This window comes from Mycobacterium sp. PO1 (assembly GCF_017312405.1).
Classification (GTDB): domain Bacteria; phylum Actinomycetota; class Actinomycetes; order Mycobacteriales; family Mycobacteriaceae; genus Mycobacterium.
Genome location: NZ_BLTG01000046.1, coordinates 1 through 57164 on the forward strand (window position 1 = coordinate 1; position 57164 = coordinate 57164).

Here is a 57164-nt window from a genome sequence, read left to right on the forward strand (position 1 = left end):
AGAACACTAGGAGCGCCACATGTGTTCTATTCTAGTTCCGGGGGGTGACAAGTCAGCGCGAGCGGAGATCCTTTCGCAGAATCTTGCCCGACGCCGACTTCGGCACCGCGTCGATGAACTCGACCTTGCGGACCTTCTTGTAGGGCGCAACGTGTTCGGCGACGAACGCCATCACGTCATCCGCGGTCAACTCAGAGTCGGACTGCTTGACGACGAACGCCTTCGGTACCTCCTCGCCTTCGTCGTCGAGTGCGCCGACCACCGCGGCGTCGGCGATATCGGGGTGGCTCAACAGCACGGCCTCCAGTTCAGCCGGCGGCACCTGGTAGCCCTTGTACTTGATGAGCTCCTTGAGTCGGTCGACGATGTAGACGCATCCGTGGGCGTCCACCTGGGCCAGGTCCCCGGTGTGCAGCCAGCCGTCGTCGTCGATGGTCGCCTTGGTGGCCTCGTCGTTGTTCAGATACCCGGCCATGACGTTGGGGCCCTTGAACCAGAGCTCGCCCGTCTCACTCAAACCCTCTTCGGGAACGGGGATTTCGCGCCCCGTCTCGGGGTCGACGATCTTGGACGCAGCATTGGAAACCGTCCAGCCGACCGAACTGAGCGGTGCCTCGACACGCATGTCGTGCTCGCCGTAGTCGAATGGGGTGATGTGGCTGACCGGGCTGAGCTCGCTCATGCCGTATCCCTGTACGACCGTGCACCGCAACCGCTCGGCGACCGCATGTCCGAGGTCGGCGTCCAACGGTGCCGCCCCCGACATGACCACGTTCAGCGAGGACAGGTCGTAGTCGTCGATCAACGGATGCTTGGCCAGCGCGACCGCAACCGGAGGTGCGATGAACGCGACGGTGCACCGGTGTTCGGCGATGTTGCCGAGGAATTCGCCGAGGTCGAAACTCGGCATGATGACGAGGCGGGCGCGCGCGTGCAGTGCCGCATTGAGCAGCACGGTCATGCCGTAGATGTGGAAGAAGGGCAGGACGGCCAGCACCACGTCGTCACTCGTCATGCCGTGCAGCGGCCGGATCTGGGCGACGTTGGCGACCAGGTTGCGGTGGGTGAGCATGACACCCTTGGGATTGCCGGTCGTGCCCGAGCTGTAGGGCAGCACCGCCAGGTGCGCCGACGGAGCGAAGCTGACGTCGGGCGCGGGGGCTCCCGCCGCGAGCAGGTCCTCGGCGTTGGGGTGGCCGTCGGTGTCGCGGCCCGCACCGTCGAGAACCACCACGTTCTCCGCAGGCAGGCCCGCCGCGGCCGCCCCCTCCCGGGCTTGTTCGCGCAGCGGGCTCACGGTCACCAACATCGTGGCCTTGGAGTCGGTCAGCTGCTTGGCGATGTCCTTGGCCGTGAACAGCGCATTGATGGTGGTTGCTGTCGCGCCGGCACGCAGGATGCCGTGGAAGGCGACCGCGAACGCCGAGCTGTTCGGAGCGAGCAGTCCGACCACATCGCCGACGCCGAGGCCGCGGGCGGCCAATCCGCCGGCGAAGGATTCGATACGGGCGACCATCTCGCGGTATGAGGTCTGTCTGCCGGACTTCGCGTCGATCAGGGCGACACGGTCGGCGTCGTGGTCGTGGAGGTCGTCGAAGAGGTAGTCGTAGACACTCGCGGTGGGGATGTCGACTTCGGGGAAAGGGCTGGAGAAACTCATGGCAGCTCCGATCGAAGCATGTCCGACCGCCGAATGGGTCAACGTTGGTCGAGCTGCTTGATTGTTTTCTTGGGCGCGACCATCCGGAAGGACGCGTCGATCAGCTCGGTGACCTCGGCCCAGTCGACCGGTGCGGCCTCGAAATCCAGGCCGAGCCAGCCGAACGGTCCCATGTAGGCGGGGAAGAAGAACCGGCTGTCCTGCTCCAGTGCCCGCCGTTCGCTGTCGTCGACCTTGACCAGCACACAATGCGGGTACCGGGTGTGCTCAGCGCCGGCGGCGCTCTTCGCCGAACCTCCGTACACCGCGAACATCTTGGGGGCGCAGAACACCGGCCTGCCGTGGGAGATCTTCTCGAACGTCTCGGGAAATCCGAGCGCGATCCGCCGGACCTCGGCCAGGCCCAAGTCGTCGTCGCGGAACATGATCGGGTGCGGCATGGGGTCAGGTTATGCGCGCGGTCCGACGGCCGGGGCGGACCGCCGTGTCGGCGGCCTTCGATAACCTGCCAGAGTGAGTCCCAAGGCGAGTCAGGATCCCGAGGCCGCGCTGGCCGAGCAGGCCGACGGTGCTGTCGACGCCGTCGACGCCGACCTGCGTCGGCAGTGGCAGGAGCTCGCCGAGGAAGTGCGAGGCCACCAGTTCCGCTATTACGTACGCGACGCGCCGATCATCTCCGACGCCGAGTTCGACACGTTGCTGCGGGAGCTCGAGGCGCTCGAGAACGCCCACCCGCAGTTGCGGACCCCCGATTCGCCCACCCAGCTCGTCGGCGGTGCGGGGTTCTCCACCGACTTCACCTCCGCCGACCATCTCGAGCGGATGCTGAGTCTGGACAACGTCTTCACCCCCGACGAGCTCGGCGCGTGGGCCGCCCGCATCAGAAGTGAGATCGGCGACGGCGCGCACTACCTGTGCGAGCTGAAGATCGACGGCGTGGCGCTGGCGCTGGTCTACCGCGACGGACGATTGGTCCGCGCGGCGACCCGCGGCGACGGCCGCACCGGCGAGGATGTCACCCTCAACGCCCGCACCATCGACGACGTGCCTGAGAAGCTCACCGGCACCGAGGAATTCCCGGTTCCGAAGGTGCTCGAGGTCCGCGGCGAGGTGTTCTTCCGGGTGGCCGATTTCGAGGAACTCAACGCAGGACTGGTCGCCGAGGGCAAGCCGCCGTTTGCAAACCCGCGCAACAGTGCCGCGGGCTCGTTGCGGCAGAAGAACCCAGCGGTCACGGCGCGGCGCAAGCTACGCATGATCTGCCACGGACTCGGTCACGTGGAAGGTCCTGCGGGCTTGACGTTCGCCACACTCCACGACGCCTACCGGGCGCTGGGGCAATGGGGTCTGCCGGTCTCGGCCCACACCGCACAGGTCCAAGGACTGGAAGCGGTGACAGAACGCATCGCCTACTGGGGTGAACACCGCCACGACGTCGATCACGAGATCGACGGTGTGGTGGTCAAGGTCGACGAGGTCGCGCTGCAGCGCCGGCTCGGATCGACCTCGCGCGCTCCGCGCTGGGCGGTCGCCTACAAATACCCACCCGAAGAGGCGACCACCAAACTCCTCGACATCCGCGTCAACGTCGGGCGGACCGGCCGGGTCACGCCGTTCGCCTACATGGAACCGGTCAAGGTGGCCGGGTCGACCGTCGGGCTGGCCACGCTGCACAACGCCTCGGAGGTCAAGCGCAAGGGTGTGCTCATCGGCGACACCGTGGTGATCCGCAAGGCCGGCGACGTCATCCCCGAGGTGCTCGGCCCGGTCGTGGACCTGCGTGACGGGTCCGAGCGCGAGTTCGTCATGCCCACCCACTGTCCCGAGTGCGGAACCGAACTCGCTCCCGCCAAGGAGGGTGACGCCGACATTCGCTGCCCGAACTCGCGCTCGTGCCCGGCGCAGTTGCGGGAGAGGGTGTTTCACGTCGCCGGGCGTGGCGCATTCGATATCGAGGGCCTGGGTTACGAGGCTGCGACCGCTCTGTTGCAGGCCGGTGTCATCGCCGACGAAGGTGACCTGTTCGGCCTCACCGCAGGCGACCTGCTGCGCACAGAGCTGTTCACCACGAAGGCCGGCGAAGTGTCGGCCAACGGCAAGCGCCTGTTGGCCAATCTCGGCCAGGCGAAGGCGCAGCCGTTGTGGCGGGTGTTGGTGGCGCTGTCGATCCGCCATGTCGGGCCGACCGCGGCTCGTGCGCTGGCCACCGAATTCGGCAGTCTCGAGGCCATCGAGTCCGCCTCCGAGGAGCAGTTGGCTGCCACCGAGGGCGTGGGCCCGACCATCGCGGCGGCGGTCATCGACTGGTTCACCGTGGACTGGCACCGCGCAATCGTCGAGAAGTGGCGCGCGGCCGGCGTGCGGATGGCCGACGAGCGTGACGCCAGCATCGAGCGCACGCTGGAAGGTTTGACCGTGGTGGTGACGGGGTCGCTGACCGGGTTCTCCCGCGACGGCGCCAAGGAAGCGATCATCACCCGGGGCGGGAAGGCGTCCGGGTCGGTGTCGAAGAAGACCGACTACGTCGTCGCCGGGGATTCGCCGGGATCCAAGTACGACAAGGCGATCGAGCTCGGGGTGCCGGTGCTCGACGAAGACGGCTTCAGCCGCTTGCTCCAGGAGGGCCCGGAGGGGGTCTAGCTGCCCGTCCGCTCGCCGCGGCTGACCCCGTGACTGCCGCGACTCACCCCGGGAACGTGGCCGCCTACCCGGTGATCGTCGCGACGATACCGGCGAGGTATCCCAGCCGCGCCACCTCGCTGGGCCGGAATTCGGGACCACCGGGGCGACCGAGCACCAGGGCGGTGGCCGGTCCCCCCAGCGGTGCGGCGGCCAAGGTGGTGTCCATGTCTCGCCACACCTGCGGTACCCAGTCCGCGGTCGCGTCCAGCGCCTGGGCCCGGTGGATCGGCAGCCACGGCGTTTCTGCGGCCACCGTCTCCGGGGCGCCGGAGCTGCCCACCACCCGTTGGGGGCCCGCGTCGGTCAGCTTGGTCACCGTGCACCAGCCGACGCGCAGCACCTTGGGCGCCTGGTCGACGAGCACCTGCAACTGCTTGACCGTGCCGTCGGCAGCGGCGACGTGGTCGATCAGTTCCAGCTCGCGGTGGGCCTCGAGTAGCCCGGTGTGCGGCCGGATGCTGTCGACGTAGACCCCTTTGATCTTCTCGGCGGCCGTGATGAGCATGTCCGGCATGGCTCCGGGCGGAAGCTCGACGACGAGATCGTCGACCGCGTAGCCCGCGGCCCGCTCGACCACGTCGAGCGAGAGGATGTCGGCACCCGCGGAGCCCAAGGCCACGGCCAAGGAGCCGAGGCTGCCGGGCCTGTCCTCCAGCTGGACCCGTAGCAGATACGAAGGCACGCGCAACACTGTGTCACGGACTGCCTGGCGCAGGCGACTCGGACGACGGCCCCGCGGAGGCGTTGAACTAGGCTTCGTGGTCGTGTCCCAGATCTCCCGAGACGAGGTTGCGCACCTGGCGCGACTGGCCCGACTCGCCTTGACCGACGGCGAGTTGGACAGTTTCGCCGGCCAACTCGACGCCATCCTCGGCCATGTCAGCCAGATCCAGGCCGTCGACGTCACCGGCGTCGAGGCCACCGACAACCCCCTCAAGGACGTCAACGTCTTCCGGCCCGATGTGCCGGCGCCCTGCCTCACCCAGGACCAGGCGCTCGCTGAGGCGCCCAACGCGGTCGACGGGCGTTTTGCCGTGCCCCGGATCCTCGGAGAAGCAGAGTGAGCGACCTGACCCGGCTCGACGCCGCAACGCTCGGCGCGAAGATCGCCGCCAAAGAGGTGTCCTCGACCGAGGTGACCCAGGCCTGCCTGGACCAGATCGCCGCCACCGACGGCGCCTACCACGCGTTCCTGCACGTCGGCAGTGACCAGGCGCTGGCCGCCGCGGCCGCCGTCGACGCTCAAATCGCTGCCGGCGAGAGCCCGGCCTCGCCGCTGGCCGGGGTGCCGCTGGCCCTCAAGGACGTCTTCACCACCACCGACATGCCCACCACCTGCGGGTCGAAGATCCTCGAAGGCTGGATGTCGCCCTACGACGCCACGGTGACCGAGCGGCTGCGCCAGGCCGGCATCCCGATCCTCGGCAAGACCAACATGGACGAGTTCGCCATGGGCAGCTCGACCGAGAACTCGGCGTACGGGCCGACCCGCAACCCGTGGGACACCGAGCGGGTGCCCGGCGGCTCGGGCGGTGGCAGCGCGGCAGCCCTGGCGGCGTTCCAGGCGCCGCTGGCCATCGGCTCCGACACCGGCGGGTCGATCCGCCAACCCGCAGCGCTGACCGCGACCGTCGGCGTGAAACCCACCTACGGCACGGTCTCGCGGTACGGGCTGATCGCGTGCGCATCCTCCCTGGACCAGGGCGGACCGTGCGCGCGCACGGTGCTCGACACCGCGCTGTTGCACGCTGTGGTCGCCGGGCACGATCCGCGCGATTCCACCTCGGTCGACGCCGCCGTCCCCGACGTCGTCGGGGCAGCCAAAGCCGGCGCCAACGGTGACCTCAAAGGCCTGCGCGTCGGCGTGGTCAAACAGTTGCGCAGCGGTGAGGGCTATCAGCCGGGCGTGCTGAACGCGTTCAACGACGCGGTCGACAAGCTCACGGCGCTCGGCGCCGAGGTCAGCGAGGTGGACTGCCCGCACTTCGACTACTCGCTGCCCGCCTACTACCTGATCCTGCCCTCGGAGGTGTCGTCGAACCTGGCCAAGTTCGACGGCATGCGCTACGGCCTGCGCGTCGGCGACGACGGAAGTCACAGCGCCGAGGAAGTGATGGCCCTGACCCGCGCCGCGGGCTTCGGGCCGGAGGTCAAGCGTCGCATCATGATCGGCGCCTACGCGCTGTCGGCGGGTTACTACGACGCCTATTACAACCAGGCGCAGAAGGTGCGCACCCTCATCGCGCGCGACCTGGACCAGGCCTACCGCAGCGTCGACGTGCTGGTCTCACCGGCGACGCCGAGCACAGCGTTCCGCCTCGGCGAGAAGGTCGACGATCCGCTGTCGATGTACCTGTTCGACCTGTGCACGTTGCCGCTCAACCTCGCCGGACACTGCGGAATGTCGGTGCCCGCGGGACTCTCCCCGGACGATCAACTGCCGGTGGGACTGCAGATCATGGCGCCGGCGTTGGCCGACGACCGGCTCTACCGTGTCGGCGCCGCGTTCGAGGTTGCCCGCGGTCCGCTGCCGACGGCGGTCTGAAAGGGCAAGATAGGTCGGCGAGGAGCCGAACAGATCATGCGCACGCGAGGAGCGAGATAGATCATGCGGATCGGAGTGCTGACCGGAGGCGGGGACTGCCCGGGGCTCAACGCGGTCATCCGGGCGGTCGTGCGCACCTGCGACGCCCGCTACGGCTCGTCGGTGGTGGGTTTCCAGGACGGGTGGCGCGGGCTGTTGGAGAACCGCCGCATCCAGCTGCACAACGACGACCGCAACGATCGACTGTTGGCCAAGGGCGGCACGATGCTCGGGACCGCCCGCACCAACCCAGACCGGCTCCGTGCCGGGCTCGACGAGATCAAACAGACGCTCGACGACAACGGCATCGACGTGCTGATCCCGATCGGCGGCGAGGGCACTCTGACTGCGGCGAGCTGGCTGTCCGAGGAGGGCGTGCCCGTCGTCGGAGTGCCCAAGACCATCGACAACGACATCGACTGCACCGATGTCACGTTCGGCCATGACACGGCGCTGAACATCGCCACCGAGGCCATCGACCGACTGCACAGCACCGCCGAGTCGCATCAGCGGGTCATGCTCGTCGAGGTGATGGGCCGCCACGCGGGCTGGATCGCGCTCAACGCCGGGCTGGCCGCCGGTGCGCACATGACGTTGATCCCCGAGCAGCCGTTCGACGTCGAAGAGGTGTGCCGCCTGGTCAAGGCGCGTTTCGTGCGCGGTGACTCGCATTTCATCTGCGTCGTCGCCGAAGGCGCCAAGCCTGCGGAGGGCTCGATGCAGCTGCTGCAGGGCGGCATCGACGAGTTCGGCCACGAGCGTTTCACCGGGGTGGCCCAGCAGCTGGCCGTGGAGGTGGAGAAGCGCATCAAGAAAGAGGTGCGCACCACCGTGCTCGGCCACGTGCAGCGCGGCGGCACGCCGACACCGCACGACCGGGTCCTGGCCACCCGCTTCGGCGTCAACGCCGCCGACGCCGCCCATGCCGGCGAGTACGGGATGATGGTGTCGCTGCGCGGCCAGGACATCGGCCGGGTGCCGCTGGCCGACGCGGTCCGCCAACTCAAACTGGTTCCGCAGAGCCGCTACGAGGACGCGGCGGCGTTCTTCGGCTGACGAAGGCGGCGGGAGACGCCCGCACTAGGATCAGGGGCATGTCTGTCGCCACCGCCGAGCTGCTGGATTACGCCGAGGTCATCGCCCGCTACGAGCCGGTCCTCGGTCTCGAGGTGCACGTCGAGCTGTCCACCGAGACCAAGATGTTCTGCAGCTGCGCCAACCGCTTCGGTGGCGAGCCCAACACCCAGGTGTGCCCGGTCTGCCTGGGTATGCCCGGGTCGCTACCCGTGCTCAACCAGGTCGCCGTCGAGTCCGCGATCCGCATCGGCCTCGCGCTCAATTGCGAGATCGTGCCGTGGTGCCGCTTCGCCCGGAAGAACTATTTCTATCCGGACATGCCGAAGAACTACCAGATCTCCCAGTACGACGAACCGATCGCCATCAACGGCCACCTCGAGGTGCCGCTGGACGACGGCAGCACCTGGCGCGTGGAGATCGAGCGGGCACACATGGAAGAGGACACCGGCAAGCTGACCCACCTGGGCAGCGAGACGGGACGTATCGCCGGAGCCACCACGTCGCTGATCGACTACAACCGCGCCGGGGTCCCGCTGATCGAGATCGTCACCAAGCCCGTCGAAGGCGCGGGGGAGCGGGCCCCGGAGATCGCCCGCGCGTACGTGACCGCACTGCGAGATCTGTTGCGCGGCTTGGGTGTTTCCGATGTCCGGATGGATGAGGGCTCGATGCGGTGCGATTCGAACGTTTCGCTCAAACCGATCGGGCAGGCCGAGTTCGGTACCCGCACCGAAACCAAGAACGTCAACTCGCTCAAGAGCGTCGAAGTCGCCGTGCGCTACGAGATGCGCAGGCAGGCAGCGGTTCTGGAATCAGGTGGCACGATCCTGCAGGAGACTCGGCACTTTCACGAGGACGGCTATACCTCGCCCGGTCGCAGCAAGGAGACCGCGCAGGACTACCGGTACTTCCCCGAACCGGACCTGGAGCCGGTGGCCCCCAGCGCCGAGCTCGTCGAGCGACTGCGTGCCACCATCCCCGAGCTTCCGTGGCTGTCGCGCAAGCGGATTCAGCAGGACTGGGGTGTGTCCGACGAGGTGATGCGCGACCTGGTCAACATCGGCGCGCTCGATCTGATCGCCGCGACGGTCGAGCACGGCGCGTCCAGCGATCAGGCTCGCGCCTGGTGGGGCAACTTCCTGGTGCAGAAGGCCAACGAATCCGGAGTCGAACTCGACGCCCTGCCGATCACGCCGGCCCAGGTGGCCGCCGTGGTCAAGCTCGTCGACGAGGGCAAGCTGTCCAACAAGCTGGCCCGCCAGGTCGTCGAGGGCGTGCTGGCCGGTGAGGGCGAGCCCGAGCAGGTCATGAACGACCGCGGCCTGGCCGTGGTGCGCGACGACTCGCTGATCCAGGCCGCTGTCGATGAGGCGCTGGCCGCCAACCCTGATGTCGTGGAGAAGATCCGTGGCGGCAAGGTCCAGGCGGCGGGAGCCATCGTCGGAGCGGTGATGAAAGCCACCAAGGGCCAGGCCGACGCCGCGCGCGTGCGTGAGCTCGTCATGGCCGCCTGCAGCTAGCAGTTCGGTGAAAACACGCCCCCAGGACCTGGTCTTCCGCATTCTGGCGCACCCGCTGCGGCTGCTGTCGCTGCGTTCGATCGTCATCCTGGCCCAGCTGGGGGTGATCACCCTGGTGCTGACGCTGGGGGTGTGGGTGTGGGTCGGGGTCACCAATGACCAGCTCGACCAGCTCGACCGGCGTCTCGATTCGTTGTCCAGCTTCGGCGACGTGAACACGCTGCTGCGCAGCGTGCAGGACGGGACCGGGCCCGAGCCCACCGAGAACGGCCTGGTGCGCACCGCCAGGTTGGGAGACGCCACGATCTCGGTCCCCGCTGACGTCGTGTTGCCCGAGCTGCCCGCCGGCTACGCCGACGCCAGCATCGACGGCGTCGAATACCGGGTTCGGACGCTGACCACAGGCAACGCCTCCATCGCGCTCGGCGCACCGCTGGCCGAGACGCAGGCCCGGATCGACTCGCTGCACTGGCGGGTGTTCTGGATCTGCGCCGGGGTGATCCTGAGCACACTGCTGGTCGGCTGGGTGATCTCGCTGATCATGGTCAACCCGTTCCGACTGCTGGCCCAGCAGGCCCGTGCCATCAATGCCCAGTCCAACCCCGACGAGGTGCAGGTGCGCGGGGTGTGGGAAGCGGTCGAGATCTCCGAAGCGGTCGAGGGCATGCTGGCGCGGATCGGTGACGAACAGCAGCGCACCCGCGCAGCGCTGGAGTCGGCGCGCGACTTCGCCGCCGTGGCCTCCCACGAGCTGCGAACGCCGTTGACGGCGATGCGGACCAATCTGGAGGTGCTGCTGACCCTGGATCTGGCGCCCGAGCAGCGCAAAGAGGTGATCACCGACGTCATGCGCACCCAGTCCCGCATCGAGGCGACCCTGGGGGCGCTGGAGCGGCTGGCGCAGGGGGAGCTGACCACCGTCGACGACTTCGTGCCGGTCGACGTGGCCGAACTGCTCGACCGCGCCGCCCACGATGCCATGCACAACTATCCCGGGCTGGATGTGTCGCTGGCCTCCTCGACGTCGGTGTTGATGCTCGGCATGCCCGCCGGTCTACGGCTGGTCATCGACAACGCGATCGCCAACGCCGTCAAACACGGCGGCGCCACCCAGGTCAGGCTCAGCGTGGTGTCGTCGTCGGAAGGTGTCGAGATCGCCGTCGACGACAACGGAGCCGGTGTGCCCGAGCAGGAGCGGGCGACGGTTTTCGAGCGCTTCCACCGCGGCACCACCGCTTCGCGATCCGGGTCGGGCCTGGGGCTGGCCCTGGTGGCGCAGCAGGCCGAGATCCACGGCGGCACCGCGGCGCTGGAGGTCAGTCCGCTGGGGGGTGCCCGGCTGATGCTGAGGCTGCCCGGTCACGGTCCGCAGTAGCGGAGCGTCTCGATCAGGTCTTCTCGTCGTTGGTCCGCGGGAACCCGCCGCCCTGCGGGAACAGCGGGAACACCACGTCGTCGAGTCGCTCGGCGTCACCGGCGGTCTTGTTGACCGTGGCGCCCCAGATGTTGCCGTCGGGGGACACCTGCAGCGCCCACGCGTGACCGTGCTGGTCCTGGCGCACGACTTCGGGCTCGCCGGTCACCGCGCCGGTGTCGGGGGACAGCCGCACGGCGACGGTCTGCTTGGTATCGACGAGATTGACCAGGATGGTGCCGTCCAGCGCCGCGCAGCCGGCCACACCCGGCCGGTCCGGCCAGGTCCAGACCTCCGAAACCACCGAGTTCTTGGTGATGCGCTGCAGCCGATCGCCGCCGGCGGTTCTGTCGGTGATGTACAGCGACTGATCGGCCGGGTCGATGCAGGTCCCGCCCGCCGCGCCCAGACCCGACAGTGCGGTTGTGGTGGGCGCCTGGTCGACGGTCGTGGGCTGCTCGATGCGCAGCAGCTTGCCCGCCATCGAGGCGGGATCTGCGGCCAGCGCGGGGTTGCCGGCGTCGCCGGTCTGCACCATCAGCGTCGTGGGGCTGGAGAAGATCAACGAACCCCGATTGCCGGTGGTGCCCTTGGGGATGCCGGTCAGGATCGGCTTGGGGATGTCGCCGTCGGCGATCCGGATCACCCGGTTGTCGGTGGGGGTGGTGATGTAGGCGTACATGAGCCGGTCCTGCGAATAGGTGGGTGACAGCACGATGTCCATCAGGCCACCGTCACCGGTCGGATCCACGGGAATCACGGTCTTGACGGTGGGTTCGGCGCGCACCGACACCTGCTTGACTGCTCCGGTCATACGTTCGCCCACCAGGGCGGACTGACTGTCGGGCAGCATGATCAGCCCGCTGGTGCTCTCCAGGCACCCCTGCATGACGCCGGGGGCCGGGCACTCCTTCGGGAACGGCTTGGCGGGCAGCGGCGGCGGAGGTGTCGGTGTGGTGGTGGGCCCCGGTGCCAGCTCGGGCTCGGTGGTGAACGGCTGCGACTGGGCGGAATCGAACCTGGCGCAACCGGCGACGGCCAGAAGTCCCGCGCACATCAAGGCGCACACCGCGGTAGCGGCTGTGCGTGCCGACCGGCGCTTTGTCATGCTGGCCAGGTTACGGATCGTGCGGCGGTGCGCGCCACGCGCTACCCGTCCATCCTGCGCCAACAGGTGCGAAGGCGCGCCGGGCTAATTCCCGAGCAGCGGCTCAGCAGCACTTACCCTGGCTGTTGTGACGAGTCCCCATGACCCCAGCGCCTGGCAGCGGCCCGACGACTCGGGCCGGCCTGCCTCGGCACGGCTGGTGGACCCCGAGGACGACCTGCATTCGCCGAACTTCGGCGGCGACACCGAGACGACGGCGATCCCGCGGTACGACACCCCGAAGGCGACCACCGACCAGACACCGTTCGGGCTGATGAACGACCCGGAGCCGCTGCCCTACGTGCAGCCGTCCGCCGGGCTGGCCCCCGGCGCCTACGGCTCGACCGCGACACCGACCGAGGTCGAGCCGGCCGACCCGGCTCGTTCTGACCGGCGCGGCACCCAGGATCTCGGATTGTTGCTGCTGCGGGTGGCGGTCGGGGCGCTGTTCATCGGTCACGGTCTGCAGAACCTGTTCGGCTGGTGGGGTGGCTCCGGGGTGGGCGGGTTCCGCGACTACCTCGCCGATCTGGGCTTCCGCTACGCCGACATCCTGGCCTATGTCGCCGCCGGCGGTCAGGTCGCTGCCGGTGTGCTGCTGGTTGTCGGCCTGTTCACCCCGGTCGCGGCGGCCGGGGCGCTCGCCTACCTGGTGACCGGCATGCTGGCCGAGGTCGCGGAGGCGCACGACGACGCTCGGCTGTCGGCGTTTCTCACCGACGGCCACCAGTACGAGGTGATTCTGCTGTGCGCTGTCGCGGCGATCATCCTGATCGGGCCGGGCCGGTACGGCCTCGACGCCGGGCGGGGCTGGGCGCGCCGCCCGTTCATCGGTTCGTTCGCGGCACTGGTGTTCGGAATCGGCGCCGGGGTGGCGATCTGGGTGCTTCTCAACGGCACGAACCCCTTGGCGTGACCCACGCCGTGGCTTGATTGGCGTGACCCACGCCGTGCCTCATTGGCGTGACCCACGCCGCGCGGCTCACGAGTAGGGGTTGGGGACCCGCCCGTCGCTGGCAGCGGTCAGCAGCGGCAGCGTCGCGAAGGTCACCGCCGGCAACGGCACCTCTGTGCCGTCGTGCAGGCGGGCCAACGCCCACGCCCGGCGGCCGAACCGCAGCCCGGCGATGTCGTCCCAGCGGACGGCCCGGCTGCTGAGCAACGTTCGGGCGGTGACGCCGTCGCGGTCGGCGGAGGTGCGGTAGCGCACGATGGCCACCGACGCGAAGACCGGGATGAGCAGCAGCAACGCCCACCAGGGCGGTCCGGCCAACACGATCGACAACATCGCGAACGCGAGTATCAACACCGCGATGTGTGCCATCGGCGAGATCTTGATGACGACCGGCGTCGACTCTGGCGCCGAACCAGACGCCGAGGGGGTGTCCATGGCGCCATCATCCCATCGGGGCGGGCCGCCCCGGCACGCCGGGCGAATTTGACCTTTCGCCAGTTCGGAAGCTACCGTCGTGGCTTATGTGGACCACCCCGGGACTGGTAGTAATTGGGTTGCGCGTTGATGCCGCGCTGGCCCTCACCCGGGTATAGCCACCACAGCATCGACGCGCAACCCTCGTTCAGCCGCCGGGCTGACGGGGGTTTTTTCTTGCCCGATTGACAACAGACACAAGAGACCGAGGACATCGTGAGCGCACCCACCACGCGAGCACCCGAACAGTCGGAGATGCCGGCCAACGGCGGTCACCTCCCCACCGGCGCGAAGGCCACCCCTGCGCAGCCGAAACGGATTGCCCCGCAGCAGATGACCGGAGCCCAGGCGGTGATCCGCTCGCTCGAGGAGCTCGACGTCGACGTCGTCTTCGGTATCCCCGGCGGCGCGGTGCTGCCGGTCTACGACCCGCTGTTCGACTCCGACAAACTGCGTCACGTGCTGGTGCGCCACGAGCAGGGTGGCGGTCACGCCGCCAGCGGGTACGCCCACGCCACCGGCCGGGTCGGGGTCTGTATGGCGACCTCGGGTCCCGGGGCCACGAACCTGGTGACACCGCTGGCCGACGCCTACATGGATTCGATCCCGGTGGTCGCGATCACCGGACAGGTCGGGCGCGCTCTGATCGGCACCGACGCGTTTCAGGAAGCCGACATCTCCGGGATCACGATGCCGATCACCAAGCACAACTTCCTGGTGCGCAACGGAGATGACATCGCCCGCGTCATCGCCGAGGCGTTCCACATCGCCGCCAGCGGACGTCCCGGACCCGTTCTCGTCGACATCCCCAAGGACGTGCTGCAGGGTCAGTGCACGTTCGCCTGGCCGCCGCAGTTCGAGCTGCCCGGTTACAAGCCCAACACCAAACCGCACAACCGTCAGATCCGCGAGGCGGCCAAGCTGATCGCCGAGGCGCGCAAGCCGGTGCTCTACGTCGGTGGCGGCGTCATCCGCGGTGAGGCGACCGACCAGCTGCTCGACCTGGCCGAGCTGACCGGTATCCCGGTGGTGACCACCCTGATGGCCCGGGGCGCGTTCCCGGACAGCCACCCGCAGCACATGGGCATGCCCGGCATGCACGGCACCGTCTCAGCGGTGGCGGCCCTGCAACGCAGTGACCTGCTGATCGCGCTGGGCACCCGGTTCGACGACCGGGTCACCGGAAAGCTGGATTCGTTCGCGCCCGAGGCGAAAGTCATCCACGCCGACATCGACCCCGCCGAGATCGGCAAGAACCGGCACGCCGACGTGCCGATCGTGGGCGACGTCAAGGCCGTCATCACCGACCTGATCGAGGCGCTGCGCCGCGACGGCACGCTGGGCACCCTGAAGACCGACAACTGGTGGGAGTACCTGCGCAACGTGCAGTCGACCTACCCGTTGAGCTACGGCCCGCAGAGCGACGGCAGCTTGTCACCGGAGTTCGTCATCGAGTCGCTGGGCAAGATCGCCGGACCTGACGCGGTGTACGTCGCCGGGGTGGGCCAGCACCAGATGTGGGCCGCGCAGTTCATCTCCTATGAGAAGCCGAAGACGTGGCTGAACTCGGGCGGCCTGGGAACCATGGGTTACGCGGTGCCCGCGGCGATGGGTGCGAAGATGGGCTGCCCGGACACCGAGGTGTGGGCCATCGACGGGGACGGCTGCTTCCAGATGACCAACCAGGAGCTGGCCACCTGTGCGATCGAGGGTGTCCCCATCAAGGTGGCCCTGATCAACAACGGCAACCTGGGCATGGTCCGGCAGTGGCAGACATTGTTCTACGAGGAGCGGTACAGCCAAACGGATCTGGCCACGCATTCGCGGCGCATCCCCGATTTCGTCAAGCTCGCCGAAGCGCTGGGTTGTGTGGGTCTGCGCTGCGAGCGCGCCGAGGACGTGGCCGAGGTGATCGCTCAGGCCCGCGCGATCACCGACCGCCCGGTGGTGATCGACTTCATCGTCGGCGCGGACGCCCAGGTGTGGCCGATGGTGGCCGCCGGCACCAGCAACGACGAGATTCAGGCGGCGCGTGGCATCCGGCCACTGTTCGACGACCCGGAAGAGGGACACGCATGACGACCACCGCACGCCGCACGCATACGCTGTCGGTGCTTGTCGAAGACAAGCCCGGTGTCCTGGCCCGGGTCGCGTCGTTGTTCTCCCGGCGCGGCTACAACATCCAGTCACTGGCCGTCGGAGCGACCGAACAGAAAGACCTGTCCCGCATGACGATCGTGGTCGACGTGGAGGATTCTCCGCTCGAGCAGATCACCAAACAGCTCAACAAACTGGTCAACGTCATCAAGATCGTCGAGCAGGAGGACGCCAACTCGGTGTCCCGTGAGCTTGCGTTGATCAAGGTCCGCGCCGACGCCGCCAGCCGCGGTCAGGTGATCGAGGCGGTGAACCTGTTCCGCGCCAAGGTCGTCGACGTCTCCAACGAGTCGCTGACGGTGGAGGCGACCGGTACTCAGGAGAAGGTCGAGGCGCTACTGCGCGTGCTCGAGCCCTACGGGATCCGCGAGATCGTCCAGTCCGGCGTGGTTTCGCTGGCGCGTGGCCCCCGCGGGATCTCCACCAAATAGGACCAAGACCCAAGACCCGCAACAGTCAAGACAAGAAGGAAGATTCACGAATATGGCAGTTGAGATGTTCTATGACGACGACGCGGACCTGTCGATCATCCAGGGCCGCAAGGTCGGCGTCATCGGCTATGGCAGCCAGGGCCACGCCCACTCGCTGAGCCTGCGCGACTCGGGTGTGCAGGTGAAGGTGGGCCTGAAAGAGGGCTCGAAGTCCCGCGAGAAGGTCACCGAGCAGGGCCTGGAGGTCGACACCCCGGCGGAGGTCGCCAAGTGGGCCGACGTGATCATGCTGCTGGCGCCCGACACCGCTCAGGCCGAGATCTTCTCCAGCGACATCGAGCCCAACCTCGAGGACGGCAACGCGCTGTTCTTCGGCCACGGCCTGAACATCCACTTCGGTCTGATCAAGCCGCCGGCGAACGTGACCATCGGCATGGTCGCCCCGAAGGGCCCCGGGCACCTGGTGCGCCGTCAGTTCGTCGACGGCAAGGGCGTGCCCTGCCTGGTCGCCGTCGAGCAGGACCCCAAAGGTGAGGGTCTGGCGCTGGCGCTGTCGTATGCCAAGGCCATCGGTGGTGCGCGGGCCGGCGTCATCAAGACGACGTTCAAGGACGAAACCGAGACCGACCTGTTCGGTGAGCAGGCCGTGCTGTGCGGCGGCACCGAGGAACTCGTCAAGACCGGCTTCGAGGTCATGGTCGAGGCGGGTTACGCCCCCGAGCTCGCCTACTTCGAGGTGCTGCACGAGCTGAAGCTGATCGTCGACCTGATGTACGAGGGCGGCATCGCCCGGATGAACTACTCGGTGTCCGACACCGCGGAGTTCGGCGGGTACCTGTCGGGTCCCCGGGTGATCGACGCCGACACCAAGAAGCGGATGCGCCAGATCCTGTCCGACATCCAGGACGGCACCTTCGTCAAGCGTCTGGTCGCCAACGTCGAGGGTGGCAACAAGGAGCTCGAGGCGCTGCGCAAGCAGAACGCCGAGCACCCGATCGAGGTCACCGGCAAGAAATTGCGCGACCTGATGAGCTGGGTGGACCGGCCCATCACCGAAACCGCCTGAGTTTCGCGGACGAGAATTCCCGGTCGTCGATCCGATGAGGATGGCGACCGGGATTTCTCTTTCGCGGTGCCGGTGCCGCGGTCGGTACTCTCGGTGGACATGACGGGCGCACAGACGCCGGGTGAGCGGCTCCTCGCCCGCGCGGGCGGATTCCGCGGGCTGGTGTACACATCGCTTCCGGTGGTCACGTTCGCCGCCGCCAACGCGCTCGCCGGGCTGGGCCCCGCCCTGATCGCGGCGCTGGGCGCGGCGGCGGTGGTGCTGGTTTGGCAACTGCTGCAGCGCGAATCGGCCCGACCGGCGCTGCTGGGATTCGCCGGCGTCGCGGTGGGGGCGGCCTTCGCCTTGGTCACCGGCCGAGCCAAGGACTTCTACCTTCCGGGAATCTGGATGTATCTGGCCCTGGCCGTGGTGTTCACCGGCTCGGTACTGGTCGGGCGCCCCGTGGTCGGCGTGGTGTGGGCGTGGATCACCGGCCGTGACGACAGCTGGCGTCGGGTCCGGCGCGTGCGGCTGGCCTTCGATCTGGTGACGCTGGGCATGGCGGCCATCTCGGCCACCCGGTTCGCGGTGCAGTACCACCTCTATGCGACGAATCAGGAGGGGATGCTCGCCGTGGCGCGCATCGCGATGGGCTGGCCGGTGCTGCTGGTGACCTCGCCGGTGCTCTATTTCGTCATTCGCTCGGCGATGAGGGCGATGCCGCGCACCGGCGACGGAACCTAGGAGAGTCGTTCGGCGACCGTCACCACTCTGCGGGCCAGGTGGTCGAGCGCGTCCAGCGTGGCGTCGTCGAGTTCGTTGCGGTTTTCCGGTCCGGTGACATGGCCGACGCCGTACGGGTTTCCGTCGGCGAACTTCACGCCGTCGGTGTAACCGGGCGGTACGAGGATGCCCCCGAAGTGCATCAGCGAGACATAGAGGGTGATCAGCGTGGTCTCCTGCCCTCCGTGCGCGGTTTGCGACGAGGTGAACGCCGCGTACACCTTGTCGGCCAGCTGGCCCTTGGCCCAGAGCCCGCCCAACGAGTCGATGAACGCCCGAAACTGAGAGGCGGCGTTGCCGAACCGCGTCGGTGTGCCGAAGATCACCGCGTCGGCCCACACGATGTCGTCACCGCTGGCGGCAGGAAGGTCCTTGGTCGCTTCGTAATTGGCTGTCCACGCGGAGTTCGACGCGAACGACTCCGGGTCGCGGGTCTCGGCGATGTGGCGCAGCCGCACCTCGGCCCCGGCGGTCTCCGCGGTCGCGGCCACCCGGTTGGCCATCGCGGTGCCGTGACCGGTCGCGGAGTAGTAGATGACTGCCAATTTGGTCATGGCTGCGAGCCTACCGAGCCAGCGAGGGCAGGTCGCGGATGCCGAATTCCTTGCGCAGCACGGTGCGCGCGGCGTAGTAACCCGCCATGCCGTGCACACCGCCACCCGGTGGCGTCGCCGACGAACACAGGTAGGCCCCGGGGATCGGCGTCGACCACGGATTCCACCGCACCGCGGGCCCGGTCAGCGCGCTGAGCATGTTGTTGCCGCCGACCCCGATGTCGCCGCCCACCAGGTTGGCGTTGTGGTCGGACAGCCGAGCGGCAGGCACGCTGCGGACCCCGACGACCAGATCCCGGAAGCCGGGTGCGAACCGTTCGAACACACCGCTGACGGTCTCGGCCATGTCGACCGTCGACCCGGCGGGGACGTGCGCGTAGGCCCACAGCGGTCGCCGGCCCTGCGCATCGACCCGGCCGGGATCGGTCAGATGGGGCAGCGCGGCGAGCACCATCGGCCACTCGGCGTGGCGTCCTGCGGCGATCTCGCGTTCGGCCAGCGCCATCGTGGCTCGGTCGCCGCCCAGATGAAGCGTCGGAGCGTCGGCCAGACGTTCATCGAGCCATGGGATCTCACCGGAGAGCACGAAATCGACCTTGGCCACCCCGGGGCCGTACTTGTAGCGCAACAGTGTCCTGGCATAGCGCGGCGGCAACCGGTCTCCGTAGATGCGCAGCAAGGCGGTGGGTGCGGTGTCGTAGAGCACCACCCCCGGTGGTGGACCGGTCACCTCCTCACCGAGGACCAGTTCGCCACCGTGCGCACGGAGGTCGGTCAGGAGGGCGTCGGGAATCGCCTGCGAGCCGCCCACCGGAATCGGCCACCCGACCGTGTGCGCCAACGTGGCGAGCATCAATCCCGCGCCGGCCGACACCAACGACGGCATCTGCGAAATCGTGTGGGCCGCAACCCCGGTGAACAGTGCGCGGGCATCCTCCCCACGCAGACTGCGCCAGGCGGGACTGCCCTGGGCCAGCAGGCGCGGGGCGACGCGCGCCGCCGCCGGGATGCTCGGGGGAATCGAGCGCTTGTCGCCGAGTAGCAGTCCCACCACGCCATCGCAGTCGGCGGCCAGCGGTCCGAGCAGGCTGCGCCACGACGCGCCCTCGTCCAGTTCGGCGCAGGTGCGGTCGATGTCGCGGTACCCGATCGCCGCCGGCCGGCCGGGCAGGGGATTGCCGTAGGACACCTCCGGTGAGGTGAGGGTGACGCCGCGGGAGCGCAGATCGAAGGCCGAGAAGAACGGCGACGCGAGGGCCAGCGGATGCACCGCCGAACAGATGTCGTGGCTCACCCCGCTGAACTCCGGGTCGGGCAGGGTCCGGGCCCCGCCCCCCGCGGTGGACTGCGCCTCGATCACGCGCACCGACAGACCGGCCCTGGCGCAGATCACCGCGGCGGCCAACCCGTTGGGGCCACTGCCGACGACGGTGACATCGACGCTCGAATCATTCCCGCCCACCACCCGGTTATAGCAGCCCGTTAGGCTGAAGCCTCGTGAGTCTGCCTGTGGTACTGATAGCCGACAAGCTGGCCGCCTCGACCGTGGAAGCCCTGGGTGACCAGGTGGATGTCCGCTGGGTCGACGGCCCCGACCGGGAGAAGCTCCTCGCCGCGGTGGTGGACGCCGACGCCCTGCTGGTGCGTTCGGCCACCACCGTCGACGCCGAGGTGTTGGCCGCCGCCCCACGGCTGAAGATCGTCGCCCGCGCCGGCGTCGGTCTCGACAACGTCGACGTCGAGGCGGCGACCGCGCGTGGTGTGCTGGTCGTCAACGCCCCGACCTCCAACATCCACAGCGCGGCCGAGCACGCCGTGGCGCTGATGCTGGCCGCCGCCCGGCAGATCCCCGCCGCCGACGCCACCTTGCGGGAACACACCTGGAAGCGGTCGTCGTTCTCGGGTACCGAGATCTTCGGCAAGACGGTCGGCGTGGTGGGCCTGGGCCGGATCGGTCAGCTGGTGGCCCAGCGGTTGGCGGCATTCGGGGCGCACATCGTCGCCTACGACCCCTACGTGTCGCACGCGCTCGCCGCGCAGCTGGGCATCGAGTTGCTCACGCTCGACGACCTGCTCGGTCGCGCCGACTTCATCTCGGTGCACCTGCCCAAGACCAAGGAGACGGCGGGTCTGATCGGCAAGGAGGCGCTGGGCAAGACCAAACCCGGCGCGATCATCGTCAACGCCGCCCGGGGTGGACTGATCGACGAGCAGGCGCTGGCCGAGGCCATCACCAGCGGACATGTCCGCGGGGCCGGCCTGGATGTCTTTGCCACCGAACCGTGCACCGACAGCCCGCTGTTCGAACTGCCGCAGGTCGTGGTGACGCCGCACCTGGGTGCATCGACCGCCGAGGCACAGGATCGCGCGGGCACCGACGTCGCCGCCAGCGTCAAGCTGGCCCTGGCCGGGGAGTTCGTGCCCGACGCGGTCAACGTCGGCGGCGGTGCCGTCGGTGAGGAGGTCGCGCCGTGGCTCGACCTGGTGCGCAAGCTGGGTCTGCTGGCCGGGGTGCTCTCGCCCGAACTGCCCGTGTCGCTGGCGGTCAATGTCTGCGGTGAGCTGGCCGCGGGCGGACCCGGTGAGGTCGAGGTGCTGCGGCTGTCTGCGCTGCGCGGGCTGTTCTCGGCGGTGATCGAGGACCCGGTGACGTTCGTCAACGCGCCGGCGTTGGCCGCCGAGCGGGGCGTCGAGGCCTCGATCTCAACCCAGTCGGAAAGCCCCAACCACCGCAGCGTGGTCGACGTGCGGGCGGTGGGCGCCGACGGCGTGACGGTCAACGTCGCCGGCGCGCTGTCGGGTCCCCAGATGGTGGAGAAGGTCGTCCAGATCAACGGACGCAACCTGGACCTGCGCGCCGAGGGCGTCAATCTGATCATCAACTACGACGACCAGCCGGGTGCGCTGGGCAAGATCGGCACGCTGCTCGGCGGCGCCGGCGCCAACATCCTCGCCGCACAGTTGAGTCAGGACGCCGACGGGGAGGGCGCCACGGTCATGCTGCGCCTGGATCGCCCGGTGCCCGCCGACGTGCTCGCCGCGATCGGTCGCGACGTGGCCGCGGTGACGCTGGAAGTGGTGGATCTGTCATGACCGCAGCGATGAGGCTGGGTGTGATCGCCGGTGACGGTATCGGCCCGGAAGTGGTCGGCGAGGCGCTCAAGGTCCTCGATGCGGTGTTCCCCGGAGTGGAGAAGACCGAGTACGAGCTGGGCGCGCGGCTGTATCACCGTACCGGCGAGGTGCTGCCGGACTCGGTGCTCGAGGAGATCAAAGGCCAGGACGCGATCCTGCTGGGCGCCATCGGTGACCCGTCGGTGCCCAGCGGGCTGCTGGAGCGGGGGCTGCTGCTGCGGATCCGCTTCGAGCTCGACCACCACATCAACCTGCGGCCCGGGCGGCTCTACCCGGGAGTGGTCAGTCCGCTGGCCGGTGACCCCGAGATCGATTTCGTGGTCGTGCGGGAGGGCACCGAAGGTCCCTACACCGGCAACGGCGGGGCCATCCGGGTCGACACCCCGCACGAGATCGCGACCGAGGTCAGCGTCAACACCGCTTACGGGGTGCGGCGCGTGGTGCAGGACGCCTTCGGCCGCGCCCAGCAGCGCCGCAAGCATCTGACCCTGGTGCACAAGAACAACGTGCTGACATACGCGGGTTCGCTGTGGTGGCGCACCGTGCAGGCGGTGGCCGCGGAATACCCCGACGTCGAGGTGGCTTACCAGCACGTCGATGCCGCCACGATCCACATGGTCACCGACCCGGGCCGGTTCGACGTCATCGTCACCGACAACCTGTTCGGCGACATCATCACCGACCTCGCCGCCGCGGTGTGCGGCGGCATCGGTCTTGCGGCCAGCGGCAACATCGATGCCACCCGCATCAATCCGTCGATGTTCGAGCCGGTGCACGGCAGCGCGCCGGACATCGCCGGACAGGGCGTCGCCGACCCGACCGCGGCGATCATGTCGGTCGCGTTGCTGTTGGCGCACGTCGGCGAACTGGAGGCGGCCGCCAAGGTGGACCGGGCCGTGGAGGACCACCTGGCCACCCGCGGAGACGCCCGGTCGACCACCTCCGAGGTCGGCCAGCGCATCCTGGACCGGCTCTGAGGCGCGGGCGATAGCGACGATCGCGACGCTGAGTCGGCAGTGCCGGCTGTTCGTCGTCGGCTCGTCGCTGTTCGCCGTGGCCACGCTGCCCGGCTTCGGCGAATGGGCCGGGGCCGCCGCGGCCAACGCACTGTGTTTCGTCGGCTCATGGTTCTTCACCGCCGCGGCATGGGTGCAGCTGCAGTTGTCGGACCAGGCTGTCCGTGGCGAATGGTCCTCGGCTGCTGTGCAATTCATCGGAACAGTGTTGTTCAACGTCAGCACCGCCGCGGCGGTCTGGACGCACGCAGTGTCGGCGGAGCGCAGGTACGTCTGGGCGCCCGACGCCGCGGGATCGCTGGCTTTCCTGGTCAGTGCGGTGATCGGGTTGTCCGCCGTAGCCGCCGCCATCGGCTCGCTGGATCTGCGTCGGCGGGAGTGGGCGGCTGCGGTGGTGAATCTCGTCGGTTGCCTCGCGTTCGCGGTGTCGGCGGTGGCCGCGCACGTGAGCCGCACCGGGGTCACCGCCGACCAAAGGCTGGCGACCGCGGGCACATTCGTCGGCGCGCTCTGCTTCCTGGTCGCCGCTCTGATCGTGATGCCCCGACGCTCGGCAGGGCCCTCCGGCCACGGCCACGCGGCGTCCTGACGAGGAGAGCCGGCGTGACCGAGGGTGTTCCGGCGTCTGTGTACCCGGGGGACGGCCGCGGCGCTCAACCGCTGCGCGCAGAGCCCCGACGTTCGCCGACGCTCCTGGCGGGCACCGGTACCGCGGGGATGGCGAGAAGCGGAAAAATCGCGCACACCGCGAAAGCCACCGGGAATCCGGCGATTCCGATGAGACCACCGAACAACGGCGGCGCGACGCCGGCGGTCAGCAACTGGCTGGTGTTCTGAGTGCCCAGCGCCCGTCCGCTCCAGAACGGGCCTGCGTTCTCGGCGATGGCGGTGAATGCCAACCCGTTGTCCGACACCGTGATCACCGAGGCCGCCATCATCAGCGCGATGCTGACGGGGGAGTCGAGCGCGTCGGTCACGGCGAGCAGCACCATCGACATGGCCGCGGCGAGGGCGATGGCCCGGATCGGGCGAAGGCGGGCGGACACCACGTCACCGCTGCGGCGCAGCACCGAATCCGACCAGCGACCGGCGCCGACGCGGCCGGCTGCGCCCAGCAGCTGGGCCAGCATCACCAGCGTGCCGGCGGAACCGGGCGACCAGCCGCGCGCGTCGATCAGCCACACCAGGGTGAAGGTCCACACCAGCACCTGGGGCACGACGAGCAGCACCGACGCGAGGTGGATGCGCCACAGCATCGACGATCCCCGGTAGGGGTTGGCCAGCTCGGTCGGATCGGCCTGTGACCGCGGCGGCCGAGGCGGATCGACGACGGCCACCGCGCACACCACTGCTGACGCCGCGCACACGATTGCGGGGAACAGCAGCGCCGCCGAGATTCCGTGGGACTCCGCCAGGCGGGGGATGACCAGCGCGCCGACCCCCACTCCCAGCGGTTGGGCGGTCTGGCGGATTCCCATGACCAGGCCGCGCTGGCGGGCGTCGAACCACCCGACGACGAGCCGCCCGCTGGCCGAATTGCTGCTCGCCGCGGCCATGCCGCCCAGGAACAGGAAGGCTCCCACGGCGACGAGGGATTGCACTGAGGCTGCAGCGAAGGCCGCGGCTGCGGTCAAGACGGATCCGAGCGTGAGAACCAGGCGCTCACCGAACCGGTCTACGGCATAGCCCCATGCGATCAGCGTGACGACCATGCCGAGGCTGGGCAGAGACGACAGCAATGCGGCGGTCGCCAGGTCCAGCCCGCGCTCCGTCTGCAGCGTGGGAATCAGGAAAGCCACCCCGTTGATGAACACATTGGCGCACAGCGTGGTCACCAGGGCGATGACCAGCATCGAACAGCGTCGCAAGGAGCTGATCGTGTCGACGGCCACGCCGCCATCGTCTCACAGCTGTCTCATCTGATTGAACACATGTCTCAAAATGTGGGAGACGCGTGGCTGACCGGCCACCGGGCCCGGGCATCGCGGCAGGGCACTAGGCTGAAGACATGCGTCTCGGCCGAATCGCCAGCCCCGACGGGGTCGCCTTCGTCAGCATCGAAGGCCCCCCCGACCAGCCGGGCGAGGCGATCGCGCGCGAGATCGCCGAGCACCCGTTCGGTGCGCCCACCTTCACCGGACGCCAGTGGCCGCTCGCCGACACCCGGCTGCTCGCCCCGATTCTGGCCAGCAAGGTCGTCTGCATGGGCAAGAACTACGCCGCTCACATCGAGGAGATGGGCGGCGGCACCTTCGAGGACCCGATCATCTTCCTCAAACCCAACACGTCGATCATCGGACCCAACACCGCGATCCAACTTCCGGCTGACGCGCATCCGGTGCACTTCGAAGGCGAACTGGCTGCGGTCATCGGCCGCCCGTGCAAGGACGTGCCGGCCGCCCGCGCCGCCGAGAACATCCTGGGCTACACGATCGCCAACGACGTCTCGGCGCGCGACCAGCAGAAAAAGGACGGTCAGTGGATGCGCGCGAAAGGCCACGACACGTTCTGCCCGGTCGGGCCGTGGATCGTCACCGATGTCGACCCGGCCGACCTCGAGCTGCGCACGGAGGTCAACGGCGAGGTCAAGCAGCGTTCCCGGACCTCGTTGATGATCCATGACATCGGCGCCATCGTCGAATGGATCTCGCGGGTGATGACGCTGCTACCCGGTGACCTGATCTTGACCGGAACTCCTGAGGGTGTGGCCCCCATCGAGGACGGCGACACCGTCAGCATCACCGTCGAGGGCATCGGCACCCTTTCCAATCCTGTTGTGCGCAAAGGACACAAGTGACCACCAGAGTCAGATTCTGCCCCTCACCGACCGGTACGCCGCATGTCGGGCTCATTCGCACCGCCTTGTTCAACTGGGCATACGCGCGACACACGGGCGGGACGTTCGTGTTCCGCATCGAGGACACCGATTCTCAGCGGGACAGCGAGGACAGCTATCTGGCTCTGCTGGATGCGCTGCGCTGGCTCGGTCTGGACTGGGATGAGGGGCCCGAGGTCGGCGGACCCTACGGCCCCTATCGACAGTCGCAGCGCCGCGACATCTACACCGATGTGATCCAGCGGTTGCTCGACACCGGTGAGGCGTACGAGGCGTTCTCCACCGCCGAGGAGGTCGAGGCGCGGCACCTGGCGGCGGGGCGCAGCCCCAAACTGGGCTACGACAACTATGACCGCACGCTGACCGACGAGCAGCGTGCGGCCTTCCGGGCCGAGGGACGCCGGCCGGTGGTGCGGCTGCGCATGCCCGACGAAGACATGACGTGGCAGGATCTGGTCCGCGGGGAGACCACGTTCCCAGCGGGCTCGATTCCCGACTTCGCGTTGACCCGGGGTAACGGAGAACCGTTGTACACGTTGGTCAATCCGGTGGACGACGCGTTGATGAGGATCACCCACGTCCTGCGTGGTGAAGACCTGCTTCCGTCGACGCCCCGCCAGCTGGCGCTGTATGCGGCTCTGACCCGCCTGGGCGTGGCCGAGGCGACCCCCCGATTCGCTCACCTGCCCTCGGTGCTGGGTGACGGGAACAAGAAGCTGTCCAAGCGCGACCCGCAGTCCAACCTGTTCCTGCACCGCGAGCGCGGATTCATCCCCGAAGGCCTGCTCAATTACCTTGCTCTGCTGGGCTGGTCGATCGCCGACGACCGGGACGTGTTCAGCCTCGAGGAGATGGTCGCCGCCTTCGATGTCGCCGACGTCAACTCCAACCCGGCCCGTTTCGACCAGAAGAAGGCCGACGCGCTCAACGCCGAACACATCAGGCTGCTGGCCCCGGCCGAGTTCGAACGCCGGCTGGCCGAGTACTTCGCAGCTCACGGCCACGACACCGGTCTCGATGAGGCCCAGTTCGCGGAGGCCGCGCAGTTGGTGCAGACCCGCATCGTCGTGCTCTCGGATGCCTGGGATCTGCTGAAATTCCTCAGCGACGCGCAGTTCAGCCTCGACGAGAAGTCAGCGGGCAAGGAGCTCAAAGAGGCGGCGGTGCCGGTGCTGACGGCTGCGCTGGGGGCACTGGAGGACGTGCCGCGGTGGGAGACCACCGAGATCGAGGCGGCGCTCAAGACGGCGTTGATCGACGGCTTGGAGCTCAAACCACGCAAGGCGTTCGGACCGGTCAGGGTCGCCGCGACCGGCTCCTCGGTCAGCCCGCCGCTGTTCGAATCGCTGGCGCTGCTGGGCCGCGATCGCAGCCTGGCGCGCCTGCGCGCCGGCCGGGACCACGCCGCTGCGTCGGCACCGGCGGAGGCGTGAAAAACCACCGCAGAATCTTTGGTAGTCTGCTCGTCGGCCCGCAATGCGGCGCTCCACGGATCCACCGGGGTGCGTCGAGGCCGAAAATAGCTTGTGACCAGCGGTGACAAGCAGCCAATGGGGTATGGTGTAATTGGCAACACAGCTGATTCTGGTTCAGCCATTCTAGGTTCGAGTCCTGGTACCCCAGCGAGACAACGAGATTAGGTCAGCGTTCTCGGCTGAGTTATGCTGACCGTCCGAAACGAGTTCTAGCCCCCGTCGTCTAGCGGCCTAGGACGCCGCCCTCTCACGGCGGTAGCGTGGGTTCGAATCCCATCGGGGGTACCAGTCACCGACTCCGGACCGAATGCGGTCCGGAGTTTCGTGCTTTCCGGGGCCCTTTCTCGTGAGGCGAGGCCCTTCGTGAGCGGCTCGTATCCAATCGGTTTCTCGCCGTCTTCTCGGGGCCCTCCTTTGCGAGGCCGCCTTTTGGCGAGGTCGTCGTGCCCGTCGTGTCACAGACGGCGGGTGAGCGCCTCTGCGGCGGCCACCAGGTCCGCGGCCCACCGTGCCCCCGGCCGGCGGCCGATCCGGTCGATCGGACCCGACACCGACACCGCCGCGATGACGACACCGCGGGCGTCGCGGACCGGCGCTGAGACGCTGGCCACACCCGGCTCGCGTTCGGCCACACTCTGGGCCCAACCGCGCTTGCGGACCTCGGCCAGTGTGCGATCGCTGAAGGTTGCCCCCGGTAGCACCGCATGCTGGGTCGCAGTGTCGGCGTAGGCGAGCAGCACCTTGGCACCCGACCCGGCGGTCATCGGCAGCCGGGTCCCGACGGGCACGGTGTCGCGCAGCCCTGCCGGGGGTTCGAGCGCCGCCACACAGATCCGGGAGGTGCCCTCGCGCCGGTACAACTGCACGCTCTCTCCGGTCAGCTCCCGCAGGCGCGGCAGCACCGAAGCGCCCGCGGCGAGCAGCGGATCTTTGACGTGGCGGGCCAGTTCGGTGACCGCGGGCCCGATGTGCCACTGGCCGTCGCCGCCGCGGGCCAGCAGTCGATGGGTTTCCAAGCCGACGGCCAAGCGGTGCGCAGTGGCCCGCGGGAGGTCGGTCCGCTCGCACAGATCGGCAAGACCGCACGGTGAGTCCGCGACGGCATGAAGAACGCTCATCGCTTTGTCCAGCACGCCGATGCCGCTATCCTGTCTCACAAGGAGATACTGTCGTCCCAGATTGTGAGATAGTCAAGATGGCCCTCGCGCACCAGCCCCGCACCATGGCCGAAAAGGTGTGGAACGACCATGTCGTCGTTCCTGGAACCGGAGAGGGCGGGGCACGTCAACCCGACCTCATCTACATCGACCTGCATCTGGTTCACGAGGTGACCAGCCCGCAGGCCTTCGACGGGCTGCGGCTCGCCGGTCGTCCCGTGCGCCGCCCGGACCTGACGATCGCGACCGAAGACCACAATGTGCCGACCGTCGACATCGACAAGCCGATCGTGGATCCGGTTTCTCGCACTCAGGTCGAGACGCTGCGCCGCAACTGCGACGAGTTCGGCATCCGGCTGCACCCGATGGGCGACGCCGAGCAGGGCATCGTGCACATCATCGGTCCGCAGCTCGGGTTGACCCAGCCCGGGATGACGGTGGTCTGTGGCGACAGCCACACCTCCACCCACGGCGCCTTCGGTGCGCTTGCCATGGGTATCGGCACATCCGAGGTCGAGCACGTGCTCGCGACCCAGACGCTGCCGCTGCGGCCGTTCAAGACCATGGCGGTCAACGTCGACGGCCAGCTTCCCCCGGGCGTCAGCGCCAAAGACATCATCCTGGCCGTCATCGCCAAGATCGGCACCGGCGGTGGGCAGGGCCACGTGATCGAATACCGCGGCACCGCCATCGAATCGCTGTCGATGGAAGGCCGGATGACGATCTGCAACATGAGCATCGAAGCCGGCGCCCGGGCGGGCATGGTCGCCCCCGACGAGACCACCTTCGAGTTCCTGCGGGGTCGCCCCCACGCGCCTGAGGGCGCCGCCTGGGACACCGCGGTCGAAGCGTGGAGTCGGCTGCGCACCGACGACGGCGCCGAATTCGACACCGAGGTCTACCTCGACGCGTCGACGCTGAGTCCGTTCGTGACGTGGGGGACGAATCCCGGGCAGGGCGTACCGCTGGCGGGTTCGGTACCGGACCCGGAACTGATGCTCGACGAGGGAGAGCGCCAGTCTGCCGAGAAGGCGTTGGCCTACATGGACCTTCGTCCGGGAATGGCGATGCGCGACATCGCCGTCGACACGGTGTTCGTCGGGTCCTGCACCAACGGACGGATCGAGGATCTGCGTGTCGTCGCCGACGTACTGCGGGGCCGCCGTGTCGCCGACGGGGTTCGGATGCTGGTGGTGCCCGGATCGATGCGCGTGCGCGCCCAAGCCGAAGCCGAAGGGCTGGGCGAGGTGTTCACCGCGGCCGGGGCCGAGTGGCGGCAGGCGGGGTGCTCGATGTGCTTGGGAATGAACCCCGATCAGCTCTCGCCGGGCCAGCGCTGCGCGTCCACGTCCAACCGGAACTTCGAAGGCCGGCAGGGCAAGGGCGGCCGCACCCATCTGGTTTCGCCCGCGGTCGCGGCCGCGACCGCGGTCCGTGGCACCCTGTCCTCGCCTGCCGATCTGCCCGCGGCCCCGGCCCGCTGAACCCCAGAGCCACCCGAGCCCCGAGCCCCGAGAATCCTCAGGAGACCCCGATGGAAGCTTTCCGCACCCACACCGGCATCGGCGTTCCGCTGCGGCGGTCCAACGTCGACACCGACCAGATCATCCCCGCGGTGTACTTGAAGCGCGTCACCCGAACGGGATTCGAGGACGGCCTGTTCGCCGCCTGGCGCACCGACCCCTCCTTCATCTTGAATCAGGCCCCCTTCGACAACGGCTCGGTGTTGGTCGCGGGCCCGGACTTCGGAACCGGATCCTCCCGCGAACACGCGGTGTGGGCGCTCATGGACTTCGGATTCCGGGTCGTCATCTCGTCGCGATTCGCCGACATCTTCCGCGGCAATGCCGGCAAGGCAGGTCTGCTGGCGGCCGAAGTCGCCCAGGATGATGTGGAATTGTTGTGGAAGCTGATCGAGCAACAGCCCGGGTTGGAAATTGGTGTAAATCTTCAAGATCGAACGGTGACCGCAGGAACGGTCGTGGTGCCGTTCAACATTGACGACTACACCGCCTGGCGGCTGCTCGAAGGACTCGACGATATAGGCCTTACGCTGCGGAAACTCGACGAAATCGAGGAATATGAAAGCAGCCGTCCGGACTGGAAACCGCGCACCCTGCCGGCCTGACGACGGCCTTCGCAGAGGCGAATTCCGGACGCCGCAAGGCCCTTTTGAGGCCTTCGGTAGGAGGTCAAGCGCAGCAATCGGATTGAAAAAAGTTCGCTGGCTTGGCCTGAAATTGCGCGTGGCTCTTGGAAATCAGCAGGCAATGGGTTTACCGTGTCCACTAGTCGGCCCAAGTAGGGCCACTGGTTTCGGAGGTTTTGCATGAATAAAGCAGAGCTCATCGACGTACTCACGGAGAAAATGGGCTCGGATCGTCGGCAGGCCACCGCTGCGGTGGAGAATGTCGTCGACACCATCGTCCGTGCGGTGCACAAGGGTGACAGCGTGACGATCACCGGCTTCGGTGTTTTCGAGCAGCGCCGTCGCGCCGCCCGCGTGGCGCGCAACCCGCGCACCGGTGAGACGGTGAAGGTCAAGCCCACATCCGTTCCGGCGTTCCGGCCCGGTGCTCAGTTCAAGGCCGTTGTGTCTGGCGCGCAGAAGCTTCCGGCGGACGGTCCGGCCGTCAAGCGCGGCGTGACCGCGACGACCGCGCGGAAGGCCGCGAAGAAGGCTCCGGCGAAGAAGTCCGCTGCGAAGAAGGCTCCGGCCAAGAAGGCTCCGGCCAAGAAGGCCACCGCCGCCAAGAAGGCTCCGGCTGCCAAGAAGGCTCCGGCCAAGAAGGCCACCGCCGCCAAGAAGGCTCCGGCTGCCAAGAAGGCTCCGGCCAAGAAGGCCACCGCCGCCAAGAAGGCTCCGGCTGCCAAGAAGGCTCCGGCGAAGAAGGCCGCGGCCAAGGCTCCCGCCAAGAAGGCTCCGGCCAAGAAGGCCACGGCCGCCAAGAAGGCGCCCGCCAAGCGCGGTCGCCGGTAGTCAGTTCTCGAATTTCGCCGCGGGTCGACACGACCCGCGGCGAATTCGTGTGCCGGGCGCTCGGCCGGCACGGGTTGAATTCAATTGTGCGGTTACTTCTTCGGTGGGAGCGCCGTGTCGATGTGGTCGGCGGCGATCAGTCGCCCGTCGACAAGCGACATCACCCAGGTGCTGCCCTTGCGGTTGCCGGCCTGACCGGGGCGGACCCCGTCGCGCTTGCACCACCAGTCCACGAGGCCCGGAATGACCTTTCCCTGACTGCAGATCACCGGGGTGGCTGACGAGGCCGCGATGTCGAGGATGCGTTCGTGCGCGGCGTCGCGATCGCTCTTGTAGGCCTCCTCGGTCAACGAGGTCTCGGCGCGGATCGTCGCACCCAGTTCTTCGGCCAGCGGGTCGAGCGTCTGCTGACAGCGCACCCGGTCCGCGGCGAACAGTTCCTCGGCGCCGAAGGCCAACAGCTGACCGATCAACGATTCCGCCTGCGCACGACCGTGCTTGTCCAACGGACGCAGGCGATCGTCGCCGACGAAGCGGGACTTGCTGCCGGCGGTGGCGTGCCTGACGATCAGTACCGACCGGGTGTCGGCGGGTGCGGCCAGGAACCGGCTGACGACGTCACGGTCATGCGGATACTGCAATTCGGACATCGCCTGGTGTGCCGGAAGCCACTTCAGCTCGTCCACCTCGTCGTTGGCCCTGAACTCGCCGTGCAGGTGCCGAGCCGCCCAGTACCGGACCTGCTTGGCGCCCTGGGGAACCGAATAGTGCACGGTGGCGAGTTGCCGCCCCAGCCTGGCGCGGAAGCCCGTCTCCTCTTCGATCTCGCGCGCGGCCGCGATCGGTTCGTTCTCACCCGGGTCGACCTTGCCCTTGGGCAGCGACCAGTCGTCGTATCGGGGACGATGGATGATCGCGATCTCCGGCGTCTCGTCACGCGGGCCGGGACGCCACACCACTGCGCCCGCAGCCCGGATCGTCTTCGTGTCCGAAATCGGATCCGGCGATGTCGCCTTCGGCAACTCAGCTCCTGCGGGTCGTCACGGTCCTGGCGGTGCTCACGAGTAGCGGTGTCGTTCCATCATCGACACCTGGTGGTCCCGGACGGTCTGTCCCTCCTGCGGAGAGGCCGTCCAGCGTCCGTCAGGACCCAATTCCCAGCAGCGGGTCTGCGGATCGGTAGCCGATTCGAAGATGTCGTCGAGTTGGGCGCTCAGCCGCGGATCCTTCACCTGGGCCATCACTTCCACTCGCCGGTCGAGATTACGATGCATCATGTCCGCGCTGCCGATCCAGTATTCGTCGATGGCGCGGAAATGAATGATCCGTGAATGCTCGAGGAATCGGCCCAGAATCGAGCGCACCACGATGTTCTCCGAGAACTCGGGCACGCCGGGGCGCAGCGCACAGATTCCCCGCACCACCACCTCGACCCGGACCCCGGCCTGCGAAGCCCGGTAGAGCGCGTCGATCACCTGCTCGTCGACCAACGCGTTGGCCTTCAAGCGGATCCGGCCCTCGGCGCCGTCGCGGGTCGCGGCGATCTCGCGCTCGATGCGTTCGATGATGCCCCTGCGCACCCCGTAGGGGGCCACCAACAGGTTGCGGTAGGAGTCCTTGCGCGAGTATCCGGTCAGCGAGTTGAACAGGTCGGTCAGGTCGGCGCCGATGTCGGGTGCGGCGGTCAGCAGGCCGATGTCCTCGTACAGTCGGGCCGTCTTCGGGTTGTAGTTGCCGGTTCCGACATGGCAGTAGCGCCGGATCATCGAGCCCTCGCGGCGCACCACCAGGCAGGTCTTGCAGTGCGTCTTGAGGCCGATCAACCCGTACACCACGTGCACACCGGCTTGTTCGAGAGCGCGTGCCCACCTGATGTTGGCCTGCTCGTCGAACCGCGCCTTGATCTCGACCAGCGCCACCACCTGCTTGCCGGCCTCGGCCGCGTCGATCAACGCGTTGACGATCGGGGAGTCACCGGACGTGCGGTACAGGGTCTGCTTGATCGCCAACACGTTGGGGTCGGCGGCGGCCTGTTCGATGAAGCGCTGCACCGTGGTCGAGAACGAGTCGTACGGATGGTGAACCAGCACATCACCGTCGCGCAACGCCGAGAAGATGCTCTTGGGGGTCTCGCGTTCGCCGAATGCCGGGGGAGTGGCCGGCACGAACGGGCGGTCTTTGAGAGCCGGCCGGTCCACGCTGTACACCTGCCACAGCGAGGAGAGGTCGAGCAGGCCGGCGACCTCGACCACATCACCGGGGTCGACGTCGAGTTCGCGAAGCAGCAACTCGAGCATGCCCTCGGTCATGTCGTCGGAAACCTCCAGACGCACCGGGGAACCGAAGCGTCTACGGGCCAGCTCGCGCTCCAGGGCCTGCAGCAGGTCTTCGTCGCGGTCCTCCTCGACCTCGAAATCCGCGTTGCGGGTGATCCGGAATGCATGATGCTCGACGATCTCCAGGCCGGGGAACAGCACCGGCAGGAATGCCGCGATGAGCTCCTCCATCGGCAGGAAGCGGACGATGCCGGGATCAGCCGAACGGTCGGACAATTCGACGAACCGATCGACGTTGTCGGGCACCTTGATGCGTGCGAAATGCTGGCCGCCGTCGTCGGGATGCTTCACCGTGATCGCCAGATTGAGACTCAGACCGCTGACGAACGGGAAGGGGTGAGCCGGATCCACCGCCAGCGGGGTGAGCACCGGGAACACCTGCTCGTGGAAATAGGTCGACAGTTCGGCGCGTTCGGCGTCGTCGAGTTCGGCCCACGTCACGATGACGATGCCCTCGTCGGCCAACGCCGGGCGCACGCTCTCGAGGAACACCCTCGAGTGGCGGCCGGCGATCTGCCGGGTGCGTTCACTGATGCGGCGCAGCTGTTCGCGCGGCGACAGGCCGTCCGCCGAGCGCACCGACAACCCCATCTCGTCGCGGCGCTTCAACCCGGCGACGCGCACCATGTAGAACTCGTCGAGGTTGGAGGCGAAGATCGCCAGGAACTTCAGCCGTTCCAGCAGCGGCAGGCTCGGGTCGGCGGCCAGCGCGAGGACCCGGGCATTGAAGTCGAGCCAACTCAACTCGCGGTTAAGGTAACGGTCTTCCGGCAGGGGGTTCTCCACCTGCGGCGGGGTCGCCGCCGGTGGTGCCTCCGGCGCGGGCCCGACCCCCGCCGTGATCATCGGCAGGCCGTTCGTCGCTTCGGGACTATCCGGTCGCGTCTGCGCTTCGGTCATGGCACTGATGATCCCCTATCTGTCGGCCCTCCTGCTACCGAGATCGGTCATCGTGTGCACCCGAAGAGGCACCGTGCTCGATTGCCCGAGTGGTCGCTGTTCCCACACCGAGGCGCCGGGCCTGGGCAAGGTCTTCAGGGGTGTCGATGTCGTGCCGCAGGCCGGGCCAGGCGCCAGTCAGCTCGACCGCCCCCGAGTCGCGATGACGCTGCGCCGAATCGGTCCCGAACCGGGGTGCCAGCGCGACGCCGAACGAGAACAGCGCCGAGGTCCCCGTTCCGTGGCGATCGGCCACGAAGCTGCGCGGGTTGCTGCGCGCCGCGGCGATTGCCTCGCCAAGCTCCGTCGTGCGCAGCGCCGGCAGATCACCCTGCAACGCAACGACGTTGGAGGCGACTCGGCGCGCGTGTGCGTCCGCCGCCCGCAGTGCGTTGTTCAGCGGATCCCGGTGACCGTCGGGGGTCGGGTCCGCGAGTACCAGGCCGCCGAGCCCTCGAGCGGCCTCGGCGGCCGTCTGGTCTGGGGTGACGACGATGACGGTCGACACGGCCGGTACCGCGGCTGCTGCGGTGATGGTGTCGACGAGCATCGCCAAGACGACGTCTTCGCGGGCGGCTCCCGAAAACACCGGAGCCAGCCGTGTCTTGGCAGCACTGAGCCGTTTGACGGCGATCACCAGACCGACGTCGGCCTCGGTGTTGCCGCTGCCGCTCACGAGGCCATCCTGCCAGCCCTGCGGTGCCCGCTACGCTGAAGCCGTGGTCGAGGCGGCGGTGATGGGTGCGGGTGCGTGGGGATCAGCCCTGGCCAAAGTGCTGGCCGATGCAGGCAACCGCGTGACACTGTGGGCCCGTCGCCCGGAGCTGGCCGACGAGATCAATCGCACTCACCGCAACCCCGACTACCTCGATGTGACGTTGCCCTCCACGATCCGCGCCACCAGCGATCACACCGAAGCGCTCGCCGGTGCCTGCACGGTGCTGCTCGCGGTCCCGTCGCAGTCGCTGCGGGCCAACCTGACGAGTTGGTCCGACTGCATCGGGCCCGATGCGACACTGGTCAGCCTCGCCAAGGGCATCGAACTGGACACCCTGATGCGGATGAGCCAGGTCATCACCCAGGTGACCGGTGCCGATCCGGCCCGGGTCGCTGCGCTCACCGGTCCGAATCTGGCCAGCGAGATCGCGCGCGAGCAGCCGGCCGCCACCGTGGTGGCATGCAGTGACTCCGGCCGGGCAGTAGCCGTGCAGCGGGCACTGGCCACCGGGTATTTCCGCCCCTACACCAATTCCGACGTCATCGGCGCCGAGGTCGGGGGTGCCTGCAAGAACGTCATCGCGCTGGCCTGCGGCATGGCTGCCGGTTCGGGTCTGGGAGAGAACACGGCGGCGGCCATCATCACCCGCGGCCTTGCCGAGATCATGCGGCTGGGAATCGCCTTGGGTGCCAAGCCCGCCACGCTGGCCGGGCTCGCCGGTATCGGGGATCTCGTGGCGACCTGCATGTCGGAGCATTCGCGCAACAGGTCGTTCGGTGAGCGGCTGGGCCGTGGCGGCACCATGCAGGCGGCGATGGCCGCCACCGGAGGTCATGTCGCCGAAGGCGTCACCTCCTGTCAGTCGGTGCTCGCCCTGGCCGCCAGCTACGACGTCGAGATGCCGCTGACCGAGGCCGTGCACCGCGTGTGCCACAGGGGACTGTCCGTCGACGAGGCGGTGGCGCTGCTCCTCGGCCGTTCCACCAAGCCGGAGTAGCGCCATGGCCCGGGCGCACGGAGACTCCACTCGCAGTGTGAAAGCCGTTGGCACCGAACCGATTCCTGGTTCTCCCATTGGCCCGGTGCCGACTTCGGCGGCGGCCTATCACCTGTCGCGCGACGAGGACGCCGGTGTGGACACCTACGGTCGGGCGTCCAATCCGTCGTGGCGGCATCTGGAGTCGGCGCTGGCCCAACTCGAGGGCGCCGCCGCTGCGGTGACATTCGGTTCGGGCATGGCCGCCCTGTCGGCGGTGTTGCGGATCCTGGCCGAGCCGGGGCGCACCGTCGTCGTCCCCGCCGACGGGTACTACCAGGTGCGCGCGTACGCCGAGGAATTCCTGGCCGCCCGCGGAGCGAAGGTGGTCCAGGCGAGCTGCGCAGAGATGTGCGACGCGGCCGTCGGCGCCGACGTGGTGCTCGCCGAGACGCCGTCGAATCCCGGTCTCGATGTCGTCGACCTGCATCGCCTCGCGCTGACCTGCCGGTCGCAGGGCACAGTGCTCGTCGTCGACAACACCACCGCGACGCCCCTGGGCCAGCAACCGTTGTCCCTGGGCGCCGACCTGGTGGTCGGCAGCGCCACCAAAGCGCTCTCCGGTCACCACGACGTCCTGGCCGGTTACGTCGCCGGCAGCCACCCCGACCTCATCGAGCGGGTGCTGCGCGAGCGGCTGCTGGCCGGTTCGATTCTCGGCGCCTTCGAAGCGTGGCTGGTGCTGCGCAGCCTGGGTTCGGCCGGTCTGAGGTTAGAGCGTCAATGCCACAACGCTGCTGCGGTGGCGCTGATGCTCAGCGCCCACCCCTCGGTGCGTTCCGTGCGCTATCCCGGCCTGCCCGATGATCCGTCGCATGCGGTCGCCGCAGCGCAGATGCGCCGCTTCGGAGGGTTGGTGTCGGTGGAGCTGGCCGACGCCGAGGCGGTGCACGCGTTGGTCGAACGCAGTCAACTGCTGGTCGCGGCGACGTCCTTCGGCGGAATCCACTCCTCGGTGGACCGCCGCGCGCGGTGGGGTGATCCGGTCAGCGCCGGTTTCGCCCGGATCTCTCTGGGAATCGAGGACACCGACGACCTGCTCAGCGACCTCGACGAGGCGCTCAGCGCCCTGTGACGTCTCAGGCGAGGCCCGCGGCCGCGAGGCCGGACGGTAGCCTCTCTAGGTTGTGACTGCCCGCACCCGTGTCGCCGTCGTCTACGGCGGCCGCAGCTCCGAGCACGCGATCTCCTGCGTCTCGGCTGGCAGCATCCTGCGCAACCTCGACCCCGAGCGCTTCGAGGTGGTCGCCGTCGGCATCACCCCCGAGGGGTCCTGGGTGCTCACTGACGCCAAGCCCGAGACGCTGGCCATCACCGACGGCACGCTGCCCGGGGTGAGTGGCGCGTCGGGAACCGAGTTGGCGCTGGCCGCCGACCCCGGCCGGCGGGGTCAGCTGGTGTCGCTGGGACAGGGCGCCGGCGAGATGCTGGCCGCCGTCGACGTGGTATTCCCCGTGCTGCACGGACCCTATGGCGAGGACGGCACCATCCAGGGCCTGCTCGAACTGGCGGGCGTGCCGTACGTGGGGGCCGGGGTGCTGGCGTCGGCGGCCGGGATGGACAAAGAATTCACCAAGAAGTTGTGGGCGGCCGAGGGGCTGCCGATCGGCGATCATGTGGTGCTGCGTCCGAAACGGGCCACGCTGTCGTTGGAGGAGCAGGAGCGCCTCGGCCTACCGGTCTTCGTCAAACCCGCCCGCGGCGGCTCGTCGATCGGCGTCAGCCGGGTCGACAGCTGGGATCAGCTGCCCGCAGCCATCGACGCGGCCCGCCGGCACGATCCGAAGGTCATCGTCGAAGCCGCAGTGGCCGGTCGCGAGCTCGAGTGCGGCGTGCTCGAGTTCCCGGACGGACGCATCGAGGCGAGCACGGTCGGTGAGATCCGGGTCGCCGGTGTGCGGGGCCGGGAAGACGGTTTCTACGACTTCGAGACGAAATACCTGGAGGACGGCGCCGAACTCGACGTGCCGGCCAAGGTCGACGACGGCGTCGCCGAGCAGATCCGCGCGTTGGCGGTTCGTGCGTTCACGGCGATGGACTGCCAGGGTCTGGCCCGCGTCGACTTCTTCCTCACCGACAACGGCCCGGTGATCAACGAGATCAACACCATGCCGGGATTCACCACCATCTCGATGTACCCGCGGATGTGGGCGGCCAGTGGGGTGGATTACCCGACCCTGCTCGCCACGATGGTCGACACCGCCATCGCCCGGGGCACCGGTCTGCGCTGAGTACTCGCCGGGTGTGCGGGGAGTGCGCTGAGTACTCGCCGGTTGTGCGGGGATTGCGCCGAGAACTCGCCGAGCGTGCATGTGGTGCGAAATCCCGGCCCGGAGTTCGCGCTGAGTTCACGCTCGGCGCGACTACCGCGCCGGTGCCGGATCGATCGGTTGTGCCGGCAACGTCTCGGCGATCGCCGCGGAGAGCCGCTGGATGGGCGTGGGTCCGGAGCCGGCGGGCAGCGTGAGTGCCACGTACACCGGCCGATCCACTGCGAACCAGGTGCTGCGACCCGCCCCTGCTCCGCCCGCTCCGGCTTCGTCCGCTCCGGCGTCACCCGCCCCTGCTTCGCCCGCTCCGGCTTCACCCGCCCCTGCTTCGCCCGCTCCGGCGTCACCCGCCCCTGCTTCGCCCACCCGGAACCACTGCACCGCATCCACCATCTGCAGCGGCGCACCGACGACGAACTCGGCGGGGCGGTCCAAACCGCAGCGCAGAATCAGGGCCTCACCCCCGGCGTCGGATTGCCAGGCCGCGGTGCCCGCCGGCGCCGGCTCGACCACCGGGGCGCGCTGATAGTCGCCCAGCTGGTCGGGCAGCGCATCCATGAGAGCGCCGCATTCGGGGCTCTCGGCGCGGGGGGCGGGCACGGTGGAGATCGCGACCGGTTCCTGCGCGGGCTGACGCTGCTGCACCGCGGCGACCGCCAGAACCGCGACCACCGCGCCGACCGCGACGACGAGCGCGACGATCAACACCGGTTTGGGCGGGCCGTCACCGCTCTGGCTGCTCACCCGCCAAACTCTAGGGTGCCGCCCCGTCGGCGATCGGGCAGGTCAACGTCCGGGTGATACCGGGCACCTGCTGGACACCGGGCACCACCGAGGACGTCAGCTCGGCCAGTGTCGGCGCACCGACGCGGACCACCACGTCGTAGGGGCCGGTGACGTATTCCGACGACAGCACACCGGTCAGGCCCGCGAGCTGCTTGGCGACGACTTCGGCGCGACCGACCTCGGTCTGGATCAGAACGAAAGCCTCGACCACGCCGCAACACCTCCATCTGGCTGCATAGACTCCACGCCGCAGGAGCCAAACGTACCGCAGGTGCGTCCGGTGTTCAGGGCACGCGGCAGTGCGCGGGCGACGAGAGGAATCCACAGATGACCGGCGATGGTCCCGGCGCGACGCTGGCGGAGTCGGGTGAGTTCGCCGTCATCGACCGGTTGGTGGCGGGTCGTCGCCAGCCGCCATGGGTTCCGCTCGGACCCGGTGACGACGCTGCAGTCATCGCCTGCCCGGACGGACGCACCGTGGTGAGCACCGACATGCTCGTCGAGGACCGCCATTTCCGCCTGGATTGGTCGTCGCCCCACGACGTCGGTCGCAAGGCCATCGCCCAGAACGCGGCCGACATCGAGGCGATGGGCGGGCGCGCAACCGCATTCGTCGTCGGCTTCGCCGCGCCGGGACACACGCTCACCGCGCATGCGGTCGACGTGGCCGACGGCATGTGGCACGAAGCGGATCTGTTGGGTGCCGGCATCGTCGGCGGTGACCTGGTGTCCGGCCCGCAGTGGGTGGTGTCGGTGACGGCGCTGGGCGATCTCGGCGGACGGGCTCCGGTGCGGCGCAATGGCGCCCGTCCCGGGGACGTCATCGCGCTTATCGGGGAGCCGGGCCGCTCGCACGCCGGATACGAATTGTGGCGCAACGGAATCGAACAGTTCGACGAACTGCGCCGACGGCACCTCGTGCCGCAACCGCCGTACGGGCAAGGCGAGGTCGCCGCGCGCACGGGTGCGACGTCGATGACCGACGTCTCCGACGGTTTACTGGCCGACCTCGGGCACATCGCCTCCGCATCCGAGGTTTCCGTCGACATCTCGCTGGACCTGCTCGCTGCCGACCTCGACGCTGTCGCCGCGGCGGGCGCGGTGGTCGGCGCCGATGTCCGGCAGTGGGTGCTGGGCGGCGGCGAAGACCACGCGCTGGTCGCGACCTTCCCCGCGGATCCGCCCCCCGGCTGGCGGCGCATCGGTCGCGTGCGGGATCACACGGGTTCGCAGCCACAGGTCACCGTCGACGGTGTCCCGTGGCACGGCACCGCGGGCTGGGAGTCGTTCCGGGTCGACTAGGTTGGCCTGTCGTGACGGCACGCCCACTTACCGAGTTGATCGATCAGTCCTGGGCCGACGCCCTGCAACCGGTCCAAGCCCAGGTGGCGGCGATGGGCGAATTCCTGCGCGCCGAACTGGCCGCAGGACATCGCTATCTGCCGGCCGGCCCGAACATCTTGCGGGCCTTCACCTTTCCGTTGGACCAGGTGCGGGTGCTGATCGTCGGCCAGGACCCCTATCCGACGCCGGGTCACGCCGTCGGGTTGAGTTTCTCGGTGGCGCCCGACGTTCGGCCGCTGCCACGCAGCTTGGCCAACATCTTCACCGAATATTGCGCTGACCTCGGACACCCCGCGCCCACCTCCGGTGACCTGACACCCTGGTCGCACCAAGGTGTGATGTTGCTCAACAGGGTGCTGACAGTGCGTCCGGGCGAACCGGCGTCGCACCGGGGTAAAGGCTGGGAGGCCGTCACCGAATGCGCCATCAGGGCCTTGGTGGCACGGCGTCAGCCGTTGGTGGCAGTGCTGTGGGGGCGTGACGCGGCCACGCTGAAGCCGATGCTGGGGGACACCGCGTCCATCGAGTCGGCGCATCCGTCACCGTTGTCCGCTTCGCGCGGCTTCTTCGGATCCAAGCCGTTCAGCCGTGCGAACGAATTACTGGAGAAGATGGGCGCCGACCCGGTGGACTGGCGGTTGCCCTGACGAGATCAGGGCACCGGCGACGGAGTCACCTCAGGCATCTCCGGTGACGGCACGTCGACCGACGGCATGTCCGGTGACGGCACATCCACTGACGGCATGTCCGGGGACGGCACGTCGACCGACGGCATGGTCGGTGACGGCACGTCGACGTCCGGCGAGGGAACCTCGATGGTGTTCTCACCCTCGGTCGTCTCGGACGTGGTTTCCGTCGTCTCGGTGGTCGTCGTGCTGTCGTTGGCTGAGTCATCACCGCATGCCGCCAACAACCATCCCGCGGCGAGAGCCCCGGAGACAGCGATCAGAGCGTGGCGAGAGATTCCGGCGTGCAACATCTGCGTGCTCATTCCCATCCGGCAGGGCCGAGTGCCCCGCCTCAAGGAAATGCGTTACCCGCAAAAACCGCCGGTAAACGAGCGGACGTCACACCGGCGGGAACGCGCTCAGCCCCGGCTGACCTTGCCGGCCTTGAGGCAGGAGGTGCAGACGTTGACACGCTGCTTGTTGCCGCCGGGGCGCGTCACGGCGCGCACGGACTGGATGTTCGGATCCCACCGGCGGCTGGTCCGGCGATGGGAGTGTGACACCGACTTGCCGAAGCCGGGGCCCTTCCCGCAGATCTCGCACACGGCAGCCATAAGTAGAACTCCTCGATATCAGTACGTGGGGTCTGGGTCCTGGGGCCGCAGCTGACCGCGGCTCGACCCGACAACCCGACCAGAATACCGACCGGTGCAGTGATCACCAAAAAAGCGGCCGCACCGTCGCCATCCACAGCGGCGCCCCCTCCATTCACAGCTCCTCAACGGCAGCACGCGGCGCTGTCCGCGGCACTGGCTAGGCTGGCGCCCACGGCGTCAGCGCGGGGCTGGGTCGCGGGAGCCGCAGGTGTCTGGAGGTGGCGATGTCGGCGGGACTGCTCGACGCATCCGCCCTGCGGGCGTGGGCGCACAACGCGGTCGCCGACCTGATCAGCCACACCGATGAGATCAACCGGCTCAATGTCTTCCCCGTGGCCGACGCCGACACCGGCACCAACATGCTGTTCACGATGCGCGCCGCATGGGCGCAGGCCGACGCCCACTCCGAGGCCGACGACGCCTCCACGGTGGCGGCCCGGCTCGCCGACGGGGCGTTGCGCGGAGCCCGGGGCAACTCAGGGGTGATCCTGTCGCAGATCCTGCGCGGTCTGGCCGACGTGAGCGCCGAGGCGGCCGCGGACCGGGGCGGGGGACTGTCCGACATCGACGGGGCCTTGTTGGCAGCGGCGTTCCGGCACGCCGTCGGCCTTGCGGTGACCTCGATGGGCCAGCTCGTCGCGGGCACCATCGTGTCGGTGCTGCAGGAGGCCGCCTCGGCGGCCGAGGTCGCGGCGGGAACGGGCGCGGTGCTGGCCGAAGTGGTCGCCGAAGCGGGGCGGGCGGCGGCGTCCGCCCTGGAGCGAACCCCGACCCAACTCGAGGTGCTGGCCGCCGCGGGCGTGGTGGACGCCGGCGGCCGCGGGTTGCTCGTCCTGCTCGACGCGCTGAGCAGGACGTTGACCGGTCATGCGCCCCCACGCCCTGCCTACCTGCCCTCCCCGGCCGCGGCCGCTGTCGCACCGGCCGCCCCGGCGTCACCGCAGTTCGAGGTCATGTACCTGCTCGCCGACTGTGACGCCGACGGCATCGAGAAGCTGCGGGTGCGTCTGGACGAGCTCGGTGACTCCGTCGCGATCGCGGCTTCCGGACTGCGAGCCGGAACGCCGGGCCGCTATTCGGTGCATGTGCACGCCGACGATGCCGGCGCGGCCGTCGAGGCGGCCATCGAGGTCGGCACTCCCAGCCGTATCCAGATCACCGCGTTGAGCGGGGGTGGTGACCGGCATCCGTCAGGCAGCTGGACGCGCGAGCGCGCGGTGCTGGCGGTCGTCGACGGCGACGGGGCCGAGAGCCTGTTCCGTACCGAGGGCGCGCAGACGCTGAGAGTGGAGCCCGACGTCCCCATCAGCGCCCATCAGCTGCTCCACGCACTGGTCAACACCGGCGCGGCGCAGGTGATGGTGTTGCCCAACGGCTACGTCGCCGCCGAGGAGCTGCTGGCGGGCTGGGCCGTCGCGGCCGACTGGGGCATCGACATGGCCCCGATTCCCGCGGCGTCGATGGTGCAGGGCCTGGCCGCGCTGGCCGTGCACGATCCCGAACGCCGGTTGGTCGACGACGGGTTCACGATGGCCCGGGCCGCTGGGGGCGCCCGGCACGGATCGGTGCGGCTGGCCGCCGAGGAGGCGTTGACGTGGGCGGGCACCTGCCGGCCCGGTGACGGGCTGGGGATCGCCGGTGACGAGGTGGTCATCGTCGGCGACGGCCTCGTCGCCGCCGGCGCGGGGCTGATCGACGTGCTGCTGGCCGCGGGTGGTGAGCTGGTCACCGTGCTCACCGGTCACGATGTCGACGAGGACGTCGGCGCAGCACTGACCGCGCATGTCCGTGAACACCATCCGGGCACGGAGATGGTCACGTTCCACACCGGCCATCTCGGCGACGCGCTGCTGATCGGGGTGGAGTGAGATGGCCACACTGGACGACCGCCTCGATTTCGTGCTCGGCAAGAAGGCCGCCGATCAACTCGACGAGTACTTCGGGATCCGGACGGTCGGCGAGCTGATCCGGTACTTCCCACGCAAGTACAGCGACGCGATGACGACCCGCGGTGAGGGGGAGGCCCTCGACCTCGCCGAGGGCGAACACGTCACGTTCGTCGACACCATCACCAGCGCCGAAACCAAATGGACCAATCGGACTCCCAAGCGGGATTTTCTGGTCGTCACGCTGGGGCAGCGGCGCCCGAAGGTCACCGCGACGTTCTTCAACCCGCGGTATCTGAAGAAGACGCTCGTCGCCGGCGCCCGCGTCATGCTCTCGGGTGAGGTCGGCTACTACCGCGGGACGATGCAACTGACACACCCCGCGTTCATGGTGCTCGGCACCGCAGGCCGAAGGAACATAGGTACCAAGGCGCTGACGTCCGTGGCCACGGCGACGGGGGCTTCCGGAGACGACCTCCTCGCCGAGTTCGAGAAGGAGTTCTTCCCGATCTACCCGGCGAGTGCCAAGATGCAGACCTGGGAGATCTACGCCTGCGTGCGTCAAGCGCTCGACGTGTTGGACCCCATCCCGGAGTCATTGCCGAAAACCTATGTGCGCGAACACGCTTTGATGTCGGAGGACGAGGCGCTGCGAGCGATCCACGTCGCCGAGACCGAGGCTTGCCGCGACCGCGCCATCGAGCGGCTCACCCACGACGAGGCGGTCGGGCTGCAGTGGGGCCTGGTGGTTCGGCGCAACAGTGAGCTCGGTGCGTCCGCGCCGCAGGCGCCTGTGCGTACGGACGGATTGGTGGCGGCCATGACGGGCCAGTTGCCGTTCGAGCTGACCGCGGGCCAGCGGGAAGTTCTCGAGGTGATCTCCACCGAGCTCGCCGCGGCACGGCCGATGAACCGGATGCTGCAGGGTGAGGTCGGTTCGGGAAAGACGATCGTCTCGGTGTTGGCGATGCTCCAGCTCGTCGACGCGGGCTATCAGTGTGCGCTGCTGGCGCCGACGGAAGTCCTTGCCGCCCAGCATGCCCTGTCGATCCGCACCATGCTCGGTGCGCTGGGGATGGCCGGTCAGCTCGGGGGAGCCGAGTGCGCCACCCGGGTGGCGTTGTTGACGGGATCGATGACGGCGCAGCAGAAGCGTGAGGTGCGCGACGAGGTGGCCTCCGGGCAGGCGGGCATCGTCATCGGTACGCACGCCCTGCTGCAGGACACCGTCGAATTCCACCGCCTCGGCATGGTGGTGGTCGACGAGCAGCACCGTTTCGGTGTCGAGCAGCGGGACCGATTGCGCGCCAAGGCTCCCGAGGGCATCACCCCGCACCTGCTGGTGATGACCGCGACACCGATTCCGCGCACCGTGGCGCTCACCGTCTACGGCGACCTGGAGACCTCCACGCTGCGGGAGCTGCCGCGGGGCCGCCAGCCGATCACCACCAACACGATCTTCGCCCAGCAGAAGCCCGCCTGGCTGAGTCGGGCGTGGGCGCGGATCGCCGAGGAAGTCCGCGCCGGACGGCAGGCGTACGTGGTTGCCTCGCGCATCGACGAGAACGACACCGCCGCCGACGACAAGCCCGCCAATGCCGACAAGGGCACCAAGAGCGCCAAGAAGGCCAAGAACGACAAGAAAGACGACGAGAAGGAACAGGGTCCACCACCGATCGCCGTGGTGGACCTCTTCGCCGTGCTGCATCAGGGGCCGCTGGCCGGTCTCCGGTTGGGCCTGATGCACGGGCGATTACCCAGCGACGAGAAGGACGCCGTCATGGCCGCGTTCCGGGCCGGCGAGATCGACGTGCTGGTGTGCACCACGGTCATCGAAGTCGGCGTCGACGTGCCGAACGCCACCGTGATGGTCGTGATGGACGCCGATCGGTTCGGGATCAGCCAGCTGCATCAGCTGCGGGGCCGGATCGGGCGCGGCCAGCACCCCAGCTTGTGTCTGCTGGTGAGCAACCTGCCCGAGGGTTCGAAAGCGGGCAGGCGTCTGACGGCGGTGGCCGGCACCCAGGACGGGTTCAAACTCGCCGAACTCGACCTGCAGGAGCGCAGTGAGGGTGATGTGCTGGGCTTGAGTCAACACGGCCGTCCGATCACGTTGCGATTCCTGTCGCTGTCCGAGCACCGCGAGATCATCGAGGATGCCCGGGACTTGTGTGAAGCGGTCTACGACTTCAACCCCGGTGACGCCGGGATGGCGTTCCTGTCGGCGCCGTTCACCGATACCGACCGCCTCGATTATCTGGACAAGTCTTGAGTCGCAGGCAGATCCTGTGGCTGGCGGTTGCGGTTGCGGTGGCCCTGGCCGTGTTCGTCGCCGTCCAGGTCGTCGACGATTCCCGGCAGCCCTCGGAGTTGATCGCTCAGGCCGACGTCCCCACCGTCGCCCCCGGCGTCGATGTCCTCGCCGGTGTCGCCGAGATCCCCGAGCGGGTACGGGGATACGACTACCGGCGCGACGCGTTCGGAGAGGCATGGACCGATGAAACCACCGCCCCCGGAGGCTTCAACGGGTGCGACACCCGCAACGACATCCTCGACCGTGACCTGATCGACAAGACATATGTGGCGATCTCACGTTGCCCGACGGCGGTGGCCACCGGGGTGCTGCGCGATCCCTACACCAACTCCACAGTCGCCTTCACCCGTGGTGAACAGACCGGGGCCGAGGTGCAGATCGATCATCTGGTGCCGCTGGCGCTGGCGTGGGATCTCGGGGCGCGGAACTGGACGGACGAGATGCGGGTGCGTTTCGCCAACGATCCCGCGAACCTCATCGCCGTCGCCGGTGATGCCAACCAGGACAAGGGCGACAAGCAGCCCGCGCTGTGGATGCCGCCCAACGAGGCATTCCACTGCCAGTACGCGATGCAATTCATCGCGGTGTTACGGGGGTACGACCTACCGGTGGACGCCGCGTCGGCGCCGGTGCTGCAGGAGGCTGCGCAGACCTGCCCCGCAGCGTGAGGCCGTGAATATCGCCGGCATCTCAGCAACCCGGCACCGCCGCGACAATGCGGGCGACCCAACCGTCATCGTCCACCGATGAACTGCCAGGTGCCCGCGGCCACCGCGACCGCGATGGCCGTGGCCGCAATGACAGTGCCATAGGCGATCAGGGCCGCTTCGCGCCAGCCGAACAACGACGGCCGTGCCCAGGTTCTGGTCGGGTGGGCGCCGAATCCGCGGGCCTCCATGGCGGTTGCCAGTTTGGAACCGCGGCGCAGCGCGAAAACCAGCAGGGCGAACGCCTGTCCGAAGACGCGCCGAATTCGGTTGGTGTCGGCGACCCCGCGAGCCCGGCGGGCGTAACCGAGATACTGCCAGTCCTGGCGCAGCAGGCCGACCATGCGCAGCCCCGCCAGCGCTCCGATGACGAAGCGGGCGGGGAGTTTCAGCACCTGCCCCAACCCGTCGGCGAGTTGGGTCGGGCTGACATCGACGAACAACAACACCGACGGCAGGGCGATGGCAAGCACCCGCAGGAACATCGCGCCCGCAAGCTCGATGGAGCCGTCGCTGACGTTGATCAACAGGAAGTGCCAGTGCACGGTGCCGCTCGGCTCCCCGTAGAGCAGGTTTGTCAGCGCGGTCAACGCGGCCGCGACGGTGACCACGGCGCCGCGGACCGCTACGGTGCGCAGGCGGATTCTGAGCGCGAGAAACAGTGGGATCTCCAGCATCAGAGCGGTCAGTGCCGACACCCAGTCGACGCTGAGCACCAACGCCACGGCGATCACCGCTGCCGTCAGCAACGTCGCGACAGGATTGAGGGCCGGACGGGTTCCGGCATCCAGCGATGTCACCGCAGCTCCACCCGGTCGTCGGCGAGCAGCTCGACGAACTCGTCATCGTGGGTGGCGGCGACGACCGCGGTTCCGCCGTCGGCGATTTCGGACAGCAACGCGACGAGCTCGACCCAGGTGCGTCGATCCTGGCCGAAGGTGGGCTCGTCGAGGACGATCAACGCCGGCCGGGTGATCAGGACGGTGGCCACGGACAGGCGGCGCTTCTCGCCGCCCGAGAGGGTGTAGGGATTGCGATGCGCGAGGTGGCTCAGGCGCAGCCGGTCGAGCAGCTCGTCGGCCCGGGCGGCGGCCTCGGTGCTGTTGTGGCGCAGCGCTTTCGGTCCGAGCAGTATCTCGTCGCGCACGCTGCCGGTCAGGAACTGGTGTTCGGGGTCCTGAAAGACGGTGGCGATGCGGGTGAGCAACTCCTTGGAGCGCCAGCCGATGGGTTCCACACGTCTGGGTGAGGGGGCGAACTGCGCCTGCGCGCGGAGCCGGCCGCCCTGCGGCGGCAACAAGCCGCCCAGGGTCAGCGCCAGCGTCGATTTCCCGCTGCCGTTACGCCCGGTCACGGCCATCACCCGGCCCCTGCGGATCTGGAAGTCCAGGCCCGCGCGAACCGGGGCGGCGGGGTAGCCGACTGAGAGGTCGGTGGCGCTCAGCAGGGGGTCGTCGGCCGCCGGACGGTGCCGGAAGATCCGCGGCGGGGGAGCTCCGGGCACCCAGATCCCGGACTGCAGCAGGTGTTCGCGCTGGCGCGCGATGGTCGGCTCCGGCGCGCCGTCGGCCACCACCTGACCGTTCGGGCCCAGGACGACGACGCGGTCGACGACGGGCAGCCAGGTCTGGGTGCGGTGCTCCACCACGACCACGGTGGCGCCGCTGGCTTCGGCGGCCGCGGTCACCGCATCACGGACCTCGAGGACCCCTTCGGAGTCCAGATTCGCGGTGGGCTCGTCGAGCAGGATCAGGCCCGGATTCATCGCCAGCACCCCGGCGAGTGCCAGGCGCTGCTTCTGACCGCCCGACAGAGTGGAGGTGTCTTGCGATACAGGAAGATTCAGACCCACGGAGCGAAGGGCGGTGTCGACGCGCGGCCAGATCGCTGCGCGTGGCACCCCGAAGTTCTCCATGCCGAAGGCCACGTCGTCGCCCACCCGCGACAGGATCACCTGCGAATCCGGGTCCTGCAGCACCATTCCGATGAGCCCGCGTCGATCGGCGGGACGAGATCCGTCGACGAGGAGACGACCCGTCTCGTGTCCCTCGTCGGCGCCACCCAGCAGCCCGGCAAGGCCCAGCAGCAGAGTGGACTTTCCGGAGCCGGACGGCCCCAACACCAGGACCCGTTGGCCGGCCTCGATGTCGAGGTCGAGTTCGCTGACCGCCCAAGTGTTCTGCCCGGCGTGCTGCCAACCCCAGTGCTGCGCCGTCACGCGGGCGCCGACGCGGGTGGACGCCGCGGAGGGCATCAGGTGGCGGAACGCGCGAACGCCCGCCCGGACTCGAAGCGGCTCAGGGCGCCGGTCCTGGCCAGGCCTCTGACGACGAACCAGGACAGGACCCCGGCGATGACGGCGCCGGAGACCACCGCTGATGCCGTGTAGATGACCGCGAACGCGGTGGTGGCCCCCGGGTACCAGAGGATCAGGTCGTTGACGGCCAACGCGACCCCGGCCAGCGCGCCGGCGAGGATCGCGACGGGCAGGTTCCACCGCCGGTACAGAAACACGGCGAACACGAGTTCGGCGCCGAGGCCCTGCACGAGCCCCGATTCGATGGTCAGCACGCCCCATTGGTTGCCGACCAACGCCGACACAGTAGCCGCGACGACTTCGCCGTACAGTGCTGCGCCTGGCTTGCGGATGACCAGTGCCGTGAGCACACCGGCGAACAGCCACCCGCCACCGGCGAGCGCTTGCAGGCCGGGCAGCAGTGCGTTCAGCGGCGCGGTGATCGGGCTGTGCGCGACGTTCCAGATGACGAACACCAATCCGGCCGCGACGGCGAGCACGCTGGCGACCACGATGTCGACCACGCGCCAGCGCAACGACCCGGTGCCGTGAAACGACCCGGTGCCATGAAAGGACCCGGTGCCGTGAAAAGACCCGGTGTCATCAGGGTGGGGCTGATCCATCACATCTCCCTACGCCGGCATTACCCGGTCAGGTTCGTACGGTCGACGGCCGTCAGCCGTCCTCTCAGCGCACTCGGTGTGCACTCCCGTGTGGAACCTCCCAAGCTACTGCAGAGCGCGAAGATGGCGCCACGCCGGGCATCGGTCACCGCCGGTGAAAGCTCCAGGACCACCCGGCGCCGGTCTCGACCGCGGTGACGTCGGCGGCCGCCTGGGGCGCGAACTCGCTGATGAACTGCTCCTCCTGAGCCGCCCAGCGGTCCCAGTGCGGGCGGTAGGTGTCGCCGTCGCGGTGCAGGGCGCGACGGCGGCGCACCTCGTCGGGGGCGGTCACCCAGATGCCGAGATCGGCCAGCTCGCGATGCGCGGCGGACAGCGCGCCGACCCCCTCCACGATGAGTCGGGTGCCGGGCTCGACCGTGTGCCAGGGTCCGGGGGCGCCGGTGGCCCAGTCCCACTGGCGCCATCGTCCCGGGTGACCGTGTGCGCGGGGTGCGAGTAGTCGGGTGCCGACGTGCTCGACCGCCCACGCCAGCCCGTCCCAGCCCGGGTAGATGTCGTCGAGGCGGACGACCGAACTGGCCGACCACCGCCGCTGCAGGTGGTCGGCCAGCGTCGACTTTCCCGCGCCCGACCGTCCGTCGATCAGCACGGTCGTCGCGTCGGCGGCGACGAGGCTGACGACCAGATCGTCGGGGGTCACGTCCGCGAACCCTAGGACACCAGGGCGGACTCGGGGGCCTTGTCGAAGGCGTCGTCGATGAGCACGACCGCGCGATCCGCGCGTTCGATGAGCGAGCAGGCGATGGAGGCCCGGTAGCCGGAACCGCAGTGCACCCAGACTTCACCGGCCGGCACCTCGTCGCGGCGGGCGAGCAGCTCGTGCAGCGGAATGTTGAGCGCGCCGCGGATGTGGCCGCCGTCGAATTCAGTCGTCTGGCGCACGTCGAGAACGGTCACCTCGTCGCGGTCCAGCGCGCCCGCGAGGTCGTCGAACGCGGCCACTCGATAGCTCTGCAGTGCTTCACCGCCGGCCAGCGCGGAGATGTCACCGGCGGCGGAACCGGTGACGTTGTCGACTCCGATGCGGGCCAGTTCCCTTCTCGCCGAGAGAATCTGGTCGCGATCCTCACCGACCAGGGTCATCGGGGCACCCCAGCGGTACAGCCAGCCGAGATACGTCGCGAACTGTGTGGACAACTCGAAGCCGAAGGTTCCGGCGAGATGGCCGGCCGCGAAGGCGGTGCGGCTGCGCAGGTCGACCACCCATTCGCCGGAATCGATGCGGCGGCGCAGCTCTGCCGGGTCCACCGGTTCGGGCAGGGACAGGTCGACGGGAGCAGGACCTTCGGTGTTGATGACGCCCATGTGCGCGTAGTAGGCCGGATACGCGCCCAGACCGGCCAGCAGTTGGTCGACATAGGTCTGCTCGTCGTTGGTCAGGGCCGGATTGTTCTGCCGCTCGTCGCCGATGGTCGAGCTGTCGCCGCTGGCCGGCGTCGCCGAACAGAAGCTGCCGAAACCGTGGGTCGGATAGACCTCGACGTCGTCGCCGAGTTCGTGGGCCAGCCGGCGCACCGAGTGGTACTGCGCGTGAGTGAGCTCGACGGTGTCGTCGTCGTCGACCAGATCGGTTCGCCCGGTCGTGCCGTGCAGCATCGAGCCGCCGGTGAACACCCCGACGGCCGAACCCGACACGTCGCGGAGGACATAGCTCACGTGCGTGTGCGTGTGGCCCGGGGTGTGCAGCACCGCAAAGCTCATCGGGCCGACGTCGACGACGTCTCCGTCGCTCACCGCCCGGCGGGTGAACCCCACGTCATCGCCGTCCGCGACGACGTATTCGGCGCCGAGGGTGCGGGCGAGTTCCAGGCCGCCGGTCACGTAGTCGTTGTGGATGTGGGTCTCCAGAACGTGGGTGATCGAGACGCCCTTCTCGTCGGCGAGGTCGAGGACGCGGTCGATGTCGCGTTGCGGATCGATCACCGCGGCGCGCCCTTCGGCGCTGACCAGATAGCTGCGGTCGCCCAGGCCGGATGTCTCGATGATGGTCACGTCCATGGTGTTCCTCCCGTGTGATGGTTGGTGTCGGATCGGTGCAATTGGGGTCAGTGCGGTCGGGGGTCAGTGCAGCCAGATCGTGTCGACGACGACGAAGGTCGCGACGGCGAAGACCAGGTAGGCGAACCAGCGTTGCAACCGTTCGGTCTGCAGGCGGGTGGCCAGCGACCCGGCGATCAGCGAGCAGACCGTGGCGGCGCCGGCGAACGACGCGGTGACGGCCCAGTCGATCTGCAGGCCCTGCAGGTGGGACAGGAACCCGGCTGCGGAGTTGACGACGATGATCAGCAGTGAGGTGCCCACGGCGATCGTCATGTCCACCCCGAGCGCGATGACCAGTGCGGGGATGATCAGGAACCCCCCGCCGACCCCGAACAGTCCGGTGAGCACACCGACCAGTGCGCCGGCCGGGATGGATCGCGGAGCGCATCGGCGCCAGTCGATGCCGTCCTGGCCGACGTCACAGGCGGTGCCGGTGCTCGCGGTGTCCTTGAGCATCCGCGCCCCGGCCAGCACCATGACCGCGGCGAAGCCGATCAGCAGCGCACTCTGGGGCAGGCGTGTGCTGATCGCGGTCCCGGCGAACGTCGCCGGAATGCCTGCGGCGGCGAACACCGCAGCCAGGCGCCACTGCACCTGTCCGGCGCGGATGCGCGGCACGGCCCCCACCGCCGAGGCCACCCCCACGACCAGCAGCGAGATCGGGATCGCCTGGCGCATGTCCAGGCCGACCGCGTAGACCAGGGCGGGGACCGCCAGGATCGACCCACCGCCGCCGAGTAGGCCCAGCAGCACCCCGATCAGCGCCCCGAAGCCGAGGGCGACGGCGAGCGTCATACCGGTGTGCCTCCTTGTCCGTTCGACGGCCGCGGTGCGGATGCCTGCCCGCTTCAAATACACCCCATGGGGTATTTCTAAACATACGGGGGACCGTTGGCGGCATCACCACCGCCGTCGGGCAGGAGTCATCGGCCACGCCCGAACACACCTGAACACGGGCATGACGGCGCGCGGGACTGCTCGGAGGAGGGGGCGCTGCACGACGTCAGCGCTGGAGGGAAGCTGGAGGAGGCGGGTGAATCAGGCGCCGGTATAGGTTTCCGGATCCGGACGGAACCGGGTGCCGTTGTCGAGGCCGTTCAACGACGCCATCTGGTCGTCGGTCAGTTCGAACCCGAAGACGTCCAGGTTGGAAGCGATCCGCTCCGGCGAGGAAGACCGGGGAATGACGACGTTGCCGAGTTGCAGGCTCCACCGGATGAGCACCTGCGCCGGGGTCTTGTCCTGGGCCTCGGCGATCGCTGTGACGGCAGGGTTGGACAGCAGATTGCCCACACCCAGCGGGCCGTAGGCCTCGGTGGTGATGCCGTTCTCGGCGTTCACGGCCCGCAGTTCGGCCTGGTTCAGCAGCGGGTGGAGCTCGATCTGGTTGACCGCCGGGGTGAAGAACGACAGCGCGATGAGATCCTCGAGGTGCTGGGCGTGGGAGTTGCACACGCCGATCGAACGGGAATGACCGTCCTCCTTGGCGCGCATCAGTCCGCCCCAGCTGTCGATGTATTTGCCGTGCTCACCGCCCGGCCAGTGGATCAGGTACAGGTCGACGTAGTCGAGGCCGAGACGTTCCAGGCTGCGCCGGAGCGCGTCCTGCGAGGACTGGAAACCCTGATCCTCGGTGGCCAGCTTGGTGGTGATGAACAACTCGTCGCGGGCGATGCCCGATGCCGCGACCGCGCGACCCACGGCCGCCTCGTTGCCGTAGGCGGCGGCGGTGTCGATCATCCGGTAGCCGGCCTCCAGCGCGGCCGACACCGCCTGCTCGGTCTCCGCCTCGGACAGTTCACCCACTCCGAGGCCGATGACCGGCATCGTGTTGTCGTCGTTGAGTGTGACGGTGGGGATTGCTGCCGCCGAGGTCATGTCACCTGCCCTGCTGAAGTGGATGCTCGTAGGTGGCCCCGGCGTTCACCCGCAGTGGGTCCGGAGTCACGATTTCGCCGTTGACTATATTGCCGCCACCGATGGTCACCTAATCTGCTTCGGGATCGGACCCAACTGCTGTCGGCGCCACCAGGGCGCGACCTGCCCGGGTCCGGGTGAGACAGATGGAGCACACATGACGCAGACGAGTATCGCGCCGACGCAGCGCCCGAAGATCCGCACCGTCGACGTCGTCGCCAACAAGGTTGCGGGCGTGACCCTGCGCGCGCTGCCGCACATACCCGACCGGATCAAGCGGTTGCTGATGGGTGGGCGGTCGATCACCCTCGACGGCAACACCCTCGACGTCACCCTGCAGCTGATGCTCGCCGGCCAGCGGGCGCTGGGACTCGACGGGCTGGTCGGCGACGACGATCACGTCACCGCGCGGGCCCAGCTCGAGCTGCTGGCCGCCAGTTTCGCCGAGCGCATCCCGGTCACATCGGTGACCGACATCGAGGTGGACGGTGCCGCCGGACCGGTCCGGGCCCGGCACTATCGCCCCGCCGAATCCGGCGCCCCGCTGCTGGTGTTCTTCCACGGCGGCGGACACGTGATGGGCAGTCTCGACACCCACGACGACCTGTGCCGTGAGATCTGTCGCGCCGGTGGTCTGCACGTGGTCTCCGTCGACTACCGCCTGGCGCCCGAGCATCCGGCCCCGGCCGGAGCCGAGGACGCCTACGCCGCGTACCTGTGGGCGCGCGAGCACGCCGCCGAGCTGGGCGCCGATCCGCACCGAGTCGCCGTCGGAGGCGACAGTGCCGGGGCGAACCTGGCGGCGTTGGCGTCGCTGCGGGCGCGCGACGAGGGGGTGTCGCCCCCGAGTCTGCAGGTGCTGTTGTATCCGGTGACCGACTACGAAAGCCAGACCAGGTCCAAGACCCTGTTCGCCCGCGGGTTCTTCCTCACCCGCCGCGACATCGCCTGGTTCAAGGAGCGGTTTCTCGGCGGCTCCCGGTTCGACGCCACCGCCCCGGAGGTGTCCCCGCTGCTCGTCGACGATCTCTCGGGCCTGGCCCCGGCGCTGGTGGTCACCGCCGGCTTCGACCCGCTGCGTGACGAGGGCAGGCAGTACGCCGACGCGATGCGCGCGGCGGGCACCGCGGTGGACTACCGCGAGTACGGGCCGGTCGTGCACGGCTTCGCCAACTTCTTCACCCTCGGTGGGGCGAGTGCGACCGCCACCTCGGAGGTCATCTCGGCCATCCGCGCGCATTTGACCCGCGCCGGCTAAACCCGCGTTTGCGCGCCGGTACGCTGTGTCCGTGGCCTCCAAACCCAAGAAGAACGCGCGGTACGACCTGAAGGCAGCGGACCGGAAGCGCAACCTGTTCGTGCAGATCGGGCTGACCTCGGTCGTGGTGCTGTTCGCCGCCGCGCTCATCCTCTACATCCTGATGTCGGCGGACGACAAGCCCACCGCGGGCGAGACCAAGTCGGTGCGCGTGGCGTCCAACAGCGTGATCACCAAGGAGGGCACCGACGAGCCCAAGGCCGTCATCTCGCTGTACGAGGACGCGTTGTGCCCGCACTGCGCGGCGCTGGAGCAGCAGTTCGGTCCGACCCTGGCCAACATCGCCGACTCGGGCGCGGCGGCCGTCGACTACTACATGGTCGGCATCCTGGACCGCCCGCAGAACAACAACTATCCGTCGCGAGCCGGTGGGGCCGCCTACTGCGTGGCCGACGAATCGGTCGACGCCTTCAAGCGCTTCCACTCCGCGCTGTTCGCGCAGCAACCCAGCGAGATGGGAACTTCCTACCCGGACAACGCGCAATTGGTCGAACTGGCCCGCCAGGCCGGCGCCTCGGGCAACGTCCCCGAATGCATCAACAAGGGCACCTACGTCGACATGGTCGCCGGCATGGCGGGCGCCACCGGCATCAAGGCCACCCCGACGCTGCGCATCAACGGCGAGGAATACCAGTACAGCACCCCCGAGGCGCTGGTCGCCAAGATCGAAGAGATCGTCGGTGACGTGCCCGGCCTCCAGGCGGCGCCGCCCGCGCAGGCGCCCACCCCGGCGTCATGACCGTCACCGCGGACCCGGTGGGCCAGGACGCCCCGTCCAGCGGCCGGGCGGGCGGGGTCGCGGTTCCGCGCAGTAGCGCGCTGTGGGTGCTGATCGCCGGATTCGTCGGGCTGGCAGCGGCGCTGACGCTGACGATCGAGAAGATCGAACTGCTCATCAACCCCGACTATGTGCCGACCTGCAGCATCAACCCGGTGCTGTCCTGCGGATCGGTGATGACCACCCCGCAGGCATCGCTGTTCGGCTTCCCCAATCCGCTCATCGGGATCGTGTCCTTCGCCGTGGTCCTCGTCACCGGCGTCCTGGCCGTCGGGCGGGTGCGGTTGCCCCGCTGGTACTGGGCGGGCCTGACCGTCGGCACCCTGGCGGGCACCGTCTTCGTGCACTGGCTGATCTTCCAGAGCCTCTACCGCATCGGCGCGCTGTGCCCGTACTGCATGGTGGTGTGGGCGGTGACCATCCCGCTACTCGTGGTGACCGCCGGCATCGCGTTGGCCCCCCAGCGCAGCGGTTCACGCCTGGTCAGAACGCTGTACAGCTGGCGCTGGTCGGTCGTGACGCTGTGGTTCGCCGCGGTCGTGCTGCTGATCCTCGTCCGGTTCTGGAATTACTGGTCGACCCTTCTCTGACCTGCACGTGGCCGATGCGGTTAGGGTGAACCGTGGCCGGTCAGAACTCTTCGATCTCCAAAGTCCTGGTAGCCAACCGCGGTGAGATCGCGATCCGTGCTTTTCGCGCGGCCTACGAGATGGGCATCGACACCGTCGCGGTGTACCCGTACGAGGACCGCAACTCGCTGCACCGGTTGAAAGCCGACGAGTCATATCAGATCGGCGAGACGGGTCATCCCGTCCGGGCCTATCTGTCGGTCTCGGAGATCATGCGGGTGGCTCTGGAAGCCGGGTGCGACGCTGTCTACCCCGGTTACGGATTCCTCTCGGAGAACCCGGAACTCGCCGCGGCCTGCGCGCAGGCCGGTATCACGTTCGTCGGCCCCAGCGCCGCGGTGCTCGAGCTGACCGGCAACAAGGCCCGCGCCATCGCGGCCGCCCGGGATGCCGGGTTGCCCGTGCTGGCCTCGTCGGAGCCGTCGGCCTCGGTGGACGACCTGGTGGCAGCCGCCGAAGGGATGGAGTTCCCGCTGTTCGTCAAGGCGGTGTCGGGCGGCGGCGGGCGCGGCATGCGCCGGGTGGCCGATCGCGCCGCGCTGCCCGAAGCGGTGGAGGCCGCCAGCCGGGAAGCCGAATCGGCGTTCGGCGACCCGATGGTCTATCTCGAGCAGGCGGTGCTGAACCCCCGTCACATCGAGGTGCAGATCCTGGCCGACGCCGACGGCAACGTGATGCATCTGTTCGAGCGGGACTGCAGCGTGCAACGCCGCCATCAGAAGGTGATCGAGCTGGCCCCGGCGCCGAACCTGTCC

At 68.6% G+C, this 57164-nt stretch carries 54 protein-coding genes, 2 tRNA genes and 1 riboswitch (1 of these 57 running past the window's edge); of the genes, 33 read left to right on the forward strand and 23 right to left on the reverse strand.

The window, feature by feature from the left end; genetic code table 11:
• Positions 1–52: 52 nt before the first annotated feature.
• A complete protein-coding gene (locus tag J3476_RS16185) occupies positions 53–1660 on the reverse strand; it encodes a 4-coumarate--CoA ligase family protein (RefSeq protein WP_207067439.1) in 1608 nt (535 codons plus the stop codon).
• A 38-nt stretch (positions 1661–1698) separates the two neighbouring features.
• Positions 1699–2100, reverse strand: coding sequence for an MmcQ/YjbR family DNA-binding protein (locus J3476_RS16190; RefSeq protein WP_207067440.1), 402 nt, complete (start codon positions 2098–2100; stop codon positions 1699–1701).
• Between the two features lie 154 nt (positions 2101–2254).
• On the opposite strand from J3476_RS16190, the gene ligA reads away from it, so the two are divergent.
• Positions 2255–4300: an NAD-dependent DNA ligase LigA gene (gene ligA, locus J3476_RS16195; RefSeq protein WP_373889081.1), complete on the forward strand. Its 2046-nt coding sequence runs from the start codon at positions 2255–2257 to the stop codon at positions 4298–4300.
• 64 nt (positions 4301–4364) lie between these two features.
• Here the strand turns inward: ligA and J3476_RS16200 are convergent, their stop codons facing one another.
• A complete protein-coding gene (locus tag J3476_RS16200) occupies positions 4365–5024 on the reverse strand; it encodes an amino acid-binding protein (protein ID WP_207067441.1) in 660 nt (219 codons plus the stop codon).
• An 82-nt stretch (positions 5025–5106) separates the two neighbouring features.
• Between J3476_RS16200 and gatC the strand changes: the two genes are divergently transcribed.
• The 5 genes from gatC (at position 5107) to J3476_RS16225 (ending at position 10898) form a co-directional block, all read left to right on the forward strand.
• On the forward strand, positions 5107–5406 hold the full coding sequence (gatC, locus tag J3476_RS16205; RefSeq protein ID WP_207067442.1) for an Asp-tRNA(Asn)/Glu-tRNA(Gln) amidotransferase subunit GatC: 300 nt from the start codon (positions 5107–5109) through the stop codon (positions 5404–5406).
• A complete protein-coding gene (gatA, locus tag J3476_RS16210) occupies positions 5403–6887 on the forward strand; it encodes an Asp-tRNA(Asn)/Glu-tRNA(Gln) amidotransferase subunit GatA (protein WP_207067443.1) in 1485 nt (494 codons plus the stop codon). The genes gatC and gatA overlap by 4 nt, the downstream gene beginning before the upstream one ends.
• 63 nt (positions 6888–6950) lie before the next feature.
• Positions 6951–7982: an ATP-dependent 6-phosphofructokinase gene (locus tag J3476_RS16215; protein WP_152516565.1), complete on the forward strand. Its 1032-nt coding sequence runs from the start codon at positions 6951–6953 to the stop codon at positions 7980–7982.
• On the forward strand, positions 7979–9523 hold the full coding sequence (gene gatB, locus J3476_RS16220) for an Asp-tRNA(Asn)/Glu-tRNA(Gln) amidotransferase subunit GatB (protein WP_373889082.1): 1545 nt from the start codon (positions 7979–7981) through the stop codon (positions 9521–9523). Before J3476_RS16215 ends, gatB begins: the two co-directional genes overlap by 4 nt.
• A gap of 7 nt (positions 9524–9530) precedes the next feature.
• The gene (locus J3476_RS16225) at positions 9531–10898 is read left to right on the forward strand and encodes a sensor histidine kinase KdpD (protein WP_221360875.1); all 1368 of its coding nucleotides are present in this window, start codon (positions 9531–9533) and stop codon (positions 10896–10898) included.
• A 13-nt stretch (positions 10899–10911) separates the two neighbouring features.
• Here J3476_RS16225 and J3476_RS16230 read toward each other — a convergent pair whose 3' ends face one another.
• Positions 10912–12045 carry a PQQ-dependent sugar dehydrogenase gene (locus tag J3476_RS16230; RefSeq protein WP_373889076.1) on the reverse strand — a complete coding sequence of 378 codons (1134 nt, stop codon included), beginning with the start codon at positions 12043–12045 and terminating at the stop codon, positions 10912–10914.
• A gap of 127 nt (positions 12046–12172) precedes the next feature.
• On the opposite strand from J3476_RS16230, the gene J3476_RS16235 reads away from it, so the two are divergent.
• Positions 12173–13000 carry a DoxX family protein gene (locus J3476_RS16235; protein ID WP_207067445.1) on the forward strand — a complete coding sequence of 276 codons (828 nt, stop codon included), beginning with the start codon at positions 12173–12175 and terminating at the stop codon, positions 12998–13000.
• Between the two features lie 66 nt (positions 13001–13066).
• Here the strand turns inward: J3476_RS16235 and J3476_RS16240 are convergent, their stop codons facing one another.
• A complete protein-coding gene (locus J3476_RS16240; RefSeq protein ID WP_207067446.1) occupies positions 13067–13474 on the reverse strand; it encodes a PH domain-containing protein in 408 nt (135 codons plus the stop codon).
• 294 nt (positions 13475–13768) lie between these two features.
• Between J3476_RS16240 and J3476_RS16245 the strand changes: the two genes are divergently transcribed.
• The 4 genes from J3476_RS16245 to J3476_RS16260 all read left to right on the forward strand — a co-directional run bounded on the left by J3476_RS16245 (position 13769) and on the right by J3476_RS16260 (position 17893).
• On the forward strand, positions 13769–15592 hold the full coding sequence (locus tag J3476_RS16245; protein ID WP_286183244.1) for an acetolactate synthase large subunit: 1824 nt from the start codon (positions 13769–13771) through the stop codon (positions 15590–15592).
• On the forward strand, positions 15589–16101 hold the full coding sequence (gene ilvN, locus J3476_RS16250; protein WP_207067448.1) for an acetolactate synthase small subunit: 513 nt from the start codon (positions 15589–15591) through the stop codon (positions 16099–16101). Before J3476_RS16245 ends, ilvN begins: the two co-directional genes overlap by 4 nt.
• A 64-nt stretch (positions 16102–16165) precedes the next feature.
• On the forward strand, positions 16166–17167 hold the full coding sequence (gene ilvC / locus J3476_RS16255; RefSeq protein WP_207067560.1) for a ketol-acid reductoisomerase: 1002 nt from the start codon (positions 16166–16168) through the stop codon (positions 17165–17167).
• Between the two features lie 99 nt (positions 17168–17266).
• Positions 17267–17893 carry a DUF3159 domain-containing protein gene (locus tag J3476_RS16260; RefSeq protein WP_207067449.1) on the forward strand — a complete coding sequence of 209 codons (627 nt, stop codon included), beginning with the start codon at positions 17267–17269 and terminating at the stop codon, positions 17891–17893.
• On the opposite strand, the gene wrbA is transcribed toward J3476_RS16260, so the two are convergent.
• On the reverse strand, positions 17890–18486 hold the full coding sequence (gene wrbA / locus J3476_RS16265; protein WP_207067450.1) for an NAD(P)H:quinone oxidoreductase: 597 nt from the start codon (positions 18484–18486) through the stop codon (positions 17890–17892). The two genes, J3476_RS16260 and wrbA, sit on opposite strands and share 4 nt — an antisense overlap.
• A 10-nt stretch (positions 18487–18496) precedes the next feature.
• Complete coding sequence (locus tag J3476_RS16270; RefSeq protein ID WP_207067451.1) at positions 18497–19948, reverse strand: NAD(P)/FAD-dependent oxidoreductase; 1452 nt, start codon at positions 19946–19948, stop codon at positions 18497–18499.
• Between the two features lie 35 nt (positions 19949–19983).
• Here J3476_RS16270 and serA point away from each other — a divergent pair, with 35 nt between their 5' ends.
• The 3 genes from serA (at position 19984) to J3476_RS16285 (ending at position 23226) form a co-directional block, all read left to right on the forward strand.
• The gene (gene serA, locus J3476_RS16275) at positions 19984–21579 is read left to right on the forward strand and encodes a phosphoglycerate dehydrogenase (RefSeq protein WP_207067452.1); all 1596 of its coding nucleotides are present in this window, start codon (positions 19984–19986) and stop codon (positions 21577–21579) included.
• An 8-nt stretch (positions 21580–21587) separates the two neighbouring features.
• The gene (locus J3476_RS16280; protein WP_207067561.1) at positions 21588–22598 is read left to right on the forward strand and encodes a 3-isopropylmalate dehydrogenase; all 1011 of its coding nucleotides are present in this window, start codon (positions 21588–21590) and stop codon (positions 22596–22598) included.
• 67 nt (positions 22599–22665) lie between these two features.
• Positions 22666–23226 (forward strand): hypothetical protein, encoded by a 561-nt coding sequence (locus tag J3476_RS16285; protein ID WP_286183245.1) that lies wholly within the window; start codon positions 22666–22668, stop codon positions 23224–23226.
• A gap of 64 nt (positions 23227–23290) precedes the next feature.
• Here the strand turns inward: J3476_RS16285 and J3476_RS16290 are convergent, their stop codons facing one another.
• Positions 23291–24529, reverse strand: coding sequence for an MFS transporter (locus tag J3476_RS16290; RefSeq protein ID WP_207067453.1), 1239 nt, complete (start codon positions 24527–24529; stop codon positions 23291–23293).
• 116 nt (positions 24530–24645) lie between these two features.
• On the opposite strand from J3476_RS16290, the gene J3476_RS16295 reads away from it, so the two are divergent.
• From J3476_RS16295 to J3476_RS16310, 4 genes are all read left to right on the forward strand, one after another.
• A complete protein-coding gene (locus J3476_RS16295) occupies positions 24646–25434 on the forward strand; it encodes a fumarylacetoacetate hydrolase family protein (RefSeq protein ID WP_152516579.1) in 789 nt (262 codons plus the stop codon).
• Positions 25431–26906 (forward strand): glutamate--tRNA ligase, encoded by a 1476-nt coding sequence (gene gltX / locus J3476_RS16300; RefSeq protein WP_207067454.1) that lies wholly within the window; start codon positions 25431–25433, stop codon positions 26904–26906. Before J3476_RS16295 ends, gltX begins: the two co-directional genes overlap by 4 nt.
• Positions 26907–27024: 118 nt before the next feature.
• A tRNA-Gln gene (locus J3476_RS16305) sits at positions 27025–27096 on the forward strand.
• Positions 27097–27160: 64 nt separating this feature from the next.
• Positions 27161–27236: transfer RNA gene (locus J3476_RS16310), tRNA-Glu, on the forward strand.
• A 167-nt stretch (positions 27237–27403) separates the two neighbouring features.
• Here the strand turns inward: J3476_RS16310 and J3476_RS16315 are convergent.
• Complete coding sequence (locus J3476_RS16315; protein WP_207067455.1) at positions 27404–28105, reverse strand: IclR family transcriptional regulator; 702 nt, start codon at positions 28103–28105, stop codon at positions 27404–27406.
• 38 nt (positions 28106–28143) lie between these two features.
• On the opposite strand from J3476_RS16315, the gene leuC reads away from it, so the two are divergent.
• The 3 genes from leuC to J3476_RS16330 all read left to right on the forward strand — a co-directional run bounded on the left by leuC (position 28144) and on the right by J3476_RS16330 (position 31085).
• Positions 28144–29589 (forward strand): 3-isopropylmalate dehydratase large subunit, encoded by a 1446-nt coding sequence (gene leuC, locus J3476_RS16320; RefSeq protein ID WP_207067456.1) that lies wholly within the window; start codon positions 28144–28146, stop codon positions 29587–29589.
• 50 nt (positions 29590–29639) lie between these two features.
• Positions 29640–30233, forward strand: coding sequence for a 3-isopropylmalate dehydratase small subunit (gene leuD / locus J3476_RS16325; protein WP_207067457.1), 594 nt, complete (start codon positions 29640–29642; stop codon positions 30231–30233).
• 201 nt (positions 30234–30434) lie between these two features.
• Positions 30435–31085, forward strand: a complete 651-nt coding sequence (locus tag J3476_RS16330) for an HU family DNA-binding protein (RefSeq protein ID WP_207067458.1) — start codon at positions 30435–30437, stop codon at positions 31083–31085.
• Between the two features lie 92 nt (positions 31086–31177).
• Here the strand turns inward: J3476_RS16330 and J3476_RS16335 are convergent, their stop codons facing one another.
• The 3 genes from J3476_RS16335 to cofC all read right to left on the reverse strand — a co-directional run bounded on the left by J3476_RS16335 (position 31178) and on the right by cofC (position 35036).
• Complete coding sequence (locus J3476_RS16335; RefSeq protein ID WP_207067459.1) at positions 31178–32107, reverse strand: bifunctional NUDIX hydrolase/histidine phosphatase family protein; 930 nt, start codon at positions 32105–32107, stop codon at positions 31178–31180.
• Between the two features lie 36 nt (positions 32108–32143).
• Complete coding sequence (locus tag J3476_RS16340; protein ID WP_286183246.1) at positions 32144–34267, reverse strand: RNA degradosome polyphosphate kinase; 2124 nt, start codon at positions 34265–34267, stop codon at positions 32144–32146.
• A gap of 88 nt (positions 34268–34355) precedes the next feature.
• Complete coding sequence (cofC, locus tag J3476_RS16345; RefSeq protein WP_207067461.1) at positions 34356–35036, reverse strand: 2-phospho-L-lactate guanylyltransferase; 681 nt, start codon at positions 35034–35036, stop codon at positions 34356–34358.
• Between the two features lie 61 nt (positions 35037–35097).
• Here cofC and J3476_RS16350 point away from each other — a divergent pair, with 61 nt between their 5' ends.
• The 3 genes from J3476_RS16350 to J3476_RS16360 are packed head-to-tail and all read left to right on the forward strand — an operon-like array spanning position 35098 to position 38345.
• Positions 35098–36075: an NAD(P)H-dependent glycerol-3-phosphate dehydrogenase gene (locus tag J3476_RS16350; protein ID WP_207067563.1), complete on the forward strand. Its 978-nt coding sequence runs from the start codon at positions 35098–35100 to the stop codon at positions 36073–36075.
• A gap of 4 nt (positions 36076–36079) precedes the next feature.
• On the forward strand, positions 36080–37189 hold the full coding sequence (locus J3476_RS16355; protein WP_207067462.1) for a cystathionine gamma-lyase: 1110 nt from the start codon (positions 36080–36082) through the stop codon (positions 37187–37189).
• Between the two features lie 52 nt (positions 37190–37241).
• Entirely contained in the window at positions 37242–38345 is a 1104-nt protein-coding gene (locus J3476_RS16360; protein ID WP_207067463.1) for a D-alanine--D-alanine ligase family protein, read from the forward strand.
• Positions 38346–38477: 132 nt separating this feature from the next.
• Here J3476_RS16360 and J3476_RS16365 read toward each other — a convergent pair whose 3' ends face one another.
• On the reverse strand, positions 38478–39128 hold the full coding sequence (locus J3476_RS16365) for a DUF3515 domain-containing protein (RefSeq protein WP_207067464.1): 651 nt from the start codon (positions 39126–39128) through the stop codon (positions 38478–38480).
• Between the two features lie 10 nt (positions 39129–39138).
• On the reverse strand, positions 39139–39381 hold the full coding sequence (locus tag J3476_RS16370; protein ID WP_152516591.1) for an Lrp/AsnC family transcriptional regulator: 243 nt from the start codon (positions 39379–39381) through the stop codon (positions 39139–39141).
• 116 nt (positions 39382–39497) lie between these two features.
• On the opposite strand from J3476_RS16370, the gene J3476_RS16375 reads away from it, so the two are divergent.
• Both J3476_RS16375 and J3476_RS16380 read left to right on the forward strand, forming a co-directional pair.
• Positions 39498–40472 (forward strand): thiamine-phosphate kinase, encoded by a 975-nt coding sequence (locus tag J3476_RS16375; protein WP_207067465.1) that lies wholly within the window; start codon positions 39498–39500, stop codon positions 40470–40472.
• 11 nt (positions 40473–40483) lie between these two features.
• Positions 40484–41161, forward strand: coding sequence for a uracil-DNA glycosylase (locus tag J3476_RS16380; RefSeq protein ID WP_207067466.1), 678 nt, complete (start codon positions 40484–40486; stop codon positions 41159–41161).
• Between the two features lie 5 nt (positions 41162–41166).
• Here the strand turns inward: J3476_RS16380 and J3476_RS16385 are convergent, their stop codons facing one another.
• Entirely contained in the window at positions 41167–41505 is a 339-nt protein-coding gene (locus J3476_RS16385) for a hypothetical protein (RefSeq protein ID WP_207067467.1), read from the reverse strand.
• 96 nt (positions 41506–41601) lie between these two features.
• Positions 41602–41796 (reverse strand): 50S ribosomal protein L28, encoded by a 195-nt coding sequence (rpmB, locus tag J3476_RS16390; protein WP_152516595.1) that lies wholly within the window; start codon positions 41794–41796, stop codon positions 41602–41604.
• 266 nt (positions 41797–42062) lie between these two features.
• On the opposite strand from rpmB, the gene J3476_RS16395 reads away from it, so the two are divergent.
• From J3476_RS16395 to J3476_RS16405, 3 genes are read left to right on the forward strand one after another with little or no spacing between them, the layout of a single operon-like run.
• Positions 42063–43706, forward strand: coding sequence for a DAK2 domain-containing protein (locus tag J3476_RS16395; protein WP_207067564.1), 1644 nt, complete (start codon positions 42063–42065; stop codon positions 43704–43706).
• A gap of 1 nt (position 43707) precedes the next feature.
• Positions 43708–45996: an ATP-dependent DNA helicase RecG gene (recG, locus tag J3476_RS16400; protein ID WP_207067468.1), complete on the forward strand. Its 2289-nt coding sequence runs from the start codon at positions 43708–43710 to the stop codon at positions 45994–45996.
• Positions 45993–46706 carry an HNH endonuclease family protein gene (locus tag J3476_RS16405; protein WP_207067469.1) on the forward strand — a complete coding sequence of 238 codons (714 nt, stop codon included), beginning with the start codon at positions 45993–45995 and terminating at the stop codon, positions 46704–46706. Before recG ends, J3476_RS16405 begins: the two co-directional genes overlap by 4 nt.
• Before the next feature lie 65 nt (positions 46707–46771).
• Here the strand turns inward: J3476_RS16405 and J3476_RS16410 are convergent, their stop codons facing one another.
• The 7 genes from J3476_RS16410 to J3476_RS16440 form a co-directional block, all read right to left on the reverse strand.
• Entirely contained in the window at positions 46772–47545 is a 774-nt protein-coding gene (locus tag J3476_RS16410) for an energy-coupling factor transporter transmembrane protein EcfT (RefSeq protein WP_207067470.1), read from the reverse strand.
• The gene (locus J3476_RS16415) at positions 47542–48999 is read right to left on the reverse strand and encodes an ABC transporter ATP-binding protein (RefSeq protein WP_207067471.1); all 1458 of its coding nucleotides are present in this window, start codon (positions 48997–48999) and stop codon (positions 47542–47544) included. The genes J3476_RS16410 and J3476_RS16415 overlap by 4 nt, the downstream gene beginning before the upstream one ends.
• Complete coding sequence (locus tag J3476_RS16420; RefSeq protein WP_286183226.1) at positions 48999–49664, reverse strand: ECF transporter S component; 666 nt, start codon at positions 49662–49664, stop codon at positions 48999–49001. The genes J3476_RS16415 and J3476_RS16420 overlap by 1 nt, the downstream gene beginning before the upstream one ends.
• A riboswitch (TPP riboswitch) is annotated at positions 49653–49764 on the reverse strand. Its footprint overlaps the gene before it by 12 nt.
• Positions 49765–49809: 45 nt before the next feature.
• Complete coding sequence (locus J3476_RS16425; RefSeq protein WP_286183227.1) at positions 49810–50367, reverse strand: AAA family ATPase; 558 nt, start codon at positions 50365–50367, stop codon at positions 49810–49812.
• 11 nt (positions 50368–50378) lie between these two features.
• A complete protein-coding gene (locus J3476_RS16430) occupies positions 50379–51725 on the reverse strand; it encodes an MBL fold metallo-hydrolase (RefSeq protein WP_207067472.1) in 1347 nt (448 codons plus the stop codon).
• A 63-nt stretch (positions 51726–51788) separates the two neighbouring features.
• A complete protein-coding gene (locus J3476_RS16435; RefSeq protein ID WP_207067473.1) occupies positions 51789–52562 on the reverse strand; it encodes a sulfite exporter TauE/SafE family protein in 774 nt (257 codons plus the stop codon).
• A gap of 243 nt (positions 52563–52805) precedes the next feature.
• The gene (locus tag J3476_RS16440) at positions 52806–53645 is read right to left on the reverse strand and encodes an aldo/keto reductase (RefSeq protein ID WP_207067474.1); all 840 of its coding nucleotides are present in this window, start codon (positions 53643–53645) and stop codon (positions 52806–52808) included.
• 196 nt (positions 53646–53841) lie between these two features.
• On the opposite strand from J3476_RS16440, the gene J3476_RS16445 reads away from it, so the two are divergent.
• The 4 genes in view from J3476_RS16445 to J3476_RS16460 are tightly spaced (at most 53 nt apart) and all read left to right on the forward strand, a layout consistent with a single transcriptional unit that may run on beyond the window.
• Positions 53842–54942 (forward strand): alpha/beta hydrolase fold domain-containing protein, encoded by a 1101-nt coding sequence (locus tag J3476_RS16445; RefSeq protein ID WP_207067475.1) that lies wholly within the window; start codon positions 53842–53844, stop codon positions 54940–54942.
• Between the two features lie 31 nt (positions 54943–54973).
• Positions 54974–55741: a DsbA family protein gene (locus J3476_RS16450; RefSeq protein WP_207067476.1), complete on the forward strand. Its 768-nt coding sequence runs from the start codon at positions 54974–54976 to the stop codon at positions 55739–55741.
• Positions 55738–56370: a vitamin K epoxide reductase family protein gene (locus J3476_RS16455; RefSeq protein WP_207067477.1), complete on the forward strand. Its 633-nt coding sequence runs from the start codon at positions 55738–55740 to the stop codon at positions 56368–56370. The genes J3476_RS16450 and J3476_RS16455 overlap by 4 nt, the downstream gene beginning before the upstream one ends.
• Positions 56371–56423: 53 nt before the next feature.
• Positions 56424–57164 carry the start of a pyruvate carboxylase gene (locus J3476_RS16460; RefSeq protein ID WP_207067567.1) on the forward strand. Its footprint extends 2688 nt past the window's final position, so only the first 741 of its 3429 coding nucleotides appear in the window; the start codon lies at positions 56424–56426; its stop codon lies beyond the right edge, outside the window.

Bases quoted from the DNA above. Each gene is read 5' to 3' on its own strand.
- J3476_RS16185 (WP_207067439.1), bottom strand. From the start codon at position 1,660: ATGAGTTTCTCCAGCCCTTTCCCCGAAGTCGACATCCCCACCGCGAGT.
- J3476_RS16190 (WP_207067440.1), bottom strand. From the start codon at position 2,100: ATGCCGCACCCGATCATGTTCCGCGACGACGACTTGGGCCTGGCCGAG.
- J3476_RS16215 (WP_152516565.1), top strand. From the start codon at position 6,951: ATGCGGATCGGAGTGCTGACCGGAGGCGGGGACTGCCCGGGGCTCAAC.
- J3476_RS16230 (WP_373889076.1), bottom strand. From the start codon at position 12,045: ATGACAAAGCGCCGGTCGGCACGCACAGCCGCTACCGCGGTGTGCGCC.
- J3476_RS16240 (WP_207067446.1), bottom strand. From the start codon at position 13,474: ATGGACACCCCCTCGGCGTCTGGTTCGGCGCCAGAGTCGACGCCGGTC.
- J3476_RS16245 (WP_286183244.1), top strand. From the start codon at position 13,769: ATGCCGGCCAACGGCGGTCACCTCCCCACCGGCGCGAAGGCCACCCCT.
- ilvN (WP_207067448.1), top strand. From the start codon at position 15,589: ATGACGACCACCGCACGCCGCACGCATACGCTGTCGGTGCTTGTCGAA.
- ilvC (WP_207067560.1), top strand. From the start codon at position 16,166: ATGTTCTATGACGACGACGCGGACCTGTCGATCATCCAGGGCCGCAAG.
- J3476_RS16260 (WP_207067449.1), top strand. From the start codon at position 17,267: ATGACGGGCGCACAGACGCCGGGTGAGCGGCTCCTCGCCCGCGCGGGC.
- wrbA (WP_207067450.1), bottom strand. From the start codon at position 18,486: ATGACCAAATTGGCAGTCATCTACTACTCCGCGACCGGTCACGGCACC.
- J3476_RS16280 (WP_207067561.1), top strand. From the start codon at position 21,588: ATGAGGCTGGGTGTGATCGCCGGTGACGGTATCGGCCCGGAAGTGGTC.
- J3476_RS16295 (WP_152516579.1), top strand. From the start codon at position 24,646: ATGCGTCTCGGCCGAATCGCCAGCCCCGACGGGGTCGCCTTCGTCAGC.
- leuC (WP_207067456.1), top strand. From the start codon at position 28,144: ATGGCCCTCGCGCACCAGCCCCGCACCATGGCCGAAAAGGTGTGGAAC.
- leuD (WP_207067457.1), top strand. From the start codon at position 29,640: ATGGAAGCTTTCCGCACCCACACCGGCATCGGCGTTCCGCTGCGGCGG.
- J3476_RS16330 (WP_207067458.1), top strand. From the start codon at position 30,435: ATGAATAAAGCAGAGCTCATCGACGTACTCACGGAGAAAATGGGCTCG.
- J3476_RS16340 (WP_286183246.1), bottom strand. From the start codon at position 34,267: ATGATCACGGCGGGGGTCGGGCCCGCGCCGGAGGCACCACCGGCGGCG.
- J3476_RS16350 (WP_207067563.1), top strand. From the start codon at position 35,098: ATGGGTGCGGGTGCGTGGGGATCAGCCCTGGCCAAAGTGCTGGCCGAT.
- J3476_RS16355 (WP_207067462.1), top strand. From the start codon at position 36,080: ATGGCCCGGGCGCACGGAGACTCCACTCGCAGTGTGAAAGCCGTTGGC.
- J3476_RS16375 (WP_207067465.1), top strand. From the start codon at position 39,498: ATGACCGGCGATGGTCCCGGCGCGACGCTGGCGGAGTCGGGTGAGTTC.
- J3476_RS16385 (WP_207067467.1), bottom strand. From the start codon at position 41,505: ATGAGCACGCAGATGTTGCACGCCGGAATCTCTCGCCACGCTCTGATC.
- rpmB (WP_152516595.1), bottom strand. From the start codon at position 41,796: ATGGCTGCCGTGTGCGAGATCTGCGGGAAGGGCCCCGGCTTCGGCAAG.
- J3476_RS16395 (WP_207067564.1), top strand. From the start codon at position 42,063: ATGTCGGCGGGACTGCTCGACGCATCCGCCCTGCGGGCGTGGGCGCAC.
- recG (WP_207067468.1), top strand. From the start codon at position 43,708: ATGGCCACACTGGACGACCGCCTCGATTTCGTGCTCGGCAAGAAGGCC.
- J3476_RS16415 (WP_207067471.1), bottom strand. From the start codon at position 48,999: ATGCCCTCCGCGGCGTCCACCCGCGTCGGCGCCCGCGTGACGGCGCAG.
- J3476_RS16420 (WP_286183226.1), bottom strand. From the start codon at position 49,664: ATGGATCAGCCCCACCCTGATGACACCGGGTCTTTTCACGGCACCGGG.
- J3476_RS16430 (WP_207067472.1), bottom strand. From the start codon at position 51,725: ATGGACGTGACCATCATCGAGACATCCGGCCTGGGCGACCGCAGCTAT.
- J3476_RS16435 (WP_207067473.1), bottom strand. From the start codon at position 52,562: ATGACGCTCGCCGTCGCCCTCGGCTTCGGGGCGCTGATCGGGGTGCTG.
- J3476_RS16440 (WP_207067474.1), bottom strand. From the start codon at position 53,645: ATGACCTCGGCGGCAGCAATCCCCACCGTCACACTCAACGACGACAAC.
- J3476_RS16445 (WP_207067475.1), top strand. From the start codon at position 53,842: ATGACGCAGACGAGTATCGCGCCGACGCAGCGCCCGAAGATCCGCACC.
- J3476_RS16455 (WP_207067477.1), top strand. From the start codon at position 55,738: ATGACCGTCACCGCGGACCCGGTGGGCCAGGACGCCCCGTCCAGCGGC.